General features: G+C 59.0%; 58 protein-coding genes (2 of these 58 only partly in view). 37 read left to right on the top strand and 21 right to left on the bottom strand.

Annotation, left to right across the window (positions count from 1 at the left end; translation table 11 throughout):
* The 5 genes from ATY79_RS28510 to ATY79_RS28490 all read right to left on the bottom strand — a co-directional run.
* A protein-coding gene (locus tag ATY79_RS28510; RefSeq protein ID WP_088691526.1) for a DUF1127 domain-containing protein crosses the window boundary here: on the bottom strand, nt 1-54 show its 5' portion. The gene continues 93 nt to the left of window position 1, outside the view; 54 of the gene's 147 nt are visible here — the first part of the coding sequence; the start codon lies at nt 52-54; its stop codon lies beyond the left edge, outside the window.
* A gap of 321 nt (nt 55-375) precedes the next feature.
* Nucleotides 376-1,167, bottom strand: a complete 792-nt coding sequence (locus tag ATY79_RS28505) for an amino acid ABC transporter ATP-binding protein (RefSeq protein WP_088705587.1) — start codon at nt 1,165-1,167, stop codon at nt 376-378.
* Complete coding sequence (locus tag ATY79_RS28500) at nt 1,164-1,832, bottom strand: amino acid ABC transporter permease (RefSeq protein WP_088705586.1); 669 nt, start codon at nt 1,830-1,832, stop codon at nt 1,164-1,166. The genes ATY79_RS28505 and ATY79_RS28500 overlap by 4 nt, the downstream gene beginning before the upstream one ends.
* On the bottom strand, nt 1,829-2,470 hold the full coding sequence (locus tag ATY79_RS28495; protein WP_088691529.1) for an amino acid ABC transporter permease: 642 nt from the start codon (nt 2,468-2,470) through the stop codon (nt 1,829-1,831). Before ATY79_RS28495 ends, ATY79_RS28500 begins: the two co-directional genes overlap by 4 nt.
* 88 nt (nt 2,471-2,558) lie before the next feature.
* Complete coding sequence (locus ATY79_RS28490) at nt 2,559-3,386, bottom strand: transporter substrate-binding domain-containing protein (protein WP_088705692.1); 828 nt, start codon at nt 3,384-3,386, stop codon at nt 2,559-2,561.
* 226 nt (nt 3,387-3,612) lie between these two features.
* Between ATY79_RS28490 and ATY79_RS28485 the strand changes: the two genes are divergently transcribed.
* From ATY79_RS28485 to ATY79_RS28470, 4 genes are all read left to right on the top strand, one after another.
* Nucleotides 3,613-4,341 (top strand): UTRA domain-containing protein, encoded by a 729-nt coding sequence (locus ATY79_RS28485; protein WP_088705585.1) that lies wholly within the window; start codon nt 3,613-3,615, stop codon nt 4,339-4,341.
* 11 nt (nt 4,342-4,352) lie between these two features.
* Nucleotides 4,353-5,291: a LysR family transcriptional regulator gene (locus tag ATY79_RS28480; protein WP_088705691.1), complete on the top strand. Its 939-nt coding sequence runs from the start codon at nt 4,353-4,355 to the stop codon at nt 5,289-5,291.
* Nucleotides 5,292-5,387: 96 nt separating this feature from the next.
* Nucleotides 5,388-6,740 (top strand): LLM class flavin-dependent oxidoreductase, encoded by a 1,353-nt coding sequence (locus ATY79_RS28475; protein WP_088705584.1) that lies wholly within the window; start codon nt 5,388-5,390, stop codon nt 6,738-6,740.
* A 15-nt stretch (nt 6,741-6,755) separates the two neighbouring features.
* On the top strand, nt 6,756-7,283 hold the full coding sequence (locus ATY79_RS28470; protein WP_088705583.1) for a flavin reductase family protein: 528 nt from the start codon (nt 6,756-6,758) through the stop codon (nt 7,281-7,283).
* 14 nt (nt 7,284-7,297) lie between these two features.
* On the opposite strand, the gene speB (ATY79_RS28465) is transcribed toward ATY79_RS28470, so the two are convergent.
* The 7 genes from speB (ATY79_RS28465) to ATY79_RS28435 form a co-directional block, all read right to left on the bottom strand.
* Nucleotides 7,298-8,269, bottom strand: coding sequence for an agmatinase (gene speB / locus ATY79_RS28465; protein ID WP_088705582.1), 972 nt, complete (start codon nt 8,267-8,269; stop codon nt 7,298-7,300).
* Between the two features lie 83 nt (nt 8,270-8,352).
* Nucleotides 8,353-9,786, bottom strand: a complete 1,434-nt coding sequence (locus tag ATY79_RS28460) for an aldehyde dehydrogenase family protein (RefSeq protein WP_088705581.1) — start codon at nt 9,784-9,786, stop codon at nt 8,353-8,355.
* Between the two features lie 13 nt (nt 9,787-9,799).
* Nucleotides 9,800-10,534, bottom strand: coding sequence for an MBL fold metallo-hydrolase (locus ATY79_RS28455; protein ID WP_088691536.1), 735 nt, complete (start codon nt 10,532-10,534; stop codon nt 9,800-9,802).
* Between the two features lie 9 nt (nt 10,535-10,543).
* Nucleotides 10,544-11,638 (bottom strand): ABC transporter ATP-binding protein, encoded by a 1,095-nt coding sequence (locus ATY79_RS32020; RefSeq protein WP_088705580.1) that lies wholly within the window; start codon nt 11,636-11,638, stop codon nt 10,544-10,546.
* Nucleotides 11,635-12,426 (bottom strand): ABC transporter permease, encoded by a 792-nt coding sequence (locus ATY79_RS28445; RefSeq protein ID WP_088705579.1) that lies wholly within the window; start codon nt 12,424-12,426, stop codon nt 11,635-11,637. The genes ATY79_RS32020 and ATY79_RS28445 overlap by 4 nt, the downstream gene beginning before the upstream one ends.
* The gene (locus ATY79_RS28440) at nt 12,426-13,289 is read right to left on the bottom strand and encodes an ABC transporter permease (protein WP_088705578.1); all 864 of its coding nucleotides are present in this window, start codon (nt 13,287-13,289) and stop codon (nt 12,426-12,428) included. The genes ATY79_RS28445 and ATY79_RS28440 overlap by 1 nt, the downstream gene beginning before the upstream one ends.
* Nucleotides 13,290-13,367: 78 nt before the next feature.
* Nucleotides 13,368-14,462 (bottom strand): spermidine/putrescine ABC transporter substrate-binding protein, encoded by a 1,095-nt coding sequence (locus tag ATY79_RS28435; protein ID WP_088705577.1) that lies wholly within the window; start codon nt 14,460-14,462, stop codon nt 13,368-13,370.
* Between the two features lie 117 nt (nt 14,463-14,579).
* Between ATY79_RS28435 and ATY79_RS28430 the strand changes: the two genes are divergently transcribed.
* From ATY79_RS28430 to ATY79_RS28415, 4 genes are all read left to right on the top strand, one after another.
* On the top strand, nt 14,580-15,206 hold the full coding sequence (locus ATY79_RS28430; RefSeq protein WP_088705690.1) for a TetR/AcrR family transcriptional regulator: 627 nt from the start codon (nt 14,580-14,582) through the stop codon (nt 15,204-15,206).
* A gap of 12 nt (nt 15,207-15,218) precedes the next feature.
* On the top strand, nt 15,219-15,611 hold the full coding sequence (locus ATY79_RS28425; RefSeq protein ID WP_088705576.1) for a nuclear transport factor 2 family protein: 393 nt from the start codon (nt 15,219-15,221) through the stop codon (nt 15,609-15,611).
* Nucleotides 15,612-15,695: 84 nt separating this feature from the next.
* Entirely contained in the window at nt 15,696-16,745 is a 1,050-nt protein-coding gene (speB, locus tag ATY79_RS28420) for an agmatinase (RefSeq protein ID WP_088705689.1), read from the top strand.
* Nucleotides 16,746-17,012: 267 nt separating this feature from the next.
* Nucleotides 17,013-17,270, top strand: a complete 258-nt coding sequence (locus ATY79_RS28415; protein WP_088705575.1) for a glycine zipper domain-containing protein — start codon at nt 17,013-17,015, stop codon at nt 17,268-17,270.
* A gap of 161 nt (nt 17,271-17,431) precedes the next feature.
* Here ATY79_RS28415 and ATY79_RS28410 read toward each other — a convergent pair whose 3' ends face one another.
* Nucleotides 17,432-18,634 (bottom strand): alpha/beta fold hydrolase, encoded by a 1,203-nt coding sequence (locus ATY79_RS28410; RefSeq protein WP_245312464.1) that lies wholly within the window; start codon nt 18,632-18,634, stop codon nt 17,432-17,434.
* 692 nt (nt 18,635-19,326) lie between these two features.
* Between ATY79_RS28410 and ATY79_RS28405 the strand changes: the two genes are divergently transcribed.
* The 3 genes from ATY79_RS28405 (at nt 19,327) to ATY79_RS28390 (ending at nt 22,710) form a co-directional block, all read left to right on the top strand.
* On the top strand, nt 19,327-19,824 hold the full coding sequence (locus tag ATY79_RS28405) for a DUF1269 domain-containing protein (protein WP_088705574.1): 498 nt from the start codon (nt 19,327-19,329) through the stop codon (nt 19,822-19,824).
* Between the two features lie 156 nt (nt 19,825-19,980).
* Nucleotides 19,981-21,054 (top strand): AI-2E family transporter, encoded by a 1,074-nt coding sequence (locus ATY79_RS28400; RefSeq protein WP_088705573.1) that lies wholly within the window; start codon nt 19,981-19,983, stop codon nt 21,052-21,054.
* A 744-nt stretch (nt 21,055-21,798) separates the two neighbouring features.
* Nucleotides 21,799-22,710 carry a helix-turn-helix domain-containing protein gene (locus ATY79_RS28390; RefSeq protein WP_245312463.1) on the top strand — a complete coding sequence of 304 codons (912 nt, stop codon included), beginning with the start codon at nt 21,799-21,801 and terminating at the stop codon, nt 22,708-22,710.
* A gap of 32 nt (nt 22,711-22,742) precedes the next feature.
* Here the strand turns inward: ATY79_RS28390 and gltS are convergent, their stop codons facing one another.
* Complete coding sequence (gene gltS, locus ATY79_RS28385; RefSeq protein WP_088705570.1) at nt 22,743-23,948, bottom strand: sodium/glutamate symporter; 1,206 nt, start codon at nt 23,946-23,948, stop codon at nt 22,743-22,745.
* A gap of 513 nt (nt 23,949-24,461) precedes the next feature.
* On the opposite strand from gltS, the gene ATY79_RS28380 reads away from it, so the two are divergent.
* A complete protein-coding gene (locus ATY79_RS28380) occupies nt 24,462-24,761 on the top strand; it encodes a hypothetical protein (RefSeq protein ID WP_088705569.1) in 300 nt (99 codons plus the stop codon).
* A gap of 250 nt (nt 24,762-25,011) precedes the next feature.
* Nucleotides 25,012-25,773: a DUF4239 domain-containing protein gene (locus ATY79_RS28375; RefSeq protein ID WP_088705688.1), complete on the top strand. Its 762-nt coding sequence runs from the start codon at nt 25,012-25,014 to the stop codon at nt 25,771-25,773.
* A gap of 39 nt (nt 25,774-25,812) precedes the next feature.
* Here ATY79_RS28375 and ATY79_RS28370 read toward each other — a convergent pair whose 3' ends face one another.
* Nucleotides 25,813-26,010, bottom strand: a complete 198-nt coding sequence (locus tag ATY79_RS28370; RefSeq protein ID WP_088705568.1) for a hypothetical protein — start codon at nt 26,008-26,010, stop codon at nt 25,813-25,815.
* A 474-nt stretch (nt 26,011-26,484) separates the two neighbouring features.
* Between ATY79_RS28370 and ATY79_RS28365 the strand changes: the two genes are divergently transcribed.
* The 6 genes from ATY79_RS28365 (at nt 26,485) to ATY79_RS28340 (ending at nt 31,243) form a co-directional block, all read left to right on the top strand.
* Nucleotides 26,485-26,928 (top strand): helix-turn-helix transcriptional regulator, encoded by a 444-nt coding sequence (locus tag ATY79_RS28365; protein ID WP_088705567.1) that lies wholly within the window; start codon nt 26,485-26,487, stop codon nt 26,926-26,928.
* 3 nt (nt 26,929-26,931) lie between these two features.
* On the top strand, nt 26,932-28,764 hold the full coding sequence (locus tag ATY79_RS28360; RefSeq protein WP_088705566.1) for a peptide antibiotic resistance protein: 1,833 nt from the start codon (nt 26,932-26,934) through the stop codon (nt 28,762-28,764).
* A 20-nt stretch (nt 28,765-28,784) separates the two neighbouring features.
* Nucleotides 28,785-29,012, top strand: a complete 228-nt coding sequence (locus ATY79_RS28355; protein WP_088705565.1) for a hypothetical protein — start codon at nt 28,785-28,787, stop codon at nt 29,010-29,012.
* A 25-nt stretch (nt 29,013-29,037) separates the two neighbouring features.
* Nucleotides 29,038-30,189: a YcaO-like family protein gene (locus ATY79_RS28350; protein ID WP_088705687.1), complete on the top strand. Its 1,152-nt coding sequence runs from the start codon at nt 29,038-29,040 to the stop codon at nt 30,187-30,189.
* The gene (locus tag ATY79_RS28345) at nt 30,186-30,884 is read left to right on the top strand and encodes a TfuA-like protein (RefSeq protein WP_088705564.1); all 699 of its coding nucleotides are present in this window, start codon (nt 30,186-30,188) and stop codon (nt 30,882-30,884) included. The genes ATY79_RS28350 and ATY79_RS28345 overlap by 4 nt, the downstream gene beginning before the upstream one ends.
* Nucleotides 30,885-30,991: 107 nt before the next feature.
* Entirely contained in the window at nt 30,992-31,243 is a 252-nt protein-coding gene (locus tag ATY79_RS28340) for a hypothetical protein (RefSeq protein WP_088705563.1), read from the top strand.
* A 45-nt stretch (nt 31,244-31,288) separates the two neighbouring features.
* Here the strand turns inward: ATY79_RS28340 and ATY79_RS28335 are convergent, their stop codons facing one another.
* Nucleotides 31,289-31,735: a GNAT family N-acetyltransferase gene (locus ATY79_RS28335; RefSeq protein WP_088705562.1), complete on the bottom strand. Its 447-nt coding sequence runs from the start codon at nt 31,733-31,735 to the stop codon at nt 31,289-31,291.
* Between the two features lie 350 nt (nt 31,736-32,085).
* Here ATY79_RS28335 and ATY79_RS28330 point away from each other — a divergent pair, with 350 nt between their 5' ends.
* The 5 genes from ATY79_RS28330 to ATY79_RS28310 all read left to right on the top strand — a co-directional run bounded on the left by ATY79_RS28330 (nt 32,086) and on the right by ATY79_RS28310 (nt 39,587).
* On the top strand, nt 32,086-33,372 hold the full coding sequence (locus tag ATY79_RS28330; RefSeq protein ID WP_088705686.1) for an extracellular solute-binding protein: 1,287 nt from the start codon (nt 32,086-32,088) through the stop codon (nt 33,370-33,372).
* A gap of 92 nt (nt 33,373-33,464) precedes the next feature.
* Nucleotides 33,465-34,394, top strand: coding sequence for a sugar ABC transporter permease (locus tag ATY79_RS28325; protein ID WP_088705685.1), 930 nt, complete (start codon nt 33,465-33,467; stop codon nt 34,392-34,394).
* Nucleotides 34,391-35,233, top strand: coding sequence for a carbohydrate ABC transporter permease (locus ATY79_RS28320; RefSeq protein ID WP_088705561.1), 843 nt, complete (start codon nt 34,391-34,393; stop codon nt 35,231-35,233). The genes ATY79_RS28325 and ATY79_RS28320 overlap by 4 nt, the downstream gene beginning before the upstream one ends.
* 28 nt (nt 35,234-35,261) lie before the next feature.
* Nucleotides 35,262-38,285, top strand: a complete 3,024-nt coding sequence (locus ATY79_RS28315) for a glycoside hydrolase family 38 C-terminal domain-containing protein (RefSeq protein WP_088705560.1) — start codon at nt 35,262-35,264, stop codon at nt 38,283-38,285.
* Nucleotides 38,286-38,387: 102 nt separating this feature from the next.
* Nucleotides 38,388-39,587 carry an ROK family transcriptional regulator gene (locus ATY79_RS28310; RefSeq protein ID WP_088705559.1) on the top strand — a complete coding sequence of 400 codons (1,200 nt, stop codon included), beginning with the start codon at nt 38,388-38,390 and terminating at the stop codon, nt 39,585-39,587.
* 47 nt (nt 39,588-39,634) lie between these two features.
* On the opposite strand, the gene ATY79_RS28305 is transcribed toward ATY79_RS28310, so the two are convergent.
* Nucleotides 39,635-40,708, bottom strand: a complete 1,074-nt coding sequence (locus ATY79_RS28305) for a MarR family transcriptional regulator (protein WP_088705684.1) — start codon at nt 40,706-40,708, stop codon at nt 39,635-39,637.
* Nucleotides 40,709-40,997: 289 nt separating this feature from the next.
* Here ATY79_RS28305 and ATY79_RS28300 point away from each other — a divergent pair, with 289 nt between their 5' ends.
* From ATY79_RS28300 to ATY79_RS28275, 5 genes are all read left to right on the top strand, one after another.
* Nucleotides 40,998-41,957, top strand: coding sequence for a helix-turn-helix domain-containing protein (locus ATY79_RS28300; RefSeq protein WP_088705558.1), 960 nt, complete (start codon nt 40,998-41,000; stop codon nt 41,955-41,957).
* A 142-nt stretch (nt 41,958-42,099) separates the two neighbouring features.
* Nucleotides 42,100-43,608, top strand: a complete 1,509-nt coding sequence (gene adh / locus ATY79_RS28295; RefSeq protein ID WP_088705557.1) for an aldehyde dehydrogenase — start codon at nt 42,100-42,102, stop codon at nt 43,606-43,608.
* A gap of 67 nt (nt 43,609-43,675) precedes the next feature.
* A complete protein-coding gene (locus ATY79_RS28290; protein ID WP_189638085.1) occupies nt 43,676-44,035 on the top strand; it encodes a DUF779 domain-containing protein in 360 nt (119 codons plus the stop codon).
* Nucleotides 44,036-44,698: 663 nt separating this feature from the next.
* Entirely contained in the window at nt 44,699-45,166 is a 468-nt protein-coding gene (locus tag ATY79_RS28280) for an Lrp/AsnC family transcriptional regulator (RefSeq protein WP_088705556.1), read from the top strand.
* Between the two features lie 300 nt (nt 45,167-45,466).
* Nucleotides 45,467-45,949: a hypothetical protein gene (locus ATY79_RS28275; protein ID WP_088705681.1), complete on the top strand. Its 483-nt coding sequence runs from the start codon at nt 45,467-45,469 to the stop codon at nt 45,947-45,949.
* Here ATY79_RS28275 and ATY79_RS28270 read toward each other — a convergent pair.
* Together ATY79_RS28270 and ATY79_RS28265 are read right to left on the bottom strand one after the other, a co-directional pair.
* Nucleotides 45,943-46,596 carry a response regulator transcription factor gene (locus tag ATY79_RS28270; RefSeq protein ID WP_088705555.1) on the bottom strand — a complete coding sequence of 218 codons (654 nt, stop codon included), beginning with the start codon at nt 46,594-46,596 and terminating at the stop codon, nt 45,943-45,945. The genes ATY79_RS28275 and ATY79_RS28270 overlap by 7 nt on opposite strands.
* Nucleotides 46,593-47,993, bottom strand: a complete 1,401-nt coding sequence (locus tag ATY79_RS28265; RefSeq protein WP_088705554.1) for a sensor histidine kinase — start codon at nt 47,991-47,993, stop codon at nt 46,593-46,595. Before ATY79_RS28265 ends, ATY79_RS28270 begins: the two co-directional genes overlap by 4 nt.
* A gap of 335 nt (nt 47,994-48,328) precedes the next feature.
* Between ATY79_RS28265 and ATY79_RS28260 the strand changes: the two genes are divergently transcribed.
* The 8 genes from ATY79_RS28260 to ATY79_RS28225 all read left to right on the top strand — a co-directional run bounded on the left by ATY79_RS28260 (nt 48,329) and on the right by ATY79_RS28225 (nt 55,936).
* Nucleotides 48,329-49,072, top strand: a complete 744-nt coding sequence (locus ATY79_RS28260; protein WP_088705553.1) for a hypothetical protein — start codon at nt 48,329-48,331, stop codon at nt 49,070-49,072.
* Nucleotides 49,073-49,443: 371 nt separating this feature from the next.
* Nucleotides 49,444-50,622, top strand: a complete 1,179-nt coding sequence (repA, locus tag ATY79_RS28255; protein WP_088705552.1) for a plasmid partitioning protein RepA — start codon at nt 49,444-49,446, stop codon at nt 50,620-50,622.
* Nucleotides 50,619-51,617 carry a plasmid partitioning protein RepB gene (gene repB / locus ATY79_RS28250; protein ID WP_088705551.1) on the top strand — a complete coding sequence of 333 codons (999 nt, stop codon included), beginning with the start codon at nt 50,619-50,621 and terminating at the stop codon, nt 51,615-51,617. The genes repA and repB overlap by 4 nt, the downstream gene beginning before the upstream one ends.
* Before the next feature lie 151 nt (nt 51,618-51,768).
* Complete coding sequence (repC, locus tag ATY79_RS28245) at nt 51,769-53,055, top strand: plasmid replication protein RepC (RefSeq protein ID WP_088705550.1); 1,287 nt, start codon at nt 51,769-51,771, stop codon at nt 53,053-53,055.
* 375 nt (nt 53,056-53,430) lie between these two features.
* A complete protein-coding gene (gene hmpA / locus ATY79_RS28240) occupies nt 53,431-54,642 on the top strand; it encodes an NO-inducible flavohemoprotein (protein WP_088705680.1) in 1,212 nt (403 codons plus the stop codon).
* 101 nt (nt 54,643-54,743) lie between these two features.
* A complete protein-coding gene (locus ATY79_RS28235; protein WP_088705549.1) occupies nt 54,744-55,211 on the top strand; it encodes an Rrf2 family transcriptional regulator in 468 nt (155 codons plus the stop codon).
* Between the two features lie 91 nt (nt 55,212-55,302).
* Entirely contained in the window at nt 55,303-55,650 is a 348-nt protein-coding gene (locus tag ATY79_RS28230; RefSeq protein ID WP_245312462.1) for a type II toxin-antitoxin system RelE/ParE family toxin, read from the top strand.
* Entirely contained in the window at nt 55,634-55,936 is a 303-nt protein-coding gene (locus ATY79_RS28225) for a DNA-binding transcriptional regulator (protein ID WP_088705548.1), read from the top strand. Before ATY79_RS28230 ends, ATY79_RS28225 begins: the two co-directional genes overlap by 17 nt.
* A gap of 36 nt (nt 55,937-55,972) precedes the next feature.
* On the opposite strand, the gene recX is transcribed toward ATY79_RS28225, so the two are convergent.
* Together recX and ATY79_RS28215 are read right to left on the bottom strand one after the other, a co-directional pair.
* Nucleotides 55,973-56,527, bottom strand: a complete 555-nt coding sequence (gene recX / locus ATY79_RS28220) for a recombination regulator RecX (RefSeq protein ID WP_088705547.1) — start codon at nt 56,525-56,527, stop codon at nt 55,973-55,975.
* Between the two features lie 3 nt (nt 56,528-56,530).
* On the bottom strand, nt 56,531-56,867 hold the 3' portion of the coding sequence (locus ATY79_RS28215; RefSeq protein ID WP_088705546.1) for a LysR family transcriptional regulator. 572 nt of this gene lie beyond the right edge of the window; only the last 337 of its 909 coding nucleotides appear in the window; its start codon lies off the right edge, out of view; the stop codon is at nt 56,531-56,533.

The following is a 56,867-nucleotide window of genomic DNA, read 5'->3' as shown; positions in this document are numbered from 1 at the left end:
GGAGACCGTCTGACGGTACTTGCGCCAATTGTTGAAAGAGCGTGCTACGTTCATGATAATCCCCTTTCCTGGGCTTTCGAAGCACAGCTGCCAGTCCGTGGCGCTTCGTTTGCTTCGATGGCCCTGATATAGGAGAATCTTCTGCCGGCGAACAGCATCAAGACCTCACGCCACCCATGCGGCAGACGCATAGCGGCCGAAGGCCCCACCTTCGACCCCTGTCGGTCTGCAGGCCATATCCATGATCCGTGCGGCCGCAACCGGTTAGACCGTCCTCGTTTCAGGAGACGCCAAGCCGAGCACCCGACTTGCCACAGCGTGAACCATCGATTGCGTGGCCGCAGTGAGTGACGCCACGCCCGGTGTCGTTGGCACCTAAAGCAACATCGACGCTCCGCGATCGAGATAGGTGTCGAGGAACTGCTCGAGCCGTGCATTTCTCGGCTTCCTGAAAACCTCTTGCGGAGGGCCGGTGAAGACGATCCTGCCGTGGTCGAGAAATGCGATCTGCTGTCCGACAGTGGCGGCAAAGCCGATTTCATGGGAGACGACGACCATCGTCATCCCCTCGGCGGCGAGATCGCGCATGACATTCAGCACTTCGCCTGTCAGCTCCGGGTCAAGAGAGGACGTCGGCTCGTCGAAAAGCATGATCTTTGGCTTGAGAGCCAGCGCCCGGGCAATCGCCACGCGCTGTTGCTGCCCGCCGGAAAGCTGCGACGGATAGTGCCCTGCCCGGCTTTCCAGGCCGACCTTCACGAGTTGTGCCATGGCTCGCTCTTCGGCATCCTTGCGGCTCATCTTGTGGACGGTCTTCAGCGCCTCGCTGACATTTCCAAGCGCTGTCATGTGCGGCCAGAGGTTGAACTGCTGAAACACCATGCCGATCTGCGCACGGATCGCGCGGTTGGCGGCAGGCGCAATGCGCTCCCGCATCCCTTGGGCATTTTCGGTGAAACCCAGGACCTCGCCATTGACCGTGATCGTTCCCGACGTTGCTTCCTCGAGAAACGCCATGCAGCGAAGCAGCGTGCTCTTGCCCGAACCCGAAGGTCCGATCAGGCAGGAGACCTGGCCCTGCGGGATCTCGATGTCGATATTTTGGAGAACTGTCGTATCCCCAAACGTCTTGACGAGATTTCTAACTGCGATCGCGGGAAGGCTCATGCGTTGAAAAACCTGAATCTGGTGAGTTTCGTTTCGACGAGGCGGCCAAGCCTGCCGGTGATCTCCACGAGCACCCAATAGAAGAGCGCCAGCACGGAGAGGGCTTCGACAAAGGCATATTGCTGGGCGCCGATGGCGCTCAGTGTCGCCGTCAGTTCCGGAACAGTGATGATCGACAAGACGGCAGTCTCCTTCATCAGGAGAACCGCCATATTGAGAGACGGTGGGAGCACGAGCATGGTCATCTCAGGCAACAGGATGCGCCGGATAATCTGCCCCTGCGTTAAGCCCACGCACTCGCCCGCCTCGATGTGACCCTTGGGAACGGCCATGAAACCGGATCGGAAGATCTCGCTGTAGTAGGCGGCGCCATAGATCGAAATGCCAATCAAGCCGGCAGGGAGCGGATCGAGCGACAGGCCAATGAACGGACCGCCGTAATAGACGAGAAAGATCTGGATGAGGAACGGTGTACCGCGCAGCACGGCAACGATCAGGAAAAGCGCCTTGTTTAGCATCGCGCCACCGAACCGCCGGCCGACAGCGACGAAGAATCCGAGGATGGCAGCAGCAATTGTCCCGACGATCCAGATCAGGATCGTGACGCCGGCACCACTTGTGATCGCCGGCAGTTGGTCAAGGATGACGTTTATGTCGAAGGTCATCGCGGCACTCCCGGAAGAGAGCGCTCGATAAGATCGCCGGCAAGCGCGACGATCCAGTTGATGACGAGATAGATAAGGCCCGCGGCCGCAAATATCTGCAGCGGCAGGAAGGTGCTGCCGGCGAGATCCTGCGCCATGCGCGTCAATTCGATGACGCCGACGACGGAAACCAGCGACGACGCCTTGAGGATCAGGATTGCCTCGTTGACCAGTGCCGGAAAGGTCAGCCTGAGTGCGATTGGCGCCTTGATGCGCCGGAAGATCTGGCCGGGCGTCAGGCCAACCATTTCGGCGGATTCCACGAGACCGATCGGGACGCTGGCAAATCCGCCGCGCATGTTTTCCGCCTGGTAGGCGGCTGTGCACAGTGAGAGGCCGATGATCGCAGCGACGATGCTCGGCACGTTCAGCCCGATCGCGGGCAACATGTTGTAGATCAACAGCAGCTGCACGAGCAGAGGAACGCCGCGGAAGAAACTGATGAAAATTTGTGCGGGAATGACGAAGGGCGCCTTCTTCGATAGCAGCATGCCCGACAGAAGGATTGCGATTGCAAAGCCGATCAAAATGGAGACGACGCTTATCAGCACCGTGTAGATCGACGCATAGAGAAGCAATTCAAAGAGTTTGATGGACATGTCCGGCTTTTGCCCGCCTGGCTGTCATAGAGGCAAATGGCGTCTTCGATTGCGCCCCGACCGGGCGCAATCGATGATCGGTCTACAGTCAGAACGCAGGATCCTTGACGGCATCGGGCGTGTCGAAGCTGGCGCCAAACCACTTCTTCTGCAGCTCGGCCATACGGCCGTCCGCCTTGATCTTCAAAAGTGCTGCATCGATGGCGTCCATCAGCGGCCCGTGATCGGCATCCTTCAGGCCGATGAAACCGAAATAGGACTTCTTGCCGAACGGCGGCAGGACGACTTCGAAGGTTCCCTCCCGCTGCTTGGCGACGAAAGCGATATTCGGCAAAGAGTTGGCAACGCCAGCAATACGACCGGCTGCGAGATCAGCATAAGATTCGGTGAAGGCGGGGTATTCGCGGATGTCCACCTTCGAAGGCAGGGTTGCCGAAAATTCCTTCAGCTGATCGAGCTGTGAAGTCGCCTTGCCAACGCCAATCGTCTTGCCGGCGATGTCCTCGGGCTTGCTGATCGTCGTGTCACCGGCCTTCTTCAGGATCGCGATGGTCGCTTCGGCAATCGGGGGCGTGAAGCGATAACGCTCCAGGCGCTTCTTGGTGATGGTCGCGGGGCCGGCGACGACGTCGAACTTCCCAGCTTCAAGCGCCGGGAACACGCCGTCCCAAGGAAGAGCTACCCATTCGATCTTGACCCCGAGCTCCTTGCCGATTTCGGCAAAAAGATCAACGTTCAAACCAGCGTGCTCGCCGGCATCGATAAAATCAAAGGGCGCAAAGGCGGTTTCCGTACCGACTTTCAGCGTGCCCGCTGCCTTGACGGCGGCAAGCGTGTCGGCCGCATGCGCCGACAGGGTCGCCCCGACCAGAAAGGCGGCGCCGACGAGGCCCTTAAGCAGTGAACGTGCGATCATGATTGTCATCTCTCCAGTTTCCACACCCGCCAGGATGCGTTCGAGTTCCCGATTTTTAGTCCCGTGCGCGGACGTCTGCGATCCGCTTTTGACTATACAAATAGATATGCGCTAGCCTAGGGTGTCAATGTCAAAGTCGACGAACGCAATTTTTGTGCCGGACGGCTTCCTGCCGGCGTAATTTCGCGGTTGCGTTTTTTTGTGGGCAGCGCGATGAGGCCGTGTCTTGGAGCCAATTTATCTTAAGATATTCAAAGACATCGAGGCGAAGATCCTGAGCGGAGACTGGCGTCCAGGCGATCGGATACCGACAGAGCATGACCTCATCAATGACTACGCGTGCTCGCGCATGACGGTGAGCAAGGCGCTGACGGCACTCGTCGAGCGCGGGCTTGTCGTGCGCAAGCGCAAAACCGGTTCATTCGTCGCCTCGCCGCAGATCGACCGTACCGTCATGGACATCCAGGATATCGGCACCGAGGCAATGCTGGCGGGCCATGAGCACCGCTATGAGATCCTGACGCGAACGATAGAGACCCTGGGGCCCGTCGAGGCTCGCCGGCTGGGCAGCGCGTCGGGAGCCGAAATCCTCAGAATTCAGTGTCTGCACATCGTCGACGGAAAGCCCACTGCAGTCGAACGACGCATCATCCTTTTGGATACCGTACCGCTTGCCAGAAACGAGAGTTTTGCAGCCGCACCACCGGCACAATGGCTGCTGTCGCAAGTGCCCTGGTCTAAGGCCAAACATGTGATACGGGCTGTCGCAGCCGACGCGGCGACGGCGCGCATGCTATCGATCGACCGTGGCGAGCCCTGCCTCACCCTCATTCGTCAGACATGGCAGAATGACCGCATGGTGACGTATGTCGAGATCACGCATCCCGGAGATCGCTTCCAGTTTGCTGGCATATTCCATCCGGCCGACAAGCCTGCGTCACGACGAGAGCCATAGTGGGGAATGCGTTGAGCGACGAACAGATATTCCGGGGAATTCCACTCAAAGGCCTGCAGGCATTCGAAGCGGTCGGGCGCTGTGGGAGCGTAATGGCAGCTGCCGCCGAGCTCGACGTGTCTCCGGGCGCTATTAGCCAGCAGATACGCAAGATCGAGAGCTTTCTTGGCATCACTCTTGTAGAACGAAGCGGCCGGACGGTCGAGCTGACGCAATGGGGTCGTCTTTACCACCGCGAAATATCGAAGGCGTTTGAGCAATTTGCGCTCGCCCAACAGGTCCTGGAGCGCGCCCGCAACGAAAATGCGCTGGTTCTGAGTGCACTGTCGTCGGTTGTCAACAAATGGATTGGCAGGCGCATTTTTGACTGGCAGGCCCTGCATCCCGATGCGCATGTGCGCGTGACCGGTCGCGACAAGGAGCCACGAATGGGCTTCGACGAAGTCGATTTCCGCGTCAGTTACGGTTCGGACGTCGTGCAGCACGACCACTATGCCGAGCTGTTTCGCGACTGGGTCGTTCCCGCTTGCTCCCCTGCCCTGGTCGGCGACAAAGGGCTGGCGGCCGCCGATCTCATGTCCTACCCGCTGCTGCATGTCGAATGGGAACGGCATTTCACACCCTATCCCAGCTGGGCCGAATTTGCTGCAAAAGTCGGATTGAGTTTCAAGGGTCCGCCCTCCGGCTTGTCCTTTACCCTGTCGAGCAGCGCCATCGATGCTGCCGTCAACAAGCGCGGCATCGTGCTTGCACAGATGTCGATGATTGCCGACGAATTGGAAGCGCAGACATTGGTCATCCCGGTCGATATCAGAATGCCGCTGCGCGAGAGCTATTTCCTCGCCTGGGACCGCTCAGCACTGCAAAAGCCCTATGGTCTGGAGTTTCGCGATTGGCTCATTGCCATCTCGCGACGGCAGGCGCAGATCTCTGCACCGGCGACACTTTAGAAAAACTAAAACGGAAGCCAGCATTGCGATATTGATGAAAAAAGTCGCGTGGCGCACCCTTGGGCAATCACGGATCAGAGCCTGCGGGAGAATGTCATGGCGCGTACCGACAAGATGAAACTGGGCACCTTCGTCTACACGTTCGGCTTTCATCCAGCCTCCTGGCTGCACCCGGCGAGCAACGTGGACGGCGCCAACGATTTCAGCCACCTGCTCGATGTCGCCAAACGATCAGAAGCGGCGAAGTTCGATTTCATGTTCATGGCCGACTCTCCGGCTGCAGCAGTCGGCGACCCGGATGCTCTCGCCCGCATTCCGACGAAGATGAACCGTTTCGAACCCTTGTCCCTGCTCGCCGCCCTGTCGGTGACGACGGAAAACCTCGGTCTCGTCGCCACCGTCTCGACCAGCTATTACGAGCCCTACAACGTCGCCCGGCTATTTGCCTCGATCGACCATCTGAGCCATGGGCGAGCCTGCTGGAACGTCGTCACCTCGGACCACGACGAGACGGGCTACAATTTCAATCGCGAGGGGCTGGATCCGCACGCCTTGCGCTACGAGCGCGGCAACGAGTTTTTAGACGTCGTCCTTGGTCTCTGGGACAGCTTCGAGGACGGCGCGCTGCTGCTCGATCGTGAGAGCGGCGTCTATTATGACAAGAGCAAGCACCACGCGCTCAATCACAGGGGCAAGCACTTCCAGGTGCGCGGACCGCTCAACATTGCGCGGTCGCCGCAGGGTCGGCCCGTCATCGCACAGGCAGGCGGTTCCGAACCCGGCATCGACATGGCGGCACGCACAGCCGAGATCGTCTTCAGCCTCGCCTCGAACATCGACCGAAACCGCGCATTCTACGAAAACGTCAAGGGTCGTATGCCCGCCTACGGACGCAATCCTGATGACCTCAAGATCATGCCGGGTGTTGTCTTAAATGTCGGCGAAACGGAGGCCGAGGCTCAGGCCAAGGTCAACTACCTCATCGACAAGATGCATCCGGACGTTGGTCGCTTGATGCTTTCCGAGTTTCTCGAGGCCGACCTGCGCGGCGTGCCGTTGGACAAGCCGTTTCCGATGGATCGACTGCCGACTGCGCCCAAGGGGTCGCGGGCGCTGTTCGAAGAGCTCACCGATTTCGTCAAGAGCGGACGGACAGTCGGTGAGTTGGTGCGTCACTATGCCGAAAAGCACACGGGCAACGGCATCACCGGCACACCGACCCAGATTGCCGACTTCATGGAAGAGTGGTTTAAGACCCGTGCGGCGGATGGCTTCATCCTGATGTTCCCGACACTTCCCTCGAGCCTCGACGATTTCGTCACGCTGGTCCTTCCTGAATTGCGCCGGCGCGGGCTCTTCCGAGAAGAATATGAAGGCAAGACGCTACGAGAGAACCTCGGCCTTTCAATGCCAACCAATCGTTTCGCCAAGGCACAAGCGGCGGGCTAACCAGGGAGAGAACGGATGCCAGAGGTGACAACCCGACCTGTCGTCGATCAATCTGTGTTCAAGCTGTCGATGCGGCATCTGGCCGGGGCGGTCAGCGTCATCACCGTTGGCGAAGGCGAAGAACGGACAGGCTTTACCGCGACATCGGTATCTTCCCTATCGGCAGATCGGCCCTCGGTAATCGTCAGCCTCAATCGCAAATCGTCTTCCTGGCCTGTGGTCGAGCGGTATCGCCGCTTCTGCGTGAACGTGCTTACCGCCGACCAGCAGCACGTCGCACAATCCTTCGCCGGGTTCGACGGACGGCGCGGTATCGAGCGCTATCAGGACGCGCAATGGCATAGTCTTTCGACCGGAACGTCGGCGCTAAAAGACGCGCTGACCGTTCTCGACTGCGAACTGGAAACGGTACTCAACCACCATTCGCACGCGATCCTTATCGGTCGCGTTTGTGCGATCGAAACGCGCGAGGATGTTTTGCCACTGCTTTACTGGCGTGGCGGCTACCGACGACTATCGGGCGAGGCTGGCATTCGCGCCTGATGAACGACAGGCAATCAGGCGCCTGCAGCGTTGCGCCGATCCCCGACCTGCTTGGCAATGACGCAAAGAAGTTCGAACATCATCGTGGCACCGGCAAGCGCCGTCATGCCAACCAGGTCGAATGGCGGCGACACCTCGACCACGTCGGCGCCGACGATATCAACTCCGGCAAGCAGCCTGATCATTTGCTGTGCCTCCCGCGTCGTGAAGCCGCCCGCCTCCGGCGTTCCGGTTCCGGGCGCCATTGATGGATCGATGCTGTCGATATCAAAGGTAACGTAGGTCGGCAGGCCACGCGCGATCTCTCGCGCCTCCCGCATCACATCTTGCGCGCCGCGGCTGACAAACTCCTCCATATAGATGATCCGCACGCCCCGCTCTTTCGCCCAGTCGTGCTCGCCTGGATCGTAGATCGAGCCGCGAATTCCGATCTGAACAATCCGTTTCGGGTCGAGCAGTCCCTCCTCGATCGCACGACGAAACGGCGTTCCGTGCGTGTAAGGATTGTCGCCGAAGTAACGATCGTTGGTGTCGGAGTGTGCGTCGAAATGGATCAGTCCGAGGGACCGGTTCTTGGCGACCGCACGCAACACGGGGAGCGTCGTCAAATGGTCGCCGCCCACCGACAACGGAATGGCACCGGCAGCGACAATCTCGTTCATGCCGCTTTCAATGCGTTTGAGACCGTCCATAAGGTCGATTGGGTTGACCGAGAGGTCGCCGACATCGGCGACATTCGCGATACTGAACGGCTCTGTCCCTGAGACGTGATGCACACGCCGCATCAGGCTCGACTGATTGCGAACTTCCCGCGGCCCGTGGCGTGCGCCTGCCCTGTTCGTTGTTCCGCCGTCCCAGGGGATTCCCACAAGCGCGATATCAAGCCCGACTGCGGTCTGCACCGCTGGCAGACGCATGAAGGTTGAATGCCCGGCGAAGCGCGGAACGTCTGCAGCATCAACCGGTTGAAAGAAAGTTCCCCTCATCGTTCGTCCTGCGTTTGCAATTGCCGCTGCGCAATGTGCGATGCTCATGTCGGGCGCGCAAGCCCATGTATTCACCACACCGATCAGGCAGCATCAGGACGGTGAAGGGTCTTGACCTCAAGGAAGTCCTCAAGCCCGAATATACCACCTTCTCGTCCGTTGCCCGATTGCTTGTAGCCCCCGAAGGGGCTTCCATAACGATGCGGCGCACCGTTGATATGGACCATCCCGGCCCTGAGTCTTGCCGCTACGCGTTCGGCACGAGCAGGATCACCGGTCTGGATATAGGCAGCCAGTCCGTAGCTCGTGTCGTTGGCGATCGCGATCGCCTCCTCCTCGGTGTCGAACGGCATCATGGCCAGCACCGGCCCGAATACCTCCTCACGGGCAATGCGCATGTCATTGTTGACGTCGGCGAAAATCGTCGGCCTGACGAAATAGCCGGTCTCGAAGCCCTCTGGCTTGCCGGCCCCGCCGACGAGAACGCGCGCACCTTCGGCAATACCCGCATTGATCAATGCCTGTACGCGAGCGAACTGGATGTCGCTGACAAGCGGGCCGATGTGGCTGCCTTCTTCTGCGGGACTACCGACCCTGGCCTCACGACCGACACGCAAGGCGATCTCGACAGCCTTGTCATAGACCGACGTCTGAACGAGGAGGCGGCTCGGTGCATCGCAGGACTGGCCCGAATTGTTGAAACATTCAAGCACGCTTCCCGTGATGCGGTCCTCAAGATCAGCGTCCTCGAATACGAGGTTGGGGGACTTCCCGCCGAGTTCAAGTGTTACCCGTTTGACTGTGTCGGCCGCGTCCTTGCTGACGGCAATGCCGGCCCGGGTCGAACCGGTAAAGGACATCATGTCCACATCCCTGTGCCTCGAAAGTGCGGCACCGGCATTAACGCCATCGCCGTTCACGAGGTTGAAGGTGCCGGCAGGGAAGCCAGCTTCATGTATCATCTCCGCATAGAGCATGGCGTTGAGCGGTGTGAACTCGGACGGCTTCAGTACGCAGGTCGAGCCTGTGGCCAGCGCCGGAATCACTTTCAGTGCTATCTGGTTGATCGGCCAGTTCCAGGGAGTGACAAGACCGCAAACGCCGATCGGCTCGCGCAAGACAACGTCGCCGTTCGCCAATGCGTCGCGTGTCTTCAGCCGCCTCAGCGCATCGATGAAACCCTGCAAATGCCCGACCCCAACGTCGGCCTGCTGCTGGCGGCTCATGGTAATCGGCGCGCCGAGCTCGAGCGTGATCGTCTGCGCCATCTCTTCGTAGCGGCGCTTGTAGATCTCAAGCAATCTCTCCAACAGCGCCAGGCGTTCCTCGACGCTCGTGCGGCTGTAGCTCGAAAACGCCTTCTTCGCAGCCGTGACCGCGCGATCGATATCGGCAGCCGTGCCCATCGAAATCACCGCGACTGGCTGTTCGGTCGCCGGATTGACGACTTTAAGATCATTCGCTGCCAGCGGCGCTGCCCACTCGCCATTGATGTAGAATTTGCGCTTGTCGAGCATGTCATCACTCCCGTCAGATCTTCTTGTGTCTTTCGTTCAGCCAATCCGTGATCAGCTGGCGGTATCGCTCGCCGCTGAAGCTCGGAAAATGCCCGCCATGCACGACGCGGGCCGGTATCGTTAAAAGCCGCTCCATCGAGGCGAGATAATCGGCCGCGTTGGAATGATAGGCGTCCTCGATCAGCGGCCCGTCGTAGAGAATATCACCGGAGATGAGGGTTTGCGTCCTCGCTTCCCAAAGTGCGATGCCACCGGGCGAGTGGCCGGGGGTATGGACGACCTCGAAGCGCCGGTCGCCAAGATCGATGACATCTCCGTCCTCCAGAATACGCGTCGCCGGCGCCTTCTTCACGCCATAGCATTTCGAGCAATAGGGTTCGGGTGGCAATGCGTCGAAGATGTCATCGGTGACGTAGGGGTCGGCAAGCGTGTTTGTCCGCGTCGGATTGGCAATGAGGTCGGCTTCCGCTGAATGGACCGCGCGGCACTCGAACTCGTGATGGCAGCCAATATGGTCGAAGTGGGTGTGGCTTGCGACCGCAATCAGATCCCGCTCGGTGACCAGGGGCACCCATTCGCGTAGCGACACAACGCCCATACCGCTGTCGACAAGCAAATCGCGATCGCGCCCGCGAACGTGCCAGACATTGCAGCGGTAGAACTCCTGGATGAAAGGCTCGGAAATGAGAGTGACGTCGTCCGCCAGCCGTTTCACCTGATACCATTTGTCCGGGGTCACACGTTCCATGGCCTGAGCCTATGCCTGTTTCGGCGGCAAGGCCAGGATGTCGCCGACATTGACCGCGAGCATGACCGCCTGGCCTTCCATCACCGCCGCCGATTGCGGCATGTGCGCGACGATGCGCATTTGCGGGGCGCCGGTGGGCGTCAGGTGGCATCGATAATGCGTTCCGAAAAAGGCGCTGCCAGATACGGTCGCTTGGCCCAGCGCAGTGGCGGGGCCGTTCCCCTCGCCGGCACGACGGAAATGTTCTGGCCTGATGCAAAGCGTCGTCGCCTGACCGATGCACGGCATGCCAGCCGTAAAGCAGCTTTTCGGCAACGCCACCTTTCCAAGCGCCGTCTCGACGATCGCCTGGGTGCCATCGACATCTCTGATCGTGCCTTCGATGAAGTTTACCTCACCCATGAAGCCGGCGGCAAACAGCGAGCGCGGACGCATGTAGATTTCGGAAGGCGGTCCGAAATCCTCGATCTTTCCCTGGTTCATCACAACGATCCTATCAGCGATGGCCATCGCCTCTTCCTGGTCATGGGTGACATGAACGAAGGTCGTACCGACGCGCTTCTGGATCGCTTTCAACTCGTCCTGCATCTGCCGGCGAAGCTTGAGGTCAAGAGCGCCCAGCGGTTCGTCGAGCAGCAGAACGTCAGGATCGACCGCAAGAGCCCGGGCGAGCGCCACGCGCTGTCGCTGACCACCAGAAAGCTCATGCGGCTTCTTGTCGGCGGAGGCCTCGAGACCGACAAGATCGAGGAAGACCTTGGCGCGCTGCTCGCGCTCCGGCTTGCCGATGCCGCGCATTCTAAGGCCAAAACCGACATTGTCCTTGAGCTTCATATGCGGGAAGAGAGCATAGTCCTGAAACATCGTGGTCGTCGGGCGCTTCGCCGGCGGAACGCCGGTCATTTCCTTGCCGCCGATTAAAATGCGCCCCTTCGTCGGCTGCAGGAAACCTCCGAGAATGGACAAAAGCGTGGTCTTGCCGCAGCCGGAGGGCCCGAGCAGGACGATGAATTCGCCCGCGTTGATGTTAAGGGAAACGTTGTCGAGCGCCGTGAAGCTGGCGAACGTCTTCGTCGCGTTCTCAATCGAAACCGGGGCGGTCATGACTTCTTTGTCCTTCCGAACAGGAACAGTTCCAACACGATCAGCAAGACGACCGAAACGAGAAACACCAGTGACCCGATGGCATTGGTCTTGGGATTGAGACCGGAACGAAGCAGGCTCCAGATCTCGACAGGCAGCGTCACGTCGAAACGGGACAGCAAGAAAGCGATGATGAATTCATCCCAGCTGAACGTCATCGACAGGAAGAAGGAGGCGAGAAGCGACGGCAGCAGCATCGGCGCCGTAACGAGCGCCATGACCTTTATGTCGCTGGCGCCGAGATCACGCGCGGCGCGCTCGATATTGATATGCTGGTCGCCCATAGACGAATAGATGATCGCAAAGCAGAGCGGCAGATTGATCACCACGTGACCGATGCCGACTGTCCACAGCGAAAGGCCAATGCCCAGCACATTGAGGACCCTCAACAGCCCAAGTGCGATAATCAGATAGCTGACCGTCATCGGCGCAATAAGCAATCCGCGTTGCAAGGCGCTGCCCGGCAGCTTGAAGCGTGCCAGCCCATAGGCAGCGAAAAATCCGAGAAGGCAGGCAACAAGAGACGATATGGTCGCCACCAGGAAAGAATGCAGCAGCGCGGACATCAGCTTGCGATCGGCGAAGACGGCTTCATACCATTGCAGCGAGAAGCCGTTGAACGGCGGCACCGGCAGGCGACCGTCCTGGAAGGAAAACAGCACAAGCACGATCACCGGCAGAAAGATGAAGCCGAAAATCAGAACGGCATAGACGCTGGAAACGAAGTTGGTGAGCCTGTTGCGCGCCATTACGTCCTCTCGATCTTCAGCCAGCGGGCGCAGGCAATATATGCGGCAGTGACGACCAGCATCAGGATGATCGAGAGCGCCGCGGCCATCGGGAAGTCGGCGCGGCGACCAAGCTGCAACATGATGATCTGCGGCAGGACAAGCTCATTGTTGCCCCCAAGAATCTGCGGCGTGACGTAGTCACCGATGCAAAGAACGAAGGTCAGGAACGCGCCGGTCATGATGCCCGGCATGGTGAGTGGCAGGATGACGTGCCAGAATGTCTGAAACGCATTCGCACCGAGGTCAGCCGCCGCGCGGCGATAATTTGGCGAGAGCTGCACGAGATTGGCATAAATCGTCAGGGTAAGAAGCATGACGAAGAAATGGACAAAGCCGATCACCGTTGCCGTGCGGTTGCTGGCGAGTTCCAGCGGCTCGCTGATGACACCGAGATTAAGAAGCGCCTGATTGATCACGCCATTGCGCGAGAGCACCAGCAGCCAGGAATAGGATCGAACGACGTAGGAGGTCCAGAACGGTAAGATCGCCAAGATGAGGGCTGTTCGCTGATATTTCTGCGGTACCCGCTCAGCGATGATCCAGGCCAGAGGATAGGCAAGCAGGATCGAGAAAACCGTGACGATCGCGGTGATCTCCAACGAATTCGTCAGTCCGCGAAACAGCGCGTCCTTCTCGAAGAAGGCGATGTAGTTGTTGAGTTTCCAGACGCGGACAATCCCTCCGCCCTGCTGCTCCCAAAGGCTCATGGCCGCCATGAAGAGAAACGGGGCGACAAAGAAGACGATGGTCCACACAAGCGCCGGAGCCACAAAACTCCAGGCCTTGCGGCGTTCGGCGACTTCAAGAGAAACATGAGCCACGGACAAGTCTCCGACTGCCCTCTCCCAAGAACGGAGGAGAGGGTATTGTGATGGTCTGATGACGGAAGAGACGAACCGCTAGTTTTGCAGCATCTCGGTCCAGGCGTCCTGCATCTTGGCGTCAAGCTCCGCAGTTGGGATCGGATAAAGCTGCGTGCGCTTGAGATAGTCGGCCTGCTCGTTCCAGCGCAAAGCGGCCTTCTGTTCGTCAGTCAGATGCTCGCCGGCCTTGGCGTTCGCGGGCATTGCCCAGTAACAGGACGACGTCGCAAGCCGCGCCTGCCCTTCGGGGCTGACGATATACTGGACGAACTTGAGAGCAAGGTCCTTCTTCGTGGAATCCTTCATGACGCCGATGGACTGCGCCCAGCGCACTGCACCCTGCTCGGGGATGGTCCAGTCGAGGTTAGGCTTGTCTTTCACCAATCCGGCCGTCAACCACTCCCCGCCGCCGAAAACGATGTCGACCTCGCCTGTCGCAAGTGCTGTCTGCGAGGAGACGACGTCACTGACCTGCTTTGCGTTGGCCTTGAGTGCAAGCAGCTTATCCTTGATTGCCGGCATATCGGCATCCGTCAGGCTCGCCGTCGCCTTTCCGAGATCGATGCCGGTTAGACCGATCATCGGCAGATAGTAGTCGTAGACAGCGATGCGGCCCTTGTATTTCTCCGACCAGAGCTTCGACATGTCCTTCATGTCGGCCGGGTCAACTTTCGTCTTGTCGTAGGAAACAGTGTTGTAGCCGAACTTCTCGGTGACGGCGTAGATCCTGCCGTCACGGCTGTTGTTGGCCTCCATGCGCACGTCCGGGAAGATATCCGCGTTCGGGAGTGCATCAGCTGGAATCTCCGCAAGGATGTCCTTGTCGACGGCGCGCTGGACGTCAACGCCGTCGATGACAAGCACATCCCAGTCTCCCGGGCGTGACTGATCGATGATGGAGAGGCCAGCGCCTGTGCCCTCATACTCCTTCAGATTGACCTTGACGTTGTTCGCCTTCTCGAAAGGCTCGATCAATGCCGGATCGGTGTGGTCGCACCAGACAAGCGCGTTCAACTCGTCCTGTGCCAGGACGGGTTCAGATGTCAGCGCGGCAGCGGCTGCAGCAAGCGCCAATGTCGCGGCAAAGGTCAGAAATCTAGGCGCAGATATGCCTGCAATAAAATCGGTCATGATGTTGCCCTCTGGTCGGTGACGCTCGTTCCGGCGCCTTCACGAAAAAGATTGAATGAGTTCATTTTTTAAGTCAATATGATTTTTGAGGGCATTCATTATTTGAGAGAGCTGGACATGACGGGACTGCGCGCCAAGCAGAAAGCCGATCGCAATCGCCGCATTTTGGAAGCGGCTGCGAGCCTGTTTCGCGAGGTTGGCTATGACAGCGCGCGCATCGAGGACATAGCCGAGCGCGCCGAGGTGTCGGTCGGCACCTTTTACAACTACTATGAAAACAAGGGAGACATTCTCGTCGCCACGGTTTCCATGGAAGTCGAAGAGGTCCTGGAATCGGGCAAGGCCATCGTTGAAAACCCGCCGGCCACGACGCTCGACGCATTAAAGGTGCTGATCGACCAGTACTTCGATCATTCGCTCGTCTACCTTAGCAAGGAGATGTGGCGAACTGCCATGGCGACATCCATACAGCAGCCAGAAAGCCCGTTCTCCAGGCGATACACGCAGCTCGATCGACGCCTGTGTGATCAGGTTTCGATGCTGGTGCAGAAACTGCAGCTTCGCGGTGCCGTTATGCCGGGGATCGACGCGATCGCGGTGGGCCAGATGCTCTTTAACAACCTCAACATGATGTTCATCGAGTTCGTTAAAGATGAAGCGATGACGCTTGAGGCACTTAAGGAAGGCGTGGCGCGGCAGAACAGGCCGCTTGCCGTCCTGATCAGCAGCCCAAAAATTCAATAGGAACCACAAGGGATGGAACACCAGCAACATGCCGTGCTTGCGGCGGCAGACAGACTAGTCGATGCTTTCGCCAGGCACGATCGCGATGGCTATTTCTCTGCTTTCGCGCCCGAGGCCACCTTCATATTTCACAATCTCGACCGACGGCTGGCCACGCGTGCCGAATATGAAGCCGAGTGGGCCCTTTGGGAGACGCGCGATGGCTTTCGTGTTCACGCCTGTCGCTCGAGCGACCGAGACGTTCAGATCGCCGGCTCCATTGCCATATTCACTCACTCCGTCGAGACTGACCTGAGTATCAACGGCGGACCTTTTACGAGCGTGGAACGCGAAACAATCGTTTTCGAGAAACAGTCAACCGGCGATTGGCTGGCCATCCACGAGCATCTCTCGCCACGGTCGTGAAAACAGCGATCGGGTGCGGCCCTTCGCGACAGGGCTGGACCTGTCAGTGATACTGTCGAGCAATTTCGAATGAAGGACGAAACGATGGTCGAGTTGAAGAAGCACCTGGAAGATCTTAGGAGGAAGTTTGGCGACAGCGCGGAGTTCTTCGACCCGCGCTTCCGCCGCGTGGCCGAAAAAATCTTCAAGGGCGGGACGCGCGCGGCACCCTACAGCGGTATTTCGACCTTCGCGGGCCTGCCTTACAGGGAGGTCAATTTCACCGCTCCTGATTTCGCAGATCTGCAGGTTGCGGCAATCGGCATCCCGATGGATCTCGGTGTCAGCAATCGGCCGGGCTCGCGCTTCGGACCGAGGGCCGTGCGCAGCATCGAACGGATCGGCCCCTACAACCACGTGCTGGACTGCGCTCCTGCCTACGACCTGAGGGTAGCCGATATCGGTGATATCCAGTTTGGGAGCCGCTACCGCCTGGAGCAATGCCACGACAATATCGAGGCGGCGATCCGCAAGATTGTCGAGGCAGGCGTCATTCCGCTTTCTGTCGGCGGCGACCACTCCATAACCCATCCGATTCTGAAGGCTGTGGGTGCCAAGGAGCCGATCGGGCTCATCCATATCGATGCCCATTGCGATACCGGCGGTCCCTTTGATCAGACGAAATTCCACCACGGCGGCCCGATGCGCAATGCCGTACTCGACGGTGTTCTCGATCCGACCCGCACGATCCAGATCGGCATCAGGGGCCCTTCCGAATATCTCTGGGAATTCTCCTACGAATCCGGGATGACTGTCATCCACGCCGAGGAGATCAACGCCATGGGTATCCCTGCGATCATCGAGAAGGCACGCCAGATCGTCGGCGACGGCCCAACCTACCTGTCTTTCGATGTCGACAGTCTCGACCCGGCCTTTGCGCCCGGTACCGGAACGCCCGAGATCGGCGGCCTGACCAGCCGTGAGGCGCTGGAACTGCTTCGCGGCTTTAAAGGTCTCAATCTCGTCGGTGGCGATGTCGTGGAGGTGGCTCCGCAATATGACAGCACCACCAACACCGCACAGGCTGGCGCTCAGGTGCTGTTTGAGATCCTCAGCCTGCTGGTCTTCAGCCCGGCCGTGACAGACCGTAAGTAGGCCTCATCGTTGATCCCGTGCGGCTTTTGCTCGAGCGTGGGCGATCGCCCGCGCCGAGAAAAAGCCGCACGGCGCGCCGCCTGTCTGGCAGGTGCATGCTGCCTGCAGACCAGTGGACCGCGGTGACCGGTCCAAGAGATTTGAACTCAGAGCTTGGTTTTGGGATTCCGTGCCGATCACAGGCACTCTTCTGCAACACTATAGTCCGAAAGACGCGGCTGATGCCGCGATCTTCGGTGCCAGATGAACCTTACATGGGGGCGAGTGATGAAGAGATTGCTGATGTGTGCGTTGGCAGGTCTGGCGCTTGCAAGTTGCACGCCGACGCAACAGGGTGCCGGTATTGGGGCCGCAACGGGTGCGGTGGTCGGTGGCGCGGTAACCAATAACGTGCGCGGCGCCGCGGTTGGTGCTGCGATCGGAGGGGCCTCCGGTGCGGTCATCGGCAACGTCGCCGGTCGTCCGGGACAATGCGAATTCCGGGATCGCTACGGTCGGCGCTACATCGCTGCCTGCCCGCGCTGACGGGTGGCAAACTTCGGACCGCTGTCGGAAGAATTCGCGCCAGCGGGCCATGGTGTGGCGTGTCCAAAGAGGCAACGGGCAAACCTGCCCGCTTCCGCCTCCTCCAATCTGTGGTTGATGCTTGCGCTCTATATCGTAGCCCCAATACGGCTTCGGTCAGCTCATATGTTGTATCGATAAGACGAAATCCAGTCTGGCCGTTTGCGCTCCGGCATCTCCACTACTGCCCTGCGGAAGCCTGCGCGAGCCCACTCAGAATGCGGCTCGGGAGAAAGATCACAAGGGATGCGGCACCCTCTATGACCGATGCGCCGTCGGCGAGCATTGTCTGGCCGACAGGTGCCTGGTCCTCTCTCACCACGCTGCGCATCAGGGCGTCGTTGTTGACGATTTCCATCAGTGTTGGTGAACTCGCAAAGACGTTGTGGCGACCGCCATCGATGTTGGAGACATCGATGACCGCGATCTCTCTCTTCTGAAGGTCGGCGACTTCGGAGCCGCTGCCGACACGTGGGTGGCCGCCTGCCAGGCGCCGGGAAAAAACCGAGGGCGCGGTCGCGCTGCGAAACAATGATTGTGAACGGCCGCGGGATATCCCCGATATCGTCAAGCTGACTGACGAAGACGTCGACGTCGATATCAGGCGCAGCAAGAACGACGCCACCCAAGCGCTTCAGGGTGGTGGTGCGGCCCCTCAATGCCAGATCGCGCAAGGCTTCGGTGACGACATAGGCGCCCATCGAATGGCCAACCAGGATTATTCTCTTTGCGTTGGTCTGCGCCGCGATCTCGATTGTCTCGGCAAGACCTCGTCGACCGATCAGGGCACTGTCGCGGTCGAAGACATAAAGAGGGATCGAGGCTCCAGATGGCCAGGCGTAATTGAGCGAGACCGACTTGATGTTGTAGTCGTAGGTGATCTGAGCATTGCGGAAGACGCTGTCGGCGAAATTGTTGTTGTAACCGTGTACGAAGATGAAGATCTCGCGATCTTCAGGCGCGCGCTGCGCCAAGGCGGCGTTCAACTGCCTGATGAATTCTTGTCGGTCAGCGATCGGTTGGTAGGTTCGCGCCGAAAAATGCCGGCTGGGATCGGGAATCCGCCCGCTTGTCTCGATGCGACCAGGAACGTGGTTCCTTGGAATTCCGATATCGAGCTTCGCGAAATTCAGCGTCTGCGACCGCTCGGCCGAGTAAGGCAGGGACAGATTGTCGGATCTCGCGCGCGTGGTCGCGACATAGATCGGAACGATCGCCCGTGGTTCCGATCCCGATGACGATGTAACGGGCAGGCCAAGAACCGCGCGTGGCCCACCGCAGCCGACCAGCGCCAATAACATGATCACGATGACGGACAATCGCATTGACGACATGGCCCAGGCTAATTCTCTGGCAGCTGTTCAATCTGGCGTACACAAAGACAATCGGTTCAGATCACTTCTCCGGCTGCACGCATGAGGCGATCCATCTCAACGTTCTAAGCGATGAGCAGCGGACGCGGTAGATGAATTTCGGGCGTCCTTGCTCAAATCAGGGTTGCGTGTCGTCCGGGTGACAAGTTGACGGCGTTTCATTCTGGCACTCCTCGGGTTTCTTTCCGCCGGAGACTGCCAAATCTGGACTGCAGGCATAGTTGCGGGATTCTATGCTGATCACTTCGCTTCTTGAAACGCTCTATAGTTTGCGACGGCCACTGCACCCTCGGGTACTGGCAAACTGCACAAGCTTGGCAGGGCATTTAGGGAGCAACGTCATTTGAGTTCTTCCACGGGACCTCCACCGGTCGCGCTGATCCCCGGGACAGATGGATTGATGAATAACGGGAACGCTTTTTCGCTGCCCCGTCATTTTGGCGATGGGTTGCGCTTCGTCTCAGCGCTGATCCCGGCTGCATCCAACAGGCGACATGCCGCTTCCGGTCGCCGGGAAAGCGTTGGTCCTATTGCAACTTGTCAATTTCTGCTGCCCACGCATGGCAGGAAGTCGGCTGAGAATTGGTGGAATGGCAGGCGTTTCCGATTTTGGTGCAAGCCCATCCAGTAAAGGAGGACTGGTCATGTCTACTTTGATTGCAATTGTTTATCCGAGCGAAACCAAAGCCGAAGAGGTGCGTCAGCGCTTGTTCGAAATGCAGAAGGAATACCTGATCAAGGTCGGAGATGCCGTAATTGCGACGAAGAACGAGGGTGGCAAGATCAAACTCAATCAATTGGTCAACACCACGGTTGCCGGTGCTGCCTCGGGCAGCTTCTGGGGTTTGCTGATCGGTGTTCTGTTTCTCAATCCGCTTCTGGGTGTGGCGGTTGGCACGGCATCCGGCGCCATCGGCGGCGCTCTGACCGACGTCGGCATCAACGACCCTTTCATGAAGGAGCTCGCCGCCAATCTTGATCCGGGCAAAGCCGCTTTGTTCGTGCTGATCCAGGAAATGACTGCGGACAAGGTCCTGAAGGAGATATCGGCCCATGGTGGCGTCGTACTCAAGACCTCTCTTGATGAAACGAAAGAACAGGTGTTGCGCGACGCGTTGCAAAAGGCGGCCACTGCCAGCTAGTCTACAACGAGCGGGCATGTCGGCGGCGCGCGCATTTGGCCAGAAGGCAGGTGCGCGCCAGGAGGAAGGGCCTGGCCCGGGGAAGTCTCGCACGCAAGGCCACTCCCCGTCTTCCTGACGGAGGTTGGAAGATAGACCAACATTCCAGGGGCAAACATGCAGGAAGCGGGCGGCAGTCGCATCATCGGTTCAACGGCAACCGGTATCCTGGTGCTTGCTTTGCTTTATGTCGCGCAATCGATCTTCGCGCCGCTCATCTTTTCCTTGTTCGTCATCGCGCTCGTCTGGCCTTGTCAGGCCGCGTTGCAGCGCTTTCTTCCAAAACTTCTTGCACTTCTCATCACCTTGAGCGTCACTATGATCGCTATCGTCGCCATCGGGTCATCGGTTGCCTGGGGGTTTGGCAGGCTGGCGCAATGGCTCTTCGTCAACGCCGACCGTTTCCAGGCCATCTACGTTAACTGGACAAGCTGGCTGGAAGAGCACGGCCTGGCCGTCGCGGGGCCCCTGGCCGACCGTTTTGATGTTGCCTGGCTGGTGGGTTTTGTCCAGGGGATGGCTGGACGGCTAAACAGCTTTGCCGGTTTTGCGGTTCTGGTCTTCATCTTCATCATGCTGGGCCTGCTCGAAGTGGAAGACTTCAATAAACGTCTCGTCGTTCCCGCAGCACAACCTTACGGAACGCGCATCCTGGTGGCCAATCGAATGCTTGGTGCAAAATTGCGCCGCTTCATGATCGTTCGCACCTTTGCGAGTATCCTCACCGGGTTGGTGGTCTGGCTCTTTGCGCTGGGCGCCGGGCTCGAACTTGCGCCGGCTTGGGGAGCGATCGCCTTCGCGCTCAATTACATCCCCTTTCTCGGGCCCTTTGTTGCGACAGCGCTTCCGACCCTGTTTGCAATCGCCCAATTCGAAGCATGGCAGACGGCGGTCGTCATTTTCACCAGCCTCAACTTCATCCAGTTCATCATCGGTAGCTACCTGGAGCCGCGGTTGACCGGGGCGTCGCTGGCAATATCTCCGTTTGCCGTAATTTTTTCGGTGTTTTTCTGGAGTTTCATGTGGGGCATTTCGGGTGCCTTCATCGGCGTGCCGATCCTTATCGCATTCATCGTGTATTGCGCCGGTACGCCGTCTGGAATGTGGATTGCGACGCTGCTCTCGGGCAGTTCAAGGGAGCTGACGCCGACCATGGGCCATAAAGGCTCAAGAGCGAAGGACGGCACATGAGGCACAAAAACCAACTGGATAGCGACCTCGTTTACTGATCATGCATCTGACGGTTGAGGAAAGAGGTCGAAAGGGCTAAATTGCCGCCGGGAGGAGTGCGGCCTGCCTGAGGCAGCTTGTCGAAATATATCGGGACGAGTGCTGGGGTTTTCCGCGTCCGCCGTGTGAACGGCCGTCCCTTGAAACTAAGAAATCAGCTCGCTTGCATCATTCAGACGTCACCCCGCTTCGCTCCTGGGCCAAAGAGGAAAGTACGAATGAACTGCAAATTCTTATCTGGCGGCTCATCCAGCCCTTCCGTCGCGCCATGCCTGACGCACAGCGTCACGCTGCAGGGGATCGTCTCCGTTTCGAGCGATCCTACTCGGCACAGATTAACAACGCCACCCGGCAATGCCTCCTGGGAAGGCTCCCTCACTATGTCGGGCATGATAGGCGGCAATCACGGGCGTACTGTGTCTCATGGGCGAGCCGCACGTAACGACACTGCCTCGCCTGCGGCCGACAAGAGGTGACGTGATGATGGAAGGCGTCGCGAACCATGCGAGGTTACCAGACCGCGAGCCCGACAACGAGAGCCTGGCGCGCCTGGATCGTAATGCCGTCGAGGCAGTCTTATCGGACGGGAGGGCATCGTCCTTACCCTCATTTGAATTTTCGACCGCTGGCCTGCCGCGAGCGGAGCAGTTTGCGATATGGCACGATAGTTTTGCGCCTATGCTCGAACTTTCCGATATCGACCCAATGACCGCAAATTTCAAAGGCCGGCAAAAGCTCTGGGATCTTGGCAGTCTTGTCCTTGCCGAAGTCAGCACGGACCGCCTCGCATTCTCGAGCCTGCCGGGGCATGTTCGACGAGATCCCGTCGATCACTGGACCATGACGGTCCTGTTGTCCGGACAGACCCGCACTGATGCGGCAAGAACTGCGTTTATTGCCGGTCCGGGTGAGGTCCAGGTCCACTCACTCGGTCGCTCCTTCGATGGCGTCGTCGACAAGAGCGAGATGCTCATCCTGTTTGTGCCGCGCGATCTTTCGCTTGAGACGTCGGCCACACTCGGCCAGGCGGAATTTTCGACGCTTGCGACCGGTATGGGACGGCTGTTTTCGGATTATCTCATTGATGTCGCTAATCGCCTGCCGATGCTCGCTCAGGCCGACCTTCCGGGGCTCGCGGCAGCCACACGCGCGATGATCCTTGCCTGCGTGCAGCCAACCGCGGATCATATCGAAGCCGCCGAAGGGCCGATTGCCAATGTCCTCCTCGAAAAGGCCCGCCAACTGGTACACAGCCACTTGCTTGACCCCAAACTCGGGAGTGAGCTGGTGCGACGGGAACTCGGCATCTCGCGCACGCGGCTCTACAACCTGTTCGAGCCCTTTGGTGGAGTGATGCACTATATTCAGCACCGTCGACTGCTCAGTGCCTACGCCGCTTTGACCGACCCCAACGATCGACGTCTTATCTTCCAGATTGCCGAAGAACGCGGGTTCAGCGACGGCGCCGAATTCGGCCGAGCGTTCAAGCGAGCGTTCGGCTATAGCCCGAGCGAGGCGAGGAACCGTGGAGGCGGTGGCATCCCGGTTCGGCCGGATCTTCAGGATTGCCCATCGCAGGAGCGACTTGGCGTGCTGCTGCGAAGGCTGCAGGGGTAACGAGGGCCATTACGAATTTTGCGAGCAACAACTCACCGAACAAGAAAACCAAGAACAGCTGCGTTCGCCAGATCGATAAAGAATGCCGAAACCAGCGGCAGGATGATGAATGCGATCGTTGCCGCACCATGAATTTTGGTGACGGCGGTCATGTTGGCTATTGCGGTGGGAGTAGCACCGAGCGAGACGCCGCAAAAACCCGCGCAGATCACGGCGGCTTCATAAGTGCGCCCCATCGCCGGAAAGACCAAGAACAGGATGTAGGCTACGGCGACGAGCGTCTGGATCGCCAGTACCACGGCGAGCACCGGACCAAGCCCACTCAGGCCCCACAACTGCATGCTCATCAACGACATTGCCAGAAACACGTTCAACGAGAGATCCGATATGAGCGAGAGCGCGCGCGTGCGCGTCGGCCAAGGCAATTTCGGCACGACGAACGGGACAGTATTGGTCACCACAATTGCGACCAGCAGGCAGACGACAAACAGCGGAAGCTTGATGCCGGCCTCGACGATGATCTCATGCAGGGCATATCCAACGAGGATGGCAATGTTGGTGACCAGCAGGGTTCGCAACAGGCTGACGTAACTGACGTCATCGTGATGGCTGCTGGTCGCTGCACGCGAAACACCGATCGTCAGCTCCTCGCTGCTGCGACCGCTCAGTCGATGACGTTTGATCAGATACTGCGCAATCGGCCCCCCGATCAGGCTGGCGATAACGAGACCGAGAGTGGCGCTGGCAATGCCGACCTCAAGCGCGTTCGTCAGGCCAAAACGGTTGGTGATGATCGGGGCCCAGGCAATGGTCGTACCGTGTCCTCCGATCAGGGAGGTCGAGCCGAGCAATATGGCAGTGCCTGGCGCAAGACCAAGGATCTTGCTGGTTCCAATGGCAACAAGGTTCTGGATGACGAGGAAGACCAGCGTCAGGCCGAGAAGGATGAGGAGCGGCTTTCCTCCCGCCGCAAGATCGGACAACCTGGCATTCAGCCCGACACCCGTGAAGAAATACAGAAGCAGCATGTCGCGTGCTGCGAGCGTGAAGCTGATTTCGACGTCAAAGAACTCGTAGGCGAAAAAGGTCGCTAACGCTGCCAGAAGGCCGCCAGAGACCGCTTCTGGAATGCTCCAGCGCGCAAGAATTGGAATTAAACGGTTGAGGCTAGCACCGGCAAAGAAGACGAGAATTGCGATGGTGAAGGATAGGAGGCCCGGAACCTCAATCGCCTGCATGTGTCACCCTTGCTGACGTCGCCGTTTCTTGCCGCCTTTGCGGTCGGGCGTCAACTTGACACGCAACATGTGTTTGGGAAAGCGCAAATGGCTTGCGATTGTCACGGGACCGCATGTGGCTGAAGTTGAAATCGCTGGCTCATTCAACGCTGTCACCGGGCAGCTTTTTGACGGGTCCCTTAACGCCTCGATCACGTGAGGTATCGAGGGCCAGGCGCGTTGCCACGGCAAACATTCCAAGCCAGGCTGCGACAGTTGAAATCGGATCGTCGATTGTTCCTGTCGGATCGGGAGGCGCGTACGCACAACTCAACGCGCCGGTGCACTTTTGCCAGCAAATCGTGAAGAATGTCTGAAGGGCGGCGTCCCGGAAGCCGAAAGATCACCATCGAAAGCGCAGTGATTTTTCCCGGTCGCGATGCCGAGCGGTCGACCTCTCGAGGGCATCTGCCCATGCGTCGGGAACAAACTCGGGGACAGTTCATTTCTCTTCAAGCAGAGAGGAGAAGCGATATGACATACGACCCCAATGATCCCGTCCGCAACCCCGGCACAGAACCAGACCTGCGCACGACGCCCCCTCGCCACAGCTCGAGTACGTGGATCGGATGGATTGCTGCGATCGCAGTGATCCTCATTGCGGCGTTTGCGATCACGCAATGGTATGGCAGGCCAGACACGGACCCGAACCCGACCGCTTCGACGACTGAAACTCAGCCGATGAAGCCGCCGGTTGCGCCGGCTGCCCCGTCGAGTGAGCCGGCGGCGCCCGTCCCGACCAATCCTTCAACGGGTGGCACGACACAGCAATAAGCATCTTGCAGGAGCGGGATCCTCCTGCCTGGGGGATCCCCGTATTTTGTCGAGCCTGGTTTGCTTCCCCAAGACCCCTTGCACCTTAACGTCTTTTGAAGGGTTTTTCCGCTGCCAATGGCGGCGGCAGGACAGTCGATAAGACGGGTTTGCGCAGCCAATCGCCCGCAGGCGGGACAAATTGCGACGAGCGCGCTTGACGAAACCCGATCCTTTCAGTTCGATTGCGCCGAAACAGGCGAACTCGATCATGACAGCCCTTGAAACCGGATGCATTGTCGCACTGCTGTTGGCATGCGCGGCTTTACTCGGCACGCGGATCAGCCGGCGTCTGCCTGACCATCACCTGTCCACAGATTCCAAGGAAGCAATCAAGCTCGCCACTGCCGTTGTCGGCACCCTCTCAGCGCTCGCGCTCGGTTTTTTGGTTGCATCCGCAAAAACGACCTTCGATGACGCGGAAACTGAATTGAAGACATCGGCTGCTCGGCTCATCCTGCTTGACCGCGTGCTGGCGCAGTATGGCGCCGAAACGGCAGAGGCGCGCAAGAAGCTCGCCAATCTCGTCGAAGGTCGCATCGAGCAGAGCTGGGGAGGTTTTGCCGGCGGCACCATTGGGAGGAGATCGGCCGATGACCTCGGTGTCGAACCTGTCCAGACGATGTTGAGGGCGCTGACGCCCGACGACGATATTCACCACCTGCTCAAGACACGTGCGCTGGAGGTTAGTGGTGACATCGCGGAGGCCCATTGGCTGGTTCTCGAAACGGGAAACGAGGGGTTGCCGACGGCCTTCCTGGTCGTGCTGACATTCTGGCTGATCGTGATTTTTCTGACGTTCGGCCTTCTGTCGCCTTACAACGGCACGGTCATATCGATCGTTATCGTCTGCGCGATATCCGTCGGAGGCGCGATCTTCATCGTCATCGATATGGCTCACCCCTACGGCGGCCTGATCTACGTCTCGGATGAACCTCTGCGTGTTGCTCTGTCCCGCATGGGGCGCGCTTGAGGGCACCCCTTGCGCAACTGGCCGCCGGTCGGGTGCGGATCAGTGCGTCGCAGCGCGCTTCCTCGATATCGCAAGAATGTAGTCGTCCGCGATATCAGCGATTGCCATGGCGATTTCGGTCGACGAGAAGCCGACGAGTTTTTCCCCCTGGATGATCAGATATACGGCTTCCTCGATCTTTTCCCGGCAGGCCGAAAGGCTGTCGGCGTGGTTGATCATGATAGGACGTAGTTCCATTGCCCTTGTCTCCGGTCGATACGGCACACGTTCTTGATGTGCGTTGAATGCTGATGTTGGTTAAGCAGCGCACCTATTCGTGACAACCGAGACGCTGTCGAATGACACCCCACCCATCGATCAGTTCAGCGAAAAGGCGTTGCGGCCCATTGTCTCCGCAGGAGCCAAGGTCGCTAAGGCTTCAACTTAACCGTGCCAAGACCATAGTCACAGAAATTGCGAATGGCTTGTGAAATCGACGTGACACCACCATAAATGGAACAGCCAGAATATATACCGCCCAAGGTCGGTAATATCATCGGGGCGAATTGCTGCCTCAGTCTTGGCTGCATTTCGACAATATGGGTAAATTCGCAACGCGATAGGAAAATGTAGTCGCGAATGTGATTCGTTTCTTGAAAAAATTTACTCTTGGTTGTATTTTGTGCGAAAGTTATCACATTGCCAGTCTGACACGAGGAAACGGGGGATGCCATGAAGGCCAAAACTCCAAACGCTATCGATGCCTATGTGGGTGAACGTGTCAGGTTGAGGCGAAAGCTACTTGGCATGAGCCAGGTTAGCCTGTCTGAATCGCTGGGCATTACATTTCAGCAGCTTCAAAAATACGAAAAAGGCGTCAACCGCATAGGCGCAAGCCGCCTGCAGCGAATTGCGGAGGTCCTTGGCGTGCCTATCGGCTTCTTTTTCGATGAGGAGACATCGCAGACCGCTGGTCTGCGCTTGAGCGCCGGCACCGATGAAGTCGCGCATTTCATCGCTTCGAAAGAGGGACTTGCGCTGACACGGGCCTTCATTGCGATCGAAGATCCGAATATTCGTCGAAAGCTGCTTGCACTTGCGCGCAGCCTTGGCTCGACCCAGTCGGTCGCCGACGAGTATGAGCGTTGGGATCATGCGGACGAAACACGAGGGTAGCGCGTGCTGCATCTCCAGACATTTGGCGAACTGCGTCTGACGGACGAGGCAGGCAGTGCCGTGGGGTATCCCGCCAAGGCGCTGTTGACCATGGCCTATCTCTTCACCTGCAAGGGCCATGCACTCACGCGCCAGGAGGTGGCAGCGTTTCTCTGGTCGGATGCCGAACCTGATCAGGCCGGCCTCAATCTGCGGAAGCTGATTTCCCGCATCCGCCAGATCGATGACAGCGACGCCGCGCCGCTGCAGATTACCGCGACGTCGGTGGCACTGCGCGCGCACCGCCTCAGCGTCGATGTGCAGATACTAGATAGGCCGGGGCTGGCGATGAAGGGGCTGAAGGCGTGCAGCGATCTGCTTCAGCGCGATTTCGCAGGCAACGTCAGATCGGCAAGCAAGGCGATCGACAACTGGATCGCACGGGAGCAGCGAACCCACAGGGTCAAATTGCGGCAGATACTCATGGAGGCTGCGCGATCTGCCCAGGGTGCAGATGACTACCGAACCGTGTCCGGCGCGGCCTTGCAGCTTCTCGAGCAGGATCCGACTGATGAGCCGGTAAGGGCGATGCTGCGCGGGCTGCCGGGCGTTGCCGGCCCGGGCGTACTGCCTTTGAATGCCGAGACCACGAACCATGTGATACCTGCTTTGGCGCGGAATGAAGACAGCCGCGAGCCGCAGCAACTGCCTGGTTCACCCCTGCCCCGACTGGTCCTGCTTCCTCCGACCTCACAAAGTGGTGTCGTGGGGCTGTCGCTCGCCGCCGCGCTGATCGAGGACGTTACGATCGAACTATGTGCCCTGCGCAACGTTTCCATCGTTGCTCCGCACACCGCAGAGCAGATCCGGCGCGATTCCGACAAAGCGGCCGTTATCGCCCGCCACTCGATTACCTATCTCCTCGATACGAGACTTTCAGGTGAAGGCCTCTACGCCCAGCTTGTCTATTTCCCCACCGACGAAATCATCTGGGCGACGCGTTTTCCGATGACTGCGGCAACGCTGCCGACCCAGCGGCGGCTCATTGCTCTGAACCTCTCGTCATCTGTCGTGGACGAGCTTGCCAGGCGCGAGCAAGCCCGGCTCAGCCTGGAGGCCAACCCGCAGGCCTATCATTCCTATCTTGTGGGTGCGAGCCTGATGGGCAAGCTGACCCTGCCGCACATTCGCAGGGCAAGAGCCGCCTTCAAGGAGGCGTTGAAATATAATCACGACTTTTCGCCGGCGTTTACCGGCCTGGCGCGTACCTATACCAGCGAGTGGCTGGTGACCGCCCAGGGCAACGGGGAATTGTTGGGCCTTGCCGAACAGAACGCGTTGAAGGCAATAGAGCGGGACGAGGTTTTCGCCGGCGGCTACCGGGAGCTTGGCGTGACCAGACTCTACCTCGGAGACGTCGATGAAAGCGTGGCTGCGCTCAGTCATGCGGAAGACCTGAGCCCACATTTTGCCGACGTGATCTACAGTCACGCCGACACACTGGTACATGCCTCACGTCCCAAGGAAGCCTTGGCAAAGATCCAGAAGGCGATGTCGCTCAATCCTATATCACCGGACAGCTATCTTTGGTGTGCCGCAGGCGCAAGCTATTTCCTCGAGCAGTACGGCGACGCCATGGCCTATGTGGAAGCCATGAAGGACAAGGCACCGGCTTATCGAATTGCTGCTGCGAGTTGTGCAATGATCGGCGACCGCAGGCGGGCACAGTTCTATCGGCAGCGTGCTGAAGCGCTGAACCCGGTCTTTGACCTGGAAAAATGGCTCTCCGTCGTTCCCATGAAGGAACAATGGCACAAGGATCTCTATAGAGAAGGGCTTTTGAAAGCTGGATTTTGACACCAACGAAAGGAAACGTCATGTCAAGAGCAGTTGTATTTGGCATCGCCGGCGACACAAAGCTTTGGGTTGCCGACCTCGATGCGGGGACCGTCAAGCAGCTCGCGCCCGCCGGTGAATTGGCAAAGATCGCGGACCTGCGCAAGGCGGGTGCCACCATCGTCAAGAAGGTGGACTTCGCTGTCGCGGTCTCGACGGCGAAGGCGGTGTTCTCCGGCCACTTCGAGCCGCATCCTGACCAACACTGAGCTGGCTATCTATTCCGATCGAACAATCCCGCCCGTAGAAACCCTTGCCCGAACCGGGCCGTTGCTGGCGGATTTCGGCATCACCCGGGTGGCTCGCCATACGGGCCTCGACACCATCGGTATCCCGGTGTGGTGTGCTTACGTGCCAAATGGGCGATCGATCGCGATTGCCCAGGGCAAGGGGTTGACCGATGACGACGCCAGGGCGTCCGCCGTCATGGAAGCGTTGGAGCGTGTCGTGGCCAACAGCCCGGTTGTTCCGACGTTGCGCGCGTCTGCAAAGGATCTGCAGGCCACGGGGTTGCCATACAATACGCTTTCCTGCCTGATCGGCCACTTGGAGGAGGATATCCGGCCGGACGAGCAGGTTGACTGGGCTCGCGGCAAGGAACTCCTGACCGATCAGGAGATTTATGTCCCCTTCGAGGCGGCGCTTTTGGACAGGACCCGACGCAACCGCTTCTGGATGTCTTCCGACGGTCTCGCCTCCGGCAATACCGAGGAGGAGGCCGTTCTGCATGGGGTGCTTGAGCGTATCGAACGCGACGCCTATTGCCTTTGGCAGATCGGCAGTGAAGAGGATCGGCTTGAGCGCTGTATCGATCCCCGCGGATTTAACGACCCCGTTGTGAATGAGCTTGTTCGCAAAATCGAGGCGGCAGGGCTCGTGATGCGCATGTTCGATATGACAAGCGACATCGCGGTCGCCTGCTTTACAACGATCCTTGGTCCAGCAGAGCGAGGCAATCAAGACATCCGCTTTGTCGAAGTGACAGGAGGCAGCGGCGCGCATCTGTCACCTGTGCGAGCGGCCATTCGGGCAATTACCGAGGCTGTCCAATCCAGGCTCACATACATCAGCGGCGCACGCGACGACCTGTCGCCGGAAGCATTCCTAAGGCTCGTGCCTGCGCAAACCTTGCGCGCCCTTGACGCCACGCCGCTCGCGCCCGCCTGGCCGTCGCCTTTGGAGCGGCATGGCGTCAGATCGCTAATTGATGGGGTCCTCGATGCCCTGCGTGAGCGACAGATTACCTCCGTGATCGCGCTGCCGCTCAGCGATCCGCGTCTTCCCTTTCACGTTGTCAAACTATTCGTTCCAGACCTCGAAAATCCCGAGGGTGCACGCGCGCGCCGTTTTGGTGCCCGAGCCATTGCAAAGGCGCTGTTCTCATGAAGGTCGTCTTTGTCGGGCCAAGCCTGCCGGATGCAGCCCACTTCGTCGGGGATGAGATCACCATATGCCCGCCTGCCGTTCGAGGCGACGTGCTGGCAGCCGTAAAAGCGGGCGCGCACGCTATCGGCATCGTCGATGGCGGCTTCGAATACGTCGCACCGGTGTGGCACAAAGAGATCCTTTACGCGCTTTCGCGAAAGGTCCATGTGTTCGGCGCCGCAAGCATGGGCGCGCTGCGGGCGGTCGAGTGTCGGGTTTTCGGCATGGTCGGCATCGGTCGCATCTACAGCGAGTATGCGTCAGGCGTGACAATCGACGACTCCGATGTTGCGTTGCTGCACGGCCCTGAGGAGCTTGGATACAAGGCGCTGACAATACCGCTGGTCAATGTCAGGGCGACGCTCGATGAGCTTGGGCGTCACCAGGTCTTGAACAGGGAGCTTTGCAGCGCGCTTGAGAACGCCGCAGCAAATTTGTTCTTCAAGGCCCGGACATGGCGAGCAATCGTTTCAAACGTCGATCTCCCGGCAGCAGATAGGCAGCAATTGCTTTGCCTGCTTCGCTCGAGCGAGGTCGATCAGAAGCGGGCAGACGCTCTTGCCCTTATCGAGGCGGTTCGAGCGGCCAATGACCCTCTTCCTGCTGATGTTACATGGCAATTCAACAAGACATTTATTCTTCCGGAAAAGCTGTAATTTGTCGGCCATCGCATAAAATGCAACAATAAGATGTGTCACGTGTTTTTCACGGGCCTTTTGCGCGTATGCTGAATATTCTTTGCGCTGTTCGAGGGAGAACAGAAATGACTTCAGCATTGGCAAACAGACCGATTGGCCTGGATAGCAGTGAGCGATCTTCCGACGAGTTGGAAGAGCTCGTCGCGCTGGCGCGCATGATCGCTTACGCGAAATGCGCCGCCGAAGACGTCGACCTGGTGGGGGCGATGCACTGCCTCGGGATGGCCCTGAATGAAGTTCTGCGTGAGATTGGGGACGGTCCGCATGAAGGCTTGGCGGACGTGCTCGCGTCTAAAGGGGCGACCTGTCTGAACTGACACTATTGAGGGGACTGCGGGGATAGGCCGGCGTCATGCGCCGGCCTATTTCAATTTCTTGGAATAGACGCAGAGCTTCTCGGAATGCTGATAATCATTGCTCTTATAGTATTCCGCAACGCCGCCGGCACTGCGAGAGACAAGCCACACGTGCACATAGCCCATGATGCGAGCCTCCTCCTCCAATCGCCTCAACAGGCACGAGCCGATTCCTGAGCGCTGGTGCTGTGGCCGTATCGCGATTTCCGCCACATGTATCCCTCGCCCCATCACGGAGGTATGCGGCAGGCCAAAGGCGAAGCCAACGGGCGCTTCTGCGTCGAACGCCGCCACGGCCAGGCACATGGGTGTTGTTGTCAGTTCGTCGATGCGCGAAGCGGCATTCTGGAGCGACCACTCTTCGTGCCAAGGTGCCTTGGCGTAGGCTTCAACGATAATGTCTGCGCTTTGAAGCGCCTCATCCCGGGTCATGCGTCTATAAATGATTGCCATTCACGTCACTGTCACCACAACCACGCATGACACGCTTCGTGGCGCCTTCCTGTTCATTCTACCCCATGACGTTAAAGCACAGGCCTGACGAGCCGTGTTGTGACTTCATCGTGACACGCGCAATGCGCGAAGATCAGCTTTGAAATTGCAGGCTGTTTTGGATTGGCGCGGCAAGACATGCACGCAAGCGTTTAAGCCAGCCTGCTATTGCGCGCCCGGACACCAAACGTTGGCTTGACACCAAAAGAAAGTGACTTAACCTAATCATCGGATCCTGGAGGCTCGATGTGTGGAGGCAAAGAGCTCGGCCTGGACCTGATCAGGGAGGACATAGGGTGAGGAAGAAGGCAATTACGCTTGCGCTTGCTGCGAGCACGATATTCGCATTGCCGCAGCTCAGTATCGCTCAAGACACCATCACCGGTGACATCGTCGGCAAGCCCGATGCACCAAACAAGATGGTTTTCCGGATGACCACGGATGGCCCGCGCAGCAACGAACCGGCTTATGCGCAAGGCTATAGCAAGCTCTTCAACGATTTCATCGCCAAGCGTCCCGATTGGCAGATCGAGCTGCAGATGATGTCGGGTGACATCGGGCAGGAGCAGGCGCGCATGCTCGAGCAGGCAAAATCAGGCTCGGCTCCCGATTGTGCAGCGGTGGATTCCTTCGTGCTGCCACTGTTCAAGAAGGCCGGCGTATTGCAGTCCTTCTCGCCCTACTTCAGCAAGGATGAGATCGCTCAGCTGTTTCCGTTTATCCGCGACGGCATCACCGGAACCGATGGCAACATCTACGCGTGGTGGTGGTCGACGGACCTGCGTGTCCTTTATCGCAACAAGGACATCGTTCCGGATGCTCCCAAGACATGGGATGACCTGAAGAAGGCGGCATTGTCGTCTGTCGATAAGGGAATGGAAGGCGTCCTGTTTAATGGTAGCCGCTACGAGGGAACGACCTTCGACTGGCTGGCAAATTTCTGGGCGCAGGGCGGCAAACTGGTCGATGACGAAGGCAAGCCAATCTTCGGCGAAGGCGAAAATCGCGAGAAATTCGTCAAGGCCGTCAACTATTACCGCGATCTCGTCGAATCCGGGGCAGCGCCGAAGCGCGTGGCAACGATCGGCAATTACGACGACTTCAATGCTGCCGCGGCAGCCGGCACCACCGCGCTTTTCGTCGGCGGCAACTGGCAATATGCGCAGTTGAAGACAGCACTTGATCCGGACGAATTTGCCAAGTGGAGCTTCTCGCCACTTCCAGGACCGACAGCCGATCAGCGTTCCACCGGCACTGGTGGCTGGACGGTCGCCGCGTTCAGCAAGGATCCCGCCAAGGTCAAGGTCTGCGCCGATCTCGCGCGTGAGGTCTATATGGGGCCTGCCAACGCACTGCAGGAGCAGCTTCCCACCCGTGCTGACCTTTACGATAAATACGAGGTGTTTTCGAGCGATGCCAACAAGACATTCGCTGCAGCCTTGAAGTTCGGCCAGGCAAGGCCCGGCGCTCCGGTCTATCCCGAGATCTCCAACCAGATCCAGATCATGATGGGCAAGGTGCTGACCGGCACGCAAGCCACAGAGGCAGCAGTGGACGAGGCCTTCAGCGCGTCTCTCAGCGCCTTCAAACGGAGCTGAGAGATCGATCGGCGGCGCAAAGTCCCTCCTTTGCGCCGCCGGCCCCCGAGGGACGTCATCCTTTTGAGGAAAATGGACCGGACTGATCGATGATGAATGCAAGCTTTGCAGCCGAGCGTCCACAAAGGCTCGGCATAGGTCCCATTCGCCGGCGCAATCCATCTCCCCTGCCCTGGCTCGTTCCGCTCATTTTCGTGCTGGGCGCCTTCTATCTTTATCCGCTCGTCGACGTATTCCGCTTCGCCTTCACCAATATCTCGCTTGTCGGCACCGACCAGCAATACACGCTGCAAACGATCATCCATACGCTGTCAAAACCCGAGCTCGCCCAGATACTTTGGGTCACCTTCGTGTTCACGGCGTCCAGCGTCATCGCCCAACAGGTGCTCGGTTTCTTCATCGCCCAGGTCGTGGTGCGCAGCGAAAAGCGTGGCCTGTTTGGATCAACGATCGTGCGCACCACTGCGCTCGTCGCTTGGGTCGTTCCGGGCATTGCCGGTGGCATCATCTGGAAGATGCTGTTCAACGAAGCTCCCTTTGGCGGCTTGAACAGCCTGCTGCGCATGGTGGGGGCTGCCCCGGTGCAGTGGCTTTCCGATCCCGCCATGGTCATGTGGTCCGTCGTGATCTCCAACGTCTGGCGCGGGACGGCCTTTTCGATGGTCGTCATGTATGCTGCCATTAAGGCGATCGATCCCGAGCTTTACGAGGCTGCCGAAATGGACGGCGCCAATGCCCGCCAGCGCATGTTCTACATCACCCTGCCGCAACTGCGCACTGCAATCCTCGTCAACATGATCTTGATCACCATCCAGACACTGAACACGTTCGATGCCATCATTTCGCTGACCGGTGGCGGACCCGGACGGGCGACCGAAGTGCTATCGCTTTACACGTTCAATGTGGTGTTTCGAAACTACGACCTTGCGGCAGGTGCCGTCTTGTCGATCCTGATGCTCGCCATCAGCCTTGGCCTTGCGCTTGCTTATGCGCGCTTCCTTCCGCGAGGAGAGCCAGTATGAGGATGTCGAAAGAAGATCGGCTCGGCGATATCTTCAGCTACATTTTTCTGGCTGTCACGTTCATGTTTTTTGCCTGGCCATTGCTCTGGCTTCTTTCACTGGCGCTCAGGACACGCAAGGAGGTATTTCTTGGCGTCAGCCGATTCATTCCAAAGGCGCCGACGCTCGACAACTTCGCGACGATCCTGTCCTCAGACAAGTTTGCCGGGTACCTCTGGAACGCGTTGATCCTGTCCACATCGAGCGCCATCGGGTGCCTGGCGGTGGCACTGCCGGCGGCCTACGCCTTTTCGCGCTTTCCGTTTCGCGGGAAGGGACCATGGATGATGGTCCTGCTCGCCTTCCAGATGATCTCGCCGCTTGTCATCATGGTGCCGCTTTATCGCTACATGGCGGCGATCGGCCTGACAGACAGCCACTTCGGCGCCGCAATGGTCTACATTGCGCTTGCCGTACCGATGGTGACCTGGATCCTGAAGGGCTTTATCGACGGCATTCCTCGCAGCCTCGATGAGGCGGCGCTGATCGATGGGTGCAGCCATTTTGCTGTTTTCTGGCGGATCGTACTGCCGCTATCGACGCCGGGTATCGCGTCTGCCTTCATCATTACAGTGATTGCGGGCTGGTCGCAGTTCCTCGTCCCCTTCCTGCTTATCAGCAAGGAATCTCTGATGCCGATCGGTGTCGGTATCTTTCAGTATGCCGGAACACAGAACGATTCCTCCATTCAACTCCTGGCCGCGGCCTGCCTGGTATCGGTCGTACCGGCAATCGTCGCCTTCCTTTCCCTTCAACGACTCATCCTCGGCGCGATGACGGCTGGTGCCGTCAAGGGCTGATCTTTGTTTCAAATCGCGGGATATCATGATGACACTTACGCTGCTCCAACGCCTTGAACGCCTCCGTGTCCGGACCTCGGAGCTCGAATACTGGCGCTCGCGCGCAACCGTCGAGATTGACGGCTGGACATTCGGTGGTGAGCCGATTGCCATCGGTGCGCCCTGGCCGCGCAGCGACGGCACCGTCTTCTTTGCGGCGTCGGCCAAACTGCCCGGTCACTGGCCGCTGGAGGATGCCCGTCTGTCACTCGATCTCGGCGGAGAAAGCCTGATCACGATCACCGATGAGGCGGGCAATGAAAAGAGGCTTGGCCTCGATCCCTATCACCGCGAATTTTCCCTCCCCTCCCGCAAGGTCAAGATCGCGTCGGAAACGGTTGCACGCCTGCCGTTCGGGGAGCCGGTGCGCGGCCCGAAACTGGAGCGCGCCTCGCTGATCTGGCTGGATACGGCAGTCGACAACCTCTGGCTGCTTCTGCGCCAGATCTGCGAGGCAGTCGATATTCTTAAACAGCACGAGGTCGTTCCGCACCTCCTCGATATCGCAGAGGAGACGATGCGCGCCCTGGAATGGCCGTCGTCAACGGCCGCCTACGTGGCGCGCACCGCCATTTCCCCGATGCAGCAAAAGATCTGGCAGCTGCCACCGCTGGAGGCCTCGCCAGATGGCCTCAATCAGGCCGAGCGCGCCAGCGTGGTTTCTGCTTACGAGACGCTCCTTGCACGCCTGAAGAGGCTGCGTGAACGCTTCCCGCCCGAGGGTGAGATTGCGTTGACCGGCCACGCGCACATCGATCTCGCCTGGCTCTGGCCCTACGGCGAAACGCGGCGGAAGATGCGCCGCACATTTCATACAGCGCTTTCTCTCATGGAGCAGTCGTCCGATTTTCGCTTCAACCAGTCGACGGCGCACTACTATGCGCAGATCGCAGAAGACGATCCAGCGCTTCTCGAACGGATTATCGAGCGCACAAGGCAAGGGCAATGGGAGACAATCGGTGGCATGTGGGTCGAGCCCGATACGAACATGCCGACCGGTGAAAGCCTTAGCCGACAGATTCTCTACGGACAGCGCTATTTCGAGAAGACGTTTGGCGTTCGCCACAATGTCTGCTGGCTACCGGATTGCTTCGGCTTTTCCGGCGCCCTTCCCCAACTGTTGCGCCAGGGCGGAATGAACAGCTTCTTCACGATCAAGGTCAATTGGTCGGAGACCAACAAGTTTCCCTCCGATCTCTTCTGGTGGGAGGGTCTCGACGGGAGCCGGGTTCTTACCCACACCTTCGACAATCCCATGCACGGATATAATGGCTTCGTGCGCCCGGATTGCTTCGTGCCAACCTGGCGAAACTTCAAGGACAAGGACAAGCATGATACGACCCTGCTTGCAGTGGGGTATGGGGATGGCGGCGGCGGCGTCACGCCCGAGATGATTGTCCGCGAGGAACAGCTGCGCGTATTTCCAACCTTGCCAAAGGCACGCTGGACGAAGGTGCACGACTTCTTCAAGGGCGCGCATGAGCGTGCCTCAGAAAAGGATCTGGCAACCTGGCGCGGCGAGATCTATCTCGAGCTGCACCGCGCGACCCTGACGAGCCAAAGCAGCGTAAAGCGGCTGCATCGCAAGGCCGAGCGTAGCCTCATTACGGCCGAGACCCTGTTTGGACTGGCGCATCTGATGGGTGGCGAACCGCCGCGGTCGATGGAGCCGGAGTGGCGCGTCGTCTTGAAGAATGAATTCCACGACATTCTGCCGGGCTCATCCATCGCGGAAGTCTACGTCGATGCCGCCAACGAACTCGAGGCCGTCATTTCCACAGGCAAAACGGCACAGACCAGGGCTATGGAAGCAATCGCTGGGCAATTGCCGGCTGGAAGCGGCGACAACCTGCTCGTTGTCAACCCGTCCCTGTCTGCGCGCCCACTGCGGCTGACGCTTCCCGACGGAAGAACAGTCTCCTGCGAAGCGCTAATCGCCCCGCTCGGTGTTGCCGTCGTCGCTCCCCAGGCGCTGCAGCCAGCGCCCGGGCTTTCGGTCAGCCGCGAGCATCTGGAAAATACCGTTGTGAAAGTCACCTTGGCCAAGGATGGTTCGATCGCGAGCATTATTCACAAGCCCACCGGTCGTGAAGCCTTGGAGGGCCGTGGCAATCGCCTTTTCGTCTGCCCGGTAGACAAGCCGCGCAACTGGGATGCCTGGGACCTCGAGGAAGACTACGGCGCGCGCAAAGAAGAGATCACCGCGCTCGACAGCCTCGAGGTGATCGAGAACGGATCCCACCGGGTGGCGATCAGGATCGTCAGAACGTGGCGGCATTCGCGTATCACGCAAGTGCTGTCGCTCGGCGCCAATTCCCGACGCCTCGACATTCAAACCGAACTCGATTGGCATGATCGCCGCGCCTTTTTGCGCACCGAGACGAGCGTGGCGGTACGCAACGCGCGCGCAACCTGCGAATGCGCCTATGGCGTGGTCGAGCGGCCGACGCATTCGAACACATCCTGGGATGCGGCAATGTTCGAGGCACCCGCCCATCGGTTTGCAGACCTGTCCGAGCCTGGATTCGGCATCGCCATTCTAAACGATGCGAAATACGGGCACAGCGTGCGAGACAACGTCCTTGGTCTTTCTCTCCTGCGTTCGCCAATTTATCCCGATCCACTTGCCGACGAAGGTGTGCAGACTTTCACCTATGCGCTGATGCCCCACGAAGGCACGTGGTATGACGGCGGCGTGCGGGAAGAGGCCGAAGACCTGAACCAGCCGCTGTTGGCCGCGCACGTGACAGGGCGCGCAACGGGCAACTGGCAGCCGCTTGGGGTCACCGGGATCGACGCTGCACTTTCGGCCATCAAGCCTGCAGAAGAAGGTGACGGGCTGATCGTGCGCGTCTACGAACCGGCGGGCCGGCGCGGGGCATTGGAGCTGAAGCTCCCGTCCAACTGGCGCAACCATGGAACGGTCAGTATCCTGGAGGAGCCGATGTCCGATACGCCGGCGACAGGGCTGAAGCCTTTTGAAGTCAAGAGTTGGCGGATTTCAAAGGCTTGAATCAGGGAAAACGTCGAAAGGGACCGGCACGGTCCCTTTTTCTGTTGGATCCAATCGCATAGTCTGCATCGCACTGGTGGGTGCGCGGGCGGGAGATTGAACGTGTTGGTGTCGGGCTCAAACACGGAGCAGGCTGCAGCCGCGAACCGAGGCATGATCCTGTCCGCAATTCATCGGAACGGACCGATTTCACGCACGGAGCTGGCCGAACAATCGAGGCTGACAAAGCAGGCTGTGACCCGGATCGTCGATCGCTTGCTCGACGAAGGTCTCATTATGGAGGCGCGCCGTCGACATGGCCTGAGGGGGCAGCCGGCTATTGAATTGGAGATCGATCCGGATGGCGTCTTTTCGATCGGCGCGAACATCGATCGCGACCATCTGACGATCGTTGCCGTCGACGCGGTCGGCACTGTGCGTGGACGCATCCACCATGAGTGCCGCTTTCTGCTGCCTGACGACTTCGTAGCGCTCATGGGTGACGCAATGTCGTCCTTTCGTCGTCGCAAGATCATTCAGGAAAGCCGGCTCGCAGGCGTTGGTCTCGCCATCCCCGATTGGCTAGGCGAGGTGCCGGTGATCGGATTTCCCCCGGAATATCGGCGATGGAATGGCTATGACGTACGCGGCGCCTTGGAGACACTCTGCGACCATCCGGTTTTCATCGACAATGATGCCAATGCCGCGGCGCTTGGCGAGATCGAATATGGTCTTGGTACCGAGATCGACAGTTTCTTCTACATCCTGGCGAACGCCTGTCTCGGCGGCAGCCTGGTGATTGACGGCGTCCGACACAAGGGGGCCAGCGGCCTCGGCGGGGAAATCGGCTGGCTGCCGGTTGCCTTCGACGAGGGACCTTACGCTGGCACAACCCAACCTCTGGGTGAGATGTTCTCGCTCTTCATCCTGCTGGACCATCTGCAGCAAAACGGCGTCGAGGCGACGACGCCTTCAGACCTGCTGGAGCTTGATGAGGCCGGCCGCAGCCTCATCAGCGCATGGTTGCGCAAGATGAGCGTCAAGATCGCACAAGCGGTGGTCGACATAGGAATGATCGTCGACCCCGAAGGGGTACTTATAGGTGGTCGTTTTCCGGTTCGACTGATCGACGAACTCCTCCTTTACGTACACGAGGAAGTCACCCGCCTTGGGGCACAGGCGCCATCGTTACACAGGGCCGCAGGATCCGAGGATGCCGCAGCACTGGGCGCCGCCGCCATTCCGCTGGCACACCGGCTCGGCCTTCCGTCCGCCGAACCTGCCCAGCGGGTTCGCAACCCGCTCGGGGGACATCCCGGCTGAGACGTCAGGCTCGGCGCCCCGTAGCGCGCTGCAGTTGTCGTCGAGGCCTATAGTCGCGCGTCCGGTAGAGCCATCGCGTCCAGCGGGCGCAAGGCCGCACCGTGAGCAACACCCGCCCAGGGAAACGTCGCGCATCTGATCTGTGGGATCCATGGCGCAATGACCAGGCCGCGGATCTTGTCGTCGCGTTCCTGCGACATGCGCGCAACCACGGCGTCGAAGACGTCGCCGGGCAGGGAGCCGCCGATGAGGATCGCACCCGGCGCTATAAAGCCCGAAATGGCGAGTACCGCCTCGTGCAGATGGCGGGCAGCGGTCGCAACCCAGTCGTCCTTGCCTGCTGACCCAGCTTCAAGGGATGACAGTGTTGCAACATCGTTCAGACTGGCTCCGTCGATACCCGAGCGCATTTCACCGATTTGTCCGGCGCGCCCATGGATGCCACGGAACACCCTGCCTCCAATCAGCAGACCGGCACGAACCGAGCAGTCGGTGAGGATCATGACGATCCCGCCTTCCGGGTCTCCGATACCCAGAGCGCGCTCGGCCTCGATCGCCGCCTCGGTATCATCGAGGAAGAAGAGCGCTTCGCCTTTTCCTGCCAGTGCGGTTTCTATCTGCTGGCGGTTGATGAAGGCGTCAGGCGATGTTGCGACACCGCACCCGACAAGCTGACCTCGGCCGGCCTCTCGACGAAGATCGCCGAAAGCGGCGATGAGATCGTCGGAGGTTGCGACGGTTTGCCGGCCAACGATCTGGCCCGCGAGATCCATCAAGACAATTTCGCCGTCATGCTTGCCGATCCGGGCGCCGAGGGAATAGCGAGCTTCGCCACGCAATCCGAATTCCGCCGCGGTGTAATGTGCGGTCGTCGAGCGCCTGCTTTCGGTAACGAGCCCGGCCAGCGCAAGCCGGCGGACAATTCCGGTAATGGCCGGTTCAGTCAGGCCAAGCTCTTTGGAAAGCTCCTGGCGCGTCAGTGCGCCGCGGCGCCGTAGCAGCCTGAGGGTCGTGCGTGAATTGTGCTCGGCGATATCGACCGGACTGATGCCGGGGCGATCATCATGACGGGAGCGCTGCTTGGCCATGCCGGAGATCGAATGGCGTCGAAGTGTTTTCAAGCAAGCGATATCCCATATACTGCTGCTGCGCTGGTGATAGATCACGCGGCAACTAACAAATCTATCGCGCAATTTTCCAACCGCAGCAAGAAGCTGGCGCCTGGTAGGGCGGAATTTGGCGCCAACAATGCTCAGGCCGTTGCATCGCGTGCACAATGGGTCAACTGTCGCAATACTGCGACAGTTGACCCATTGCAATCTTCGCCATTCCGTCACGCCTCCCCAAGCCCAGAATTGCCAAAGCGACGCCTTTGCGCCAAATTGGTCTCACAATTGGTTGGAGGAGCCAATGCGTGAACTCGCTGCGCATGCGGAGCACGTCTACACGTGCACCCAGAGGGATTCTGCCGTCGCAAACTCATCCATCGTTGCGTCTTGGCGACGGTGCATCGCCATGCACCGGCTTGCTCCAGAACAGATGCGCGCGCCGCTTCGCCTTTCCGAACACGAACTGAAGAGAGCTCGGGAGGCCGCCGAGAACCTCATTGCCGACGCGTCGAGCGAACTTGATCGTTTGTTTGCGACGGTGGGCAAGAGCGGATGTTGCCTCATATTGACGGATCCCAATGGCGTGGCGCTCGAACGCCGCGGTCTGGCAGGCGATGACAGGCATTTTCAGGAACTGGGCCTGTGGACCGGCTCGGTGTGGACCGAGGCGAGCATCGGTACCAACGGGATCGGGACGGCCATTGCCGACGAGCGTTCAGTCACCATCCTGCGGGATCAGCATTTCTTCAGTTCCAACATCAGTCTGAGCTGCACGACAGCGCCGATCAGGGATCATCGCGGCCAATTGGCCGCCGCGCTCGACATATCGACGTGCCGCGACGAGGTGAACGAGGTCACGCTGGGTATCCTCAGCCAGATGGTCCGTGACGCGGCGCTGCGCATCGAAATCAATCTTTTCAGAAGCGCCTTTGTTGGAGCCCGCTTCGTCATGGTGCCGGCTGCCAGCAATCCGACTGCAGCACTGCTTGCCGTCGACCGGCATGACCTCGTCCTTGGCGCGACCCGCGCCGCACGACTGGCCCTGCAGCTTGATGATCGGCGCATTTCGGCGGGGCTTCCGGCCACCGATGCCCTTCAGGAGCAGAGCGTTGCAGCAGACGAGGATCTTGTTGAGGCAGAACGAGCAGCCCTGGTACGTGCCCTGTCCCGCTCAAGCGGAAATGTGTCCAAGGCTGCCGTTGCGCTGGGCATGAGCCGGGCAACGCTGCACAGGAAGATAAAGCGGCTCAATCTTCATTGACTGCTTTGGTGCCGGCCTGTCGCACGCATGCGACAGTGTGCACTGCGGTATCCCCCAGGGTAACTTTCTCCGGAAACAAAACTCGCGCAGTTTCCTCTGACCGGTTCGCCGCGAACCTGGACCTTTCAAGGAGGAGGATCTAATGCTGCATCAGAAAATCGTCGAATCGCCGTTCAAGACGAGATATGGCAACTTCATCGGCGGAGAGTGGCGCGAGCCGATCGAGGGACGCTACTTCGACAATATCACGCCCGTTACCGGAGGTAAGCTCTGTGAAGTCGCCCGCTCGAGCGAACTGGATATCAATGCCGCGCTTGATGCTGCACACGCCGCCAGGGAAACATGGGGCAGGACGTCGGCCACCGACCGATCCAACATTCTGATGAAGATCGCCCAGCGCATGGAGGACAAGCTGGAACTCCTCGCGCAAGCCGAAACGTGGGACAACGGCAAGCCGATCCGCGAGACGATGGCTGCCGACATCCCTCTGGCAATCGACCATTTCCGATACTTCGCCTCCTGCATTCGAGCGCAGGAAGGCTCGATCGGGGAAATTGACCACGATACGGTGGCCTATCACTTCCATGAGCCGCTCGGCGTTGTCGGCCAGATCATTCCCTGGAATTTCCCGATCCTGATGGCCGCATGGAAGCTTGCCCCCGCACTTGCGGCCGGCAATTGCGTCGTGATCAAACCGGCGGAGCAGACACCGGCTTCATTGCTGGTCTGGGCTGAACTCATCGGTGATCTCCTGCCGCCTGGTGTCCTCAATATTGTCAACGGTTTCGGCCTGGAAGCCGGCAAGCCCCTGGCGTCGAGCCCGCGGATCGCCAAGATCGCCTTTACCGGCGAGACGACGACCGGTCGTTTGATCATGCAGTATGCCAGCCAGAACCTCATTCCGGTGACGCTGGAACTCGGCGGCAAGTCCCCGAACATCTTCTTTGCCGATGTGATGGCTCAGGACGACGGCTTCCTGGACAAGGCACTGGAAGGTTTCGCCATGTTTGCACTGAACCAGGGCGAGGTCTGCACATGCCCCAGCCGCGCGCTCATACAGGAGGAGATCTACGACCGGTTCATGGAAAAAGCTGTCAAGCGCGTCGAAGCCATTAAGCAGGGCAATCCCCTGGACCCGGCCACGATGATCGGCGCCCAGGCCTCCAACGAACAGTTGGAGAAGATCCTGGCCTATCTCGATATCGGCAAGCAGGAAGGCGCTGAGGTGCTGGCGGGCGGCTCACGCAACGATCTCGGCGGTGAACTCGCCAACGGCTACTATGTCAAACCGACGATTTTCAAGGGGCACAACAAGATGCGGATCTTCCAGGAGGAGATCTTCGGGCCGGTCGTGTCTGTCACCACCTTCAAGGATGAGAAGGAGGCACTCGAGATCGCCAACGATACGCTCTATGGTCTTGGCGCCGGCGTCTGGAGCCGCGACGCCAACCGCTGCTACCGCTTCGGCCGCGACATAAAGGCCGGTCGCGTATGGACCAATTGCTACCACGCCTATCCGGCGCATGCCGCCTTTGGCGGCTACAAGCAGTCGGGCATCGGTCGCGAGACCCACAAGATGATGCTCGACCACTATCAACAGACGAAGAACATGCTCGTAAGCTATAGTGAAAAGGCCCTTGGCTTCTTCTGAGAGCGCTGGTTTCAGCTCGGGTCGACGGCTCGCTCCCACAACGGAGCGGGCCGCTTCAGGAGGGATGATGATGCTGACGATCGAAGACCAGCCGCGCGTGACTGCCACTGACAGTGCGATCGCGCTTATCGAGGAGATCCGCAAGGATCATCCGTACATCCTCTTTCACCAATCCGGCGGCTGTTGCGACGGCTCATCGCCGATGTGCTATCCGGCCGACGATTTCATTGTCGGCGACCAAGACGTCAAGCTCGGCGAGATTGCCGGTGTCCCGGTCTATATCAGCGCAAGTCAATTTCAGGCCTGGAAGCACACACAACTGATCATCGACGTGGTGCCGGGTCGTGGCGGCATGTTCTCGCTCGATAACGGCCGAGAGAAGCGCTTCCTGACCCGCTCCCGCCTGCTTGGCTTCGAGGGCCCCTAAATACCGGGCTGGGCGACTGGTCGGCCAGGCAAACATGCGGCCGGCGTGTGAAAGTGAAGCTGCCAAACCAGGTCCGGTGACAAAGCCCGAAAGAAAGTTTGCATGCCGACTTGATATTTGGCGGCAACGATGCCATCTAGCGCTCACCACCCGTATCGATAGCCTGCAGACCCATCCTTGGGATGTGTCGCGTTCGCTGTCCGGGGAAAGAAAAGGCGCTCCCCGAAAGGGTCGAGCGCCTTTTTCTCTTTGACATCTGCTATTGCTCGCCCGAAACAGCGTATGATGCGGCACGAGGAGAATCTGCAGATGAACGATAACGTCATTCAATTCCGACGTCGAAAGCCTCCGCGGCCGCCTCGGCCGGGCCTTCGCAAGCTCGCGATTGCAGTGGCGGTTCTTGCGTTTTTCGTCGCGGCGTGGAGCTATTTCACTTTCTTCAGCGCGCCGGTCTGACATCCCTCCTTCGTTACGTCAAGTCGCGCGACCGACCCGATGCGCACTCAGAGCGTTTCGTCAAAGCGCATCCATTCAGGCATTTCATCACAGACAATGCGCGCTACTCTTTGAACTAAGTGGCGCGCAGAACCGGTGCAGACGGTATAGTTTCGCCGATAACATTGTGGCATCAGAAGCGCACATATCGTGAAATGAGAGATTCCGATGAATATGCCGGATATCGACAATGTCGATCGAAAGATTCTCCGACTGCTACAAAGCGAGGGCGATCTCAGCCACGCCGCGTTGGCGGAGCGGGTCGGGGCATCGAGCGCCTCGTGCTGGCGGCGCATCAAGGCGCTTGAGGCGGCCGGTATGCTTGGGCCGACCGTCCGGCTTGTTAGTCCCGAAGCGGTTGGCCGCGGCCTGACCGTGTTTTGCCAAGTTCGGATGAAGGCGCATGATCCGGTCGCCAGACGTGATTTCGAGCGCTTCGTGGAGAGTCACGAGGAGGTGCTCGAATGCTATTCCATGTCTGGTGATTGGGACTACCTGCTGCGAGTGGCCGTCGCCGATGTTCAAGATTATGAGCGGCTGCTTATGCAAGGGATCCTCACGCACCATGCGGTGGCGGCATCCTCGTCGCATTTCGCCTTGAAGCGGGTGAAATATTCGACTTCGGTCCCGGTGTGAACATCTGGTGACTGACGTTGACCACCCCTTAATCAGCCGTGTCCGTCTCGCAAGAGTCCTCGGACCTTGGTCCTATGCTGGCCGGACAAACGTCTTGTAGCCATCAAGGAAAGGTCTGAAAGTGATGATTACGAATTGACGGTACGATAGACCCGTGGGCAAATTCAGGATGTTGCATGGTGGATATTTGTGGTGCCGCACAGGTTCCTTCCTGCCTATAGCAGTGGTCGCTGAAATTGGGCGATGTGGATCGCGCAGACCGCGAGCCGGAAGAAACCGTGGGGATCCAGGGGAATGACGATGTTCTCGCATCGAAAGATTGTTGCGGCCCTGTGCTGTGTGTCGATCAGTCTGTCGCTTGTGGCAATGCCATACAAGATCGTGGTCTCAGGTGCCTCGCTCAAGCTCAGCCTCCAGACGGCAGAAGCCGCCAAGGGCGGCAATGGCGGTGGCAATGGAAGCGGCGGCGGCAACAGCGGCGGCAACAGCGGCGGCAACAGCGGCGGCAATGGCAATGGTGGGGGCAACGGCGGCGGCAATGGAAACAGCGGGGGTAACGGCAATAGCGGCGGCAACTCCAGCCGCGGTTCCACGACCGGGACAGGCTCAGCGGTTGATGCCGACGACACGGACAACTCAGCGGTGGAAGTTCGCCACCGGGACGGCATGAGCGAACTCATCCGCAACGGCCGCTATATCATGAGAGACGCAAGAGGGCGCACGATTGTCAACCGGCGCGCGACCTCAGCGGATGCAACGCGTCTGGAATCCTTCACTCATTGATCGTCGCGCCCGTCGATGGCATCGCGCAGCGCCATCGCCGCTTCCGTTCTGTTGGCGACACCAAGCTTGGCCATGATCTGCGTCATGTGATGTTTGATGGTCTTTTCGTGAAGATCGAGCTTTCTTGCGACATGCTTGTTGCTCAGCCCGGATGCGACGAACTCCAGGACTTGTTGTTCGCGCGGGGTCAGCGCGGCGATAGCGGAAGGTCGCTTGGCATCGGGCACAGCGCGACTGGAAAGCAGCCGTGCCGACAGCGTCGGGGCGACATAGCTTTCGCCGGCGGCCACGCTACGGATGATTTCCGCAAGTGCCCTGGAACCGACCCCTTTCAACACGTACCCTTTCGCGCCGCTGTTCAATGCAGCCGTTACGTCGTCGCTGGATTCCGAAACCGTAAGCATGACAATCTTTTGTGACGGTACGTTTTCCAGGATCGGGGCGATCGCGTTCAGGCCGCCGCCGGGCATGGAAATATCCATAAGAAGGACGTCCGGCTGCAGGTTCTCGGCCACCTTGATGGCATCGTCCTTCGTGCTTCCTTCCGCGACAATTTGAAATCCGTCGATCTCCGAAAGGCTCCGGCTTACCCCCTCCCTGAACAAGGGGTGGTCATCAATGACTGCGACGCGAATTGCGGTTGTCATGTCTGGGCAATCTCCTCGCTGCTAAGCGACATGCTGACGATGGTGCCTTGTGCGGACGATTGGAGATGGAAGGTGCCACCAAGGCTTTCGATCCGCTCTCTGAGGCCGGCAAGGCCGAGACTGGTCGGCCCGACGTCGTCGGGATCAAAACCGGAACCGCCGTCAGAGACCTCGACGCTGATGCGGTCACCTTCCATGCGCTGCGCCACGCGTTGTTCTATACCACCGCCGTGACGGTAGCCGTTGTTCAATCCTTCCTGCACGAAACGATATATGCAGATCTTGGCGGACGGCGACAGATGCTCGGGCGCCTCTCCAATCGATAGATCAACGCGCGATCCGGTTCGCTGTTCATGCGAACGCACGCTGCGCTCCAATATTTCCGGCAGGCTTGCGGCCTCGATCTGCGGCAATACCAGGCCGTTGCAGATTGTCCGGATCTCATGCATGGCCTCGTCAAGGCTTGCCTTGATCGCGGCAATTTCGCGCTCGCGCAGGGCCGTGGGTGTCGCCGGATCGACAAGCTTATCGCTATCGAGACGCAGCGAGGCAAACGCGACCAGCTGCGCCGGCCCGTCATGAAGGTCGGCGCCGATGCGCCGCAGGTGGCTCTCGTTGAGCGCCGTGGCGCGCCGTGACGCGCGTTGGACGCGCGCCCGCAGCGCCTGGTTCTGCGACAACAGCGCAGAAAGATCATCGATGCGGCGCTTCAGGGATTTCCGCTGCTCTTCGATCGTCCTGCTACCTCTTAAGACGATGGCCGACAGAACGATGAAGAAGGCGAGCGTGAAGGCCGCAACAGCCATCCAGCTATGTAAGCGCGCCTGATTGAGACTGCGCTGGAAGTCGTTGGCGACCTCATAGAATTCGGAGACGGCGACGACCTGTCCCGACCATGGCTGTAGGACGGGATTGTAGATTTCAAGCAGAGGCTTGTCGCTCGCCCGCTCGATCTGATCCTCCGGATCTTCCAGGCGGTCGAACTGCGCGACCATCTTGCCAGAGAAAGCCGTCTTGAGGTCATCACTGAGCTCGAAACGCTTTCCTTGCATGCTTTTGTTGTTCGAGTAGAGAACGGTGCCGTCGGCACGCCAAAGCCTGAACGACATCAGGCGGTTTCCAAGCGCCCCCTGCCCCAGCGTCTCGTCGAGTGCGCGCGAGACAGTATCGTCCAGTTCCTGGCCCGCCAGCATGTCAGGCAAAAGCGGTGCAATCACGCTGTCGACATAGAGAGCTGTGGCTGCGGCAGAGTTACGGGTTACGGCGTCCTCGATCAGACTGCTGACAAACGCGCCCACCAATGCCATGGCCACGAGCGACACGACACCCCCAGTGAGCAGGAACTGCTTGGCAAGGGATTGTGAGTTCCAGCGTTTTATGAGTTGACGGGGCCGCACGAGATATCTCGGATCGGCCGCCCCAGGGGCGGCTCTTCAGTTCATTGAAATTGCAGAATTACCGTCTTCATCTGAGGGGTCAAACAATATCGCGTCACAGCAACCGATTTTCGGACCTTTGGTCTGTGACGGATCAGACCTAGGTCCTAGCTTGCGGAGCAATGGTCTGATGCCCGTGGAACTGGCAGAGGACGCAGGCTAACGTCTCTGTGATTTGGAACGCGGGCTGACCGCGCCAGGCCGGAAAGCTCGCTTCGCGCCCGCCCCGCTCGCAGCCATGCTTTCCGGCCCACGAACGACTGAAAACGCAGACGGCATCGAGCCGGGAGGTTGATATGAGCATTTCCACTATTTTAGGACGCGGTGTTATTGCATTGACACTTGCGGTCGCCCCGTTGGGTGGCGCCGTCATGGGCCTGTCTGACATCGCCCTTGCCAAGGGAGGCAACGGTAACGGCAATTCCGGAGGCGGCAACGGAAACGGGAATGGCAATGGTGGCGGCAATGGTGGCGGCGGGAGCCATGCCGGCGGCAATTCCAGCCACGGAAAATCGAGCACTGCTGGTACCCATGGAAAGAGCAAGAATAACGACAGCAGCGATCGCCCCACGTTGAAGTCGTACTTCACGCATGAGAAGAAGTCTGGAGCAGCCGCAAAGACCAAAGCGGCGACGACCAGCGCGAAATCCTCCAAGTCCGAATTTGCCGGAATGAATTCGCTGAACAGGAACTATCACGCCTACATGAATTCCAGCGATCCGCGAATGGCTGCGGTTTCGGCCTATGTGATGGCCTACGCCGAATTCGAGGCCGAAAACGGGACTGATGCCATTCCCACGGACCCGGCGCTTAGCGACGAAGCGCTGCGCGACGCACTTTCGGGCTTCACCAAGGACGGCGTTGTGACGGATGAAGCGCTTGCGCGTGCCAAGGACATCCTGGGTGTCGGCCCAGCCGTCGGCAAGATTGATCAGATTAGAGATACTCTGCCTGCGGAAGAACCAGTGTCGGATCCTGACGCCAGTGCACCGGTCGAAGACGACGCAGCGCCAACGACCGTGATCGTGGTGCAGCCCTGAGGCTGTAAAAGTGCAAGGTCATCGCGAGCTGCACTCGTTATGAGCCTCGCGGTGGCCGACTGTCGATGAGCGATCTTATGGCCTATTGAGATGTCTGCGGCGTGATCGCGCCGCCTGCCCGGCTCTTCTAAACTCCGAAATTGCCCAACGCTTCTCAGCAATACGCTGGGGAGCGTTTTTTCTGCGCGCCGTTCACAGGCAGGGCAGCTCTTAGGGATCTGCGAAGGGTTTGCCGAATCTCCCGAATCGAGTTAGTTGTGAAACTACGCAAAAAGGGCGAATTATCGCTTGAAGGCGAAACAATAACCGCACAAACCTTTCGTTAACGATATCGGCGCTTAGGCCATTGAAACGAACTGAGGACAAAACCCGTGAATCGGCACTTAAGCAGCCTCGAGTTCATGCAGAGCTTTTCCACCAAGTTGGAGCTCGCTTTACAAAATCTCTCGATGGCCCAATATCCACCCGATGCCCGCCGCGAAATGCGCAAATTCTCCTCGTCGGAAGTCGCAACGCTCTTGGATGTGTCGGAAGCCTATATCCGGCAGATCGTTCTTAAGGACAAGGGCCCTTCGCCCGAGACCACGTCGAACGGCCGGCGCATGTATACGCTGGAGCAGATCCTCGAGCTTCGCCTGATGCTGGCCGAGAAGGGGCGCAAGAAATGGATGAACCCGCGCCGCGTCGAGGGCGAGGAGTGCCAGATTATTGCTGTCACCAACTTCAAGGGCGGCTCCAGCAAGACATCCACGACCATCCATCTCGGGCACTACCTGGCGCTCAAGGGCTACCGGGTATTGGCGGTCGATCTCGATCCGCAGGCATCGCTTACCAGCCTGCACGGCACACTTCCTGATTTCGATCCTCGGGAAGACGAAACCCTCTATGCCGCCATCCGCTTTTCTGATCCCAAACCGACGAAATCGCTCGTCCACAACACGCATATTGCCGGCTTCGACGTAATTTGCGCGGGCCTCGACCTGACGGAGTTTGAAACGGCGGTCGCTCTCGAGATGCGCAAGAACGGCGGCACGAGCTTCCTCCTGCGGGTCTCGCAGGCACTCGAGCAGGTTGCCGACGACTACGACGTCATTCTCATGGATTCGGCGCCTTCGCTGAATTTCCTGACGCTTTCGTCGCTGACTGCCGCCACTGGCGTCGTCATCCCGGTTCCCGCCCACATGCTCGACGTCGATTCGACGGGGAAATTCCTCGAACTTGCCTCGTCATACATGCAGATATTGAGCGAGATGGGGACTTCGGCGCAGTGGGATTTTGCAAAGTTCCTGGTGACAAAGTTCGAGGCCAACGATCACCCGCAAGCCAACATGACTGCGTTGATGCGACAGGTCTTCGGCGAAGACCTGTTGCTGAACATGGTCGCGAAATCGACCGCGGTTGCCGACGCCTTGACCTGGAAGCAAAGCCTTTACGAGGTGCAGCGCTCGCGTTTTTCGGCGCCGAAGACCTACGACCGTGCGATGGAATCGATCAACGCGGCGAATGCCGAGATTGAAAAGTTGCTCTGGGCAGCATGGGGGCGCGAATGAGCCGCAAAGATTCTCGTGGCATGTTTGCCAATGTGCTCGGCCAGCTTGAACAACCGGCCGCAGCGCCGGTCGCCAAGCCGACTACGTCTCCGCACCTTCTCAAGGTCGCGGCAGGCGTCAGGCAGATACAGGAAAAGGGTGCGGTTCTCGACAGGCTTCTCAAGGACGGCGACCATATCGTCGAAGTTGATCCCGACGACGTTGCGCCGTCCTCGATCCCTGATCGCTTCGACGGCGCCTATGATGATGCGGCAATCGACGAGATTGCGACGTCCATCAAGGAACGCGGGCAAATTGTCCCCGGCCTGATCAGGCCACATAAGGGCGATGGGGCGCCCTATCAGATCGTGTTCGGTCGGCGCCGATTGGCGGCAGTCAAGACGCTTGGGCTGAAGTTCCGCGCCATTGTGCGCGAGCTCAGCGACGAAGAGGCAATCGTCTTCCAGGGCGAAGAGAACGCAAATCGCAATGATCTGTCGTTTATCGAGAAGTGTGCATTCGCCTTGTCGCAGGAACAGGCGGGATATCGACGGGACGTTATCTGCGCATCGCTTGCGACAGGAAAGTCGCACGTGTCGGAGATGCTGCGGATCGCAACCGCGATCCCGCGAGATATACTGCTTGCGATCGGTTCGTCGCCGGAGATCGGCCGCCGCCGATGGATCGATTTTGCCGAAGCCTTTGCCAAGCGAAAGGACGGTGCGGTGCGCGTCAAGCAATCGCTTGGCCAGGACAACGCCGATGCCGGCAAGGATCGCTTTGCTATCGCTCTTGATGCGCTGAAGGCCGAAGCAGCTCCGGCGGCGGTGCCGTCTGCCGTGACGGAGCTCCGAGCAAATGGTTTTCTTCTGGCGACTGTCAGCTATGCCAAGACCGGCCCGAAGATCAGCTTCACGAAGGCCGTTCCAGCAAGTTTCGTCGATTTTTTGAATGATCGTATGGAGGCGCTTCACAGCGAATTCGTGCAGTCGGCACAACGCAGCAGCAAAGGATAACGCCGCAAAAGAAAAAAGCTCCCGAACGTTGCCGTCGCGGAAGCCCTTCTCATAGGTTAGCAGCTAGAGAATCGCATTTCCGGGAATCACTGTCAAGAGTTGGCACCAATCTGGTGGGTCGATTTCTTTTGCCTTCGACAAGGTGAAAGTCATGGAACCAGGAAATGTGACGACGCCCTTCGGGCGGCGTTCGATGACGCTTGGCATGCTCGCCAGCCAGAAGGCGGCAAGCCAGCTTCAGGCTGATCAATCAGTCGACAAGTGGAAGATCTACAGATCATTGTGTGCGGCCAAGCCTTTGCTCGGCGTGACCGATCGCGCTCTTGCGGTCCTCAATGCGCTGCTCAGCTTCCATCCGCAAAATGTCCTATCGGAAGAAACCGGCCTTGTCGTCTTTCCGTCGAACGAGCAGCTCTCGCTGCGCTCGCACGGCATGGCCGAGCAGACGATCCGCCGCCATCTGGCAGTGTTGGTCGAAGCCGGGCTAATCATCCGTAAAGATAGTCCAAACGGCAAACGCTACGCCCGCAGGGCTAGCGGTGGCTCGATCGGAGAGGCGTTCGGCTTCTCGCTTGCGCCACTGATCGTACGCGCCGAGGAAATAGAGCGCTTGGCCGCTGAGGTGGCGGCGGAACGGATTCATCTGCAGAGGTTGCGTGAGCAATTCACGCTTTGCCGCCGGGACGTCGCCAAGCTGATTGAGACCGCCATGGAGGAAGATCTTCCAGGTGATTGGGAAACGGCGTTCTGCTCTTTCAGGGAACTGGTCGAGGCCCTGCCGCGCACGCCAACCGCTGAGCAGATTGCAGTGGCCCTCGACGCAATGCAGACGCTACGCGACGACATTACTAATCGATTGGAAGCGCTGATAAATGCCGGAAAAACGAGCGGCAATCCCGCTCAAAATGAGCGTCACATACATAATTCAAACCCCGACTCTACTTCTGATCTTGAACCAGCTTTAGAAACAAAGCAGGGGGCAAACTCGGCATTCCAGATTGAGCCTCACACGGCTGGGCGGCACCAGCAAAAACATGACAATCAAACAAGAGGCGATGCGCGGATCCATACGAAGGAGGACGGCTCGGCCCTGAAGTCCTTCCCGCTCGGTCTCGTACTACAGGCCTGCCCCGACATGGTGAACTACGGGCCAGGTGGCTCGATTTCAAACTGGCGAGACCTGATGGCTGCGGCGGTCGTCGTTCGTGGAATGCTGGGGGTCAGCCCAGCGGCTTACGAGGAGGCAGCGATCGTCATGGGACCGGAGAACGCGGCAACGGTGATGGCATGCATCCTTGAGCGCGGTGGCCACATAAACTCGGCTGGCGGCTATCTCAGAGATCTAACGCGTCGCGCAGAAAAAGGAGAATTCTCCGTCGGGCCGATGTTGATGTCATTGGTGCGTGCGCAAGGCGGTGGAACCAGGCGGGCCGGATAGCGGAAGCGCAGGTGCCGCGCCCGCGGATACGCTTTGCTTCGCTCGGGTGAGCAAGGACGGGACAGGTCGCGCGGCGGATGTCGTCGATCCGAGGCTGAACGGCGCAGCATCAGTATCACGGCGTTGGTAGTTGGGTGTTCGGGCATTTGATCAAGCAGAAAGCGGTGTCGGCATGCATCCGAGCACTAGGTGCTAAGCTCAATCGATAGCCTTCTAACTTTGGGCCTGGTGATGAAGATAACCGCACGCCTGGCACGATCTTGGCTATCACGCGCCAGGCGTGCGACCGAACGGCACAGGGTTTATACATATATTGTAAATGTATCTTATGGGGGCTACGTCAGCGGCGTCGATGGAAAACGTTTGGAGATCATGATGACGCAGATACTGACCGAGACCACGAAGGCAATCGTTCGCGCGACCGTGCCTGCACTCGCAAAGCACGGCACCGACATTACGACCGCCATGTACAAGCGGCTGTTTGAAAATGCTGAGGTTCGCGCGTTATTCAACCAGTCGAACCAGGGTGAAGGCGGACGTCAAACCAAGGCGCTGGCCCAGGCAATCCTCGCTTACGCCGAAAACATCGACAATCTTGCCGCACTCACCGGAGCCGTCGAGCGGATCGCACAGAAGCATGTCGGTCTGAACATCCGGCCTGAGCACTATCCTCATGTTGCGGCCGCCCTTTTGGGTGCGATCAAGGACGTTCTCGGGGATGCAGCGACGGATGAAATTGTCAGTGCCTGGGGCGAGGCCTTCTGGTTTCTCGCCGACATCCTGATTGGGCGTGAGAAACAGATCTACGATGATCTCCAATTAAGCGAGGGCGGCTGGAATGGTTGGCGCCAGTTTGTCGTCGGGTCGAAGCGACAAGAAAGCGACATCATCACATCGTTCGTAATTAGACCGGTTGATGGTCGGGCAGTGGTTCGCCATCGGCCTGGGCAGTACCTGACGTTCCGGTTCGATATTCCGGGACTGCAGCCACAGCACCGAAATTACAGCATCTCCTCTGCTCCTGACGGCGAGACCTATCGCATCTCGGTCAAGCGCGAGACGCACGGGCTGGTGTCGCGGTTCCTCCACGATCAGATCGAAGAGGGGACAGTTCTTGAGGTGGCGCCGCCGACCGGAGACTTTCACCTGAAGCCTGGCCAGGATAGACCCGTCGTGTTGCTCAGCGGAGGTGTCGGTCTGACGCCGATGGTCAGCATGCTGGAGGAGATCGCAAACAGCGGACGTGAGTTCCCGGTTCACTATATTCACGGTGCCGAGAACGGGCGCGTCCATGCGATGGGATCGCACGTGCGCGATATCGCGAAAGATCGCGCCTCTTTCAGAACGGCAATTTTCTACGGCAGCCCACAGGAGCAGGATGAAAAGGGCGTTCACTTCGACCACGATGGCTTCATCACGATTGACTGGCTCGCCGAAAATACGCCCATCGCAGAAGCCGATTTCTATCTCTGCGGTCCAAGACCATTCCTGGCGACCTTTGTAAGAGGCCTCGCAAAGGCCGGGGTCCCGCAGGACAGGATCCACTATGAGTTCTTCGGCCCCGCCGACGAACTCGAAGCTGCCTAGGTATTCGAAGCGGCAAGGCGGTCAACATGGCCGCTTTGCCAATTGATGCATCGTTTGAATAGCTCTATGTCGGTACTTAGATTTTCGTGAGGGATCTGCGAATGCGTCTGACCGTCTATTCCGACTACGCGTTGCGGCTCATGATGTATCTCGCGCTCAAAGGCGAGCGCCTGTCGACGATCGCCGAAATTGCCAAAGCCTACGATATCTCGAAGACGCATCTGATGAAGATCACCCATGAACTCGCACAGAAAGGCCTGATCGAAACGGTGCGCGGTCGCCAGGGCGGGATGCGGCTTGCCCGCAGCGCTGATGAGATTGGGGTCGGCGAGATCGTTCGGTCCTGCGAGCCTGATTTTGCGATCGTGCCTTGCATGGAAAAGAGTGGCGAGATTGTCTGTGTCGTGCAGCCCGCATGCGTGCTGAAGCGGGCGCTGGGTGCTGCCGCGGCTGCATTTCTCGATGTGCTCGATGGATATACACTCGCAGATCTGACCCGACCGGCGATGCCGTTGCGTCGTCTGCTTGCTCTGCCTGAGCCGGATATTCACGCGGGCCTGCCATCATAGAACAGGATTGCAGGCCGATCGGCCCGTGCGAACCGAGTTCGGCTCGCTGTTGCTTATTTCCTGTCCTACGATCAGGGCCGCGGAGTACAATGTGACGGATGCCATGTTGTGCGATGCCGCGAAGGAGATCGAAGCTGGATTGGTCGATGCCAGATTAGGCGGCTTTCTTCTCAAGAAGCGAGTGGCGGCACCAGGGCGCGGCAAGCGTGGAAGCTATCGGACTATCGTTGGGCATCGTCAGGGAGACAGGCTGATTTTCGTGCACGGCTTCGCGAAGAACGGGACTGAGAATATCGAGACTGAGAATATTACGAAGAAAGAGAAGGAAGCCCTTCGAAGGCTTTGTGATGTCTACATGCTTGCCGACGTCAGAAAGCTTGCTGAGATGATTGAAACGAAACAGATACTGGAGATTCTGTGCCATGAGCAGGATTCTTAAGAACGTTCATAAGTCTGCTGCGCGACTGCACGAAGCCGGCTTCGTGGACGATATCACGATGAGGGAGTTCGACGCTCTTTGCCTCCCTCCTCTTCGTGACTATACGCCCGAAGAGATCAAGAAAATCCGGAACGCAAACAAGGTCAGCCAGGCCGTGTTTGCTCAGTTCATCAACGTCAAGAAGATCACCGTTGCCGCATGGGAACAGGGAACAAAGAAGCCCAGCAGCACCGCCATCAAGATTCTGGATATTGTCGAACGCAAAGGACTGGAAGTGCTGCGATAGCAGCCTGCAGACGGTAGGGAAGCTTCTCGGCGCCAGCTACGACCGAGATCGCGCGATCACCACACCTTCCGCCTCTTCGCGGCTCATTCCGAGCACAGTCTTTCCGATATCGAAACTGAAGCCGCTACGCGCGAACGCGGCCATTTCCTTTGCCACCCGTTCCCGATCGACGTCGCTGCGGCGAAATGGGCCGAAGGCGCGCTTGCGCGCGAAAACGATCGCCGCCAATAGATCATCCGCTTCGTCAAGTGCGGTCGCAATGACCTCACGATCAACGCCTTTCTGCGACAGCTTCTGAGCGATCCGCCGCTTCGATCTGCCATTGCGAACACCCGAACGGGTGCTGACCTCGGCATAAGTCGTGTCGTTCAGACCGCCATGTTCATAAGCGAAGGCGACTGCGTGATCAGCAATTGCCTTGAGCTGTTGTTCAGTGATGTCCTCGAATTTCTGTTTCGCCTTCCTGGCAATGGCGTCGGATAGTTGTCTTTCGGTCAGCATTTGCCGCTCGAGCCGGTAGATTGTCGAGTTTCTGGCCCAGCTCAGCATGCGCGCCGTCGGGACGTCGGATGGCGTTTGGTCCTTGCTCACGGATCAGTCGGGGTCCCTGGTGCTGACCTGCGAGAGCAGCCAGGCCGTAAAGGCCAAGCCAAGTGCGTGTTCACGCTTACCGTCAGGGGTCACAACGTAATAGCTGTTTTCCGTCGACATCGGCTCGTCGAAGACGATCTTGAGCTTTCCGGCGGTTAGCTCTTGTTCGATCAGGTAGAGAGGAAGCAGGGCAAACCCCATCGCCATCGCCGCCGCCTCGATGATCATCGAGAACTGGTCGAACCGGTTGCCGCGATATGAGGGGGCGGCGTCTATGTTGCAGTGTTCAAACCACTGGCGCCACAGACGTGGGCGTGTCGCCAGATGCAGGAGCGGCCTT

Origin of the sequence: Rhizobium sp. R693, from assembly GCF_002211315.1 — a bacterium.
Classification (GTDB): Bacteria; Pseudomonadota; Alphaproteobacteria; order Rhizobiales; family Rhizobiaceae; genus Rhizobium.
This window is presented reverse-complemented; position numbering and strand designations above follow the sequence as displayed.

Coding starts and splice junctions, on each gene's coding strand:
- ATY79_RS28505 (WP_088705587.1), bottom strand. CDS start 1,167: ATGAGCCTTCCCGCGATCGCAGTTAGAAATCTCGTCAAGACGTTTGGG.
- ATY79_RS28500 (WP_088705586.1), bottom strand. CDS start 1,832: ATGACCTTCGACATAAACGTCATCCTTGACCAACTGCCGGCGATCACA.
- ATY79_RS28495 (WP_088691529.1), bottom strand. CDS start 2,470: ATGTCCATCAAACTCTTTGAATTGCTTCTCTATGCGTCGATCTACACG.
- ATY79_RS28490 (WP_088705692.1), bottom strand. CDS start 3,386: ATGATCGCACGTTCACTGCTTAAGGGCCTCGTCGGCGCCGCCTTTCTG.
- ATY79_RS28475 (WP_088705584.1), top strand. CDS start 5,388: ATGGCGCGTACCGACAAGATGAAACTGGGCACCTTCGTCTACACGTTC.
- ATY79_RS28470 (WP_088705583.1), top strand. CDS start 6,756: ATGCCAGAGGTGACAACCCGACCTGTCGTCGATCAATCTGTGTTCAAG.
- speB (WP_088705582.1), bottom strand. CDS start 8,269: ATGAGGGGAACTTTCTTTCAACCGGTTGATGCTGCAGACGTTCCGCGC.
- ATY79_RS28460 (WP_088705581.1), bottom strand. CDS start 9,786: ATGCTCGACAAGCGCAAATTCTACATCAATGGCGAGTGGGCAGCGCCG.
- ATY79_RS28455 (WP_088691536.1), bottom strand. CDS start 10,534: ATGGAACGTGTGACCCCGGACAAATGGTATCAGGTGAAACGGCTGGCG.
- ATY79_RS32020 (WP_088705580.1), bottom strand. CDS start 11,638: ATGACCGCCCCGGTTTCGATTGAGAACGCGACGAAGACGTTCGCCAGC.
- ATY79_RS28445 (WP_088705579.1), bottom strand. CDS start 12,426: ATGGCGCGCAACAGGCTCACCAACTTCGTTTCCAGCGTCTATGCCGTT.
- ATY79_RS28435 (WP_088705577.1), bottom strand. CDS start 14,462: ATGACCGATTTTATTGCAGGCATATCTGCGCCTAGATTTCTGACCTTT.
- ATY79_RS28430 (WP_088705690.1), top strand. CDS start 14,580: ATGACGGGACTGCGCGCCAAGCAGAAAGCCGATCGCAATCGCCGCATT.
- ATY79_RS28425 (WP_088705576.1), top strand. CDS start 15,219: ATGGAACACCAGCAACATGCCGTGCTTGCGGCGGCAGACAGACTAGTC.
- speB (WP_088705689.1), top strand. CDS start 15,696: ATGGTCGAGTTGAAGAAGCACCTGGAAGATCTTAGGAGGAAGTTTGGC.
- ATY79_RS28415 (WP_088705575.1), top strand. CDS start 17,013: ATGAAGAGATTGCTGATGTGTGCGTTGGCAGGTCTGGCGCTTGCAAGT.
- ATY79_RS28410 (WP_245312464.1), bottom strand. CDS start 18,634: ATGCGATTGTCCGTCATCGTGATCATGTTATTGGCGCTGGTCGGCTGC.
- ATY79_RS28405 (WP_088705574.1), top strand. CDS start 19,327: ATGTCTACTTTGATTGCAATTGTTTATCCGAGCGAAACCAAAGCCGAA.
- ATY79_RS28400 (WP_088705573.1), top strand. CDS start 19,981: ATGCAGGAAGCGGGCGGCAGTCGCATCATCGGTTCAACGGCAACCGGT.
- ATY79_RS28390 (WP_245312463.1), top strand. CDS start 21,799: ATGACCGCAAATTTCAAAGGCCGGCAAAAGCTCTGGGATCTTGGCAGT.
- gltS (WP_088705570.1), bottom strand. CDS start 23,948: ATGCAGGCGATTGAGGTTCCGGGCCTCCTATCCTTCACCATCGCAATT.
- ATY79_RS28380 (WP_088705569.1), top strand. CDS start 24,462: ATGACATACGACCCCAATGATCCCGTCCGCAACCCCGGCACAGAACCA.
- ATY79_RS28375 (WP_088705688.1), top strand. CDS start 25,012: ATGACAGCCCTTGAAACCGGATGCATTGTCGCACTGCTGTTGGCATGC.
- ATY79_RS28370 (WP_088705568.1), bottom strand. CDS start 26,010: ATGGAACTACGTCCTATCATGATCAACCACGCCGACAGCCTTTCGGCC.
- ATY79_RS28365 (WP_088705567.1), top strand. CDS start 26,485: ATGAAGGCCAAAACTCCAAACGCTATCGATGCCTATGTGGGTGAACGT.
- ATY79_RS28355 (WP_088705565.1), top strand. CDS start 28,785: ATGTCAAGAGCAGTTGTATTTGGCATCGCCGGCGACACAAAGCTTTGG.
- ATY79_RS28345 (WP_088705564.1), top strand. CDS start 30,186: ATGAAGGTCGTCTTTGTCGGGCCAAGCCTGCCGGATGCAGCCCACTTC.
- ATY79_RS28340 (WP_088705563.1), top strand. CDS start 30,992: ATGACTTCAGCATTGGCAAACAGACCGATTGGCCTGGATAGCAGTGAG.
- ATY79_RS28335 (WP_088705562.1), bottom strand. CDS start 31,735: ATGGCAATCATTTATAGACGCATGACCCGGGATGAGGCGCTTCAAAGC.
- ATY79_RS28325 (WP_088705685.1), top strand. CDS start 33,465: ATGAATGCAAGCTTTGCAGCCGAGCGTCCACAAAGGCTCGGCATAGGT.
- ATY79_RS28320 (WP_088705561.1), top strand. CDS start 34,391: ATGAGGATGTCGAAAGAAGATCGGCTCGGCGATATCTTCAGCTACATT.
- ATY79_RS28315 (WP_088705560.1), top strand. CDS start 35,262: ATGACACTTACGCTGCTCCAACGCCTTGAACGCCTCCGTGTCCGGACC.
- ATY79_RS28300 (WP_088705558.1), top strand. CDS start 40,998: ATGCGTGAACTCGCTGCGCATGCGGAGCACGTCTACACGTGCACCCAG.
- adh (WP_088705557.1), top strand. CDS start 42,100: ATGCTGCATCAGAAAATCGTCGAATCGCCGTTCAAGACGAGATATGGC.
- ATY79_RS28290 (WP_189638085.1), top strand. CDS start 43,676: ATGATGCTGACGATCGAAGACCAGCCGCGCGTGACTGCCACTGACAGT.
- ATY79_RS28280 (WP_088705556.1), top strand. CDS start 44,699: ATGAATATGCCGGATATCGACAATGTCGATCGAAAGATTCTCCGACTG.
- ATY79_RS28275 (WP_088705681.1), top strand. CDS start 45,467: ATGTTCTCGCATCGAAAGATTGTTGCGGCCCTGTGCTGTGTGTCGATC.
- ATY79_RS28270 (WP_088705555.1), bottom strand. CDS start 46,596: ATGACAACCGCAATTCGCGTCGCAGTCATTGATGACCACCCCTTGTTC.
- ATY79_RS28260 (WP_088705553.1), top strand. CDS start 48,329: ATGAGCATTTCCACTATTTTAGGACGCGGTGTTATTGCATTGACACTT.
- repB (WP_088705551.1), top strand. CDS start 50,619: ATGAGCCGCAAAGATTCTCGTGGCATGTTTGCCAATGTGCTCGGCCAG.
- repC (WP_088705550.1), top strand. CDS start 51,769: ATGGAACCAGGAAATGTGACGACGCCCTTCGGGCGGCGTTCGATGACG.
- hmpA (WP_088705680.1), top strand. CDS start 53,431: ATGACGCAGATACTGACCGAGACCACGAAGGCAATCGTTCGCGCGACC.
- ATY79_RS28235 (WP_088705549.1), top strand. CDS start 54,744: ATGCGTCTGACCGTCTATTCCGACTACGCGTTGCGGCTCATGATGTAT.
- ATY79_RS28225 (WP_088705548.1), top strand. CDS start 55,634: ATGAGCAGGATTCTTAAGAACGTTCATAAGTCTGCTGCGCGACTGCAC.